Annotated in this window: 54 protein-coding genes and 1 pseudogene (2 of these 55 cut by a window edge); 28 read left to right on the forward strand and 27 right to left on the reverse strand. The window is 59.3% G+C overall.

What is annotated here, in order from left to right; all coding sequences use genetic code 11:
- Both gltB and ACG74X_RS02530 read right to left on the reverse strand, forming a co-directional pair.
- Positions 1–1,403 carry the 5' portion of a glutamate synthase large subunit gene (gene gltB, locus ACG74X_RS02525; protein ID WP_411232498.1) on the reverse strand. It extends 3,136 nt beyond the left edge of the window, so 1,403 of the gene's 4,539 nt are visible here — the first part of the coding sequence; the start codon lies at positions 1,401–1,403; its stop codon lies off the left edge, out of view.
- Between the two features lie 54 nt (positions 1,404–1,457).
- A complete protein-coding gene (locus ACG74X_RS02530; RefSeq protein WP_411232499.1) occupies positions 1,458–2,891 on the reverse strand; it encodes an NAD(P)-dependent oxidoreductase in 1,434 nt (477 codons plus the stop codon).
- A 220-nt stretch (positions 2,892–3,111) separates the two neighbouring features.
- Between ACG74X_RS02530 and ACG74X_RS02535 the strand changes: the two genes are divergently transcribed.
- A complete protein-coding gene (locus ACG74X_RS02535) occupies positions 3,112–3,915 on the forward strand; it encodes an undecaprenyl-diphosphate phosphatase (RefSeq protein WP_411232501.1) in 804 nt (267 codons plus the stop codon).
- 95 nt (positions 3,916–4,010) lie between these two features.
- Here the strand turns inward: ACG74X_RS02535 and rlmH are convergent, their stop codons facing one another.
- From rlmH to ACG74X_RS02560, 5 genes are all read right to left on the reverse strand, one after another.
- Positions 4,011–4,484, reverse strand: a complete 474-nt coding sequence (gene rlmH, locus ACG74X_RS02540; RefSeq protein WP_411232502.1) for a 23S rRNA (pseudouridine(1915)-N(3))-methyltransferase RlmH — start codon at positions 4,482–4,484, stop codon at positions 4,011–4,013.
- Positions 4,485–4,850 (reverse strand): ribosome silencing factor, encoded by a 366-nt coding sequence (gene rsfS / locus ACG74X_RS02545; RefSeq protein WP_411232503.1) that lies wholly within the window; start codon positions 4,848–4,850, stop codon positions 4,485–4,487.
- A gap of 152 nt (positions 4,851–5,002) precedes the next feature.
- A complete protein-coding gene (locus ACG74X_RS02550; RefSeq protein WP_411232504.1) occupies positions 5,003–7,351 on the reverse strand; it encodes an aldehyde dehydrogenase family protein in 2,349 nt (782 codons plus the stop codon).
- Positions 7,352–7,384: 33 nt separating this feature from the next.
- Positions 7,385–8,368: a deoxyribose-phosphate aldolase gene (gene deoC, locus ACG74X_RS02555; protein ID WP_411232506.1), complete on the reverse strand. Its 984-nt coding sequence runs from the start codon at positions 8,366–8,368 to the stop codon at positions 7,385–7,387.
- A 70-nt stretch (positions 8,369–8,438) separates the two neighbouring features.
- Positions 8,439–9,122, reverse strand: a complete 684-nt coding sequence (locus ACG74X_RS02560) for a hypothetical protein (RefSeq protein WP_411232507.1) — start codon at positions 9,120–9,122, stop codon at positions 8,439–8,441.
- Between the two features lie 108 nt (positions 9,123–9,230).
- On the opposite strand from ACG74X_RS02560, the gene ACG74X_RS02565 reads away from it, so the two are divergent.
- Together ACG74X_RS02565 and ACG74X_RS02570 are read left to right on the forward strand one after the other, a co-directional pair.
- Positions 9,231–9,962, forward strand: coding sequence for a 4'-phosphopantetheinyl transferase family protein (locus tag ACG74X_RS02565; protein WP_411232509.1), 732 nt, complete (start codon positions 9,231–9,233; stop codon positions 9,960–9,962).
- A gap of 80 nt (positions 9,963–10,042) precedes the next feature.
- On the forward strand, positions 10,043–13,036 hold the full coding sequence (locus ACG74X_RS02570) for an error-prone DNA polymerase (RefSeq protein WP_411232511.1): 2,994 nt from the start codon (positions 10,043–10,045) through the stop codon (positions 13,034–13,036).
- Here the strand turns inward: ACG74X_RS02570 and ACG74X_RS02575 are convergent.
- Complete coding sequence (locus ACG74X_RS02575; protein ID WP_411232512.1) at positions 13,014–13,712, reverse strand: ArsR/SmtB family transcription factor; 699 nt, start codon at positions 13,710–13,712, stop codon at positions 13,014–13,016. The genes ACG74X_RS02570 and ACG74X_RS02575 overlap by 23 nt on opposite strands.
- 105 nt (positions 13,713–13,817) lie before the next feature.
- Between ACG74X_RS02575 and ACG74X_RS02580 the strand changes: the two genes are divergently transcribed.
- Together ACG74X_RS02580 and ACG74X_RS02585 are read left to right on the forward strand one after the other, a co-directional pair.
- A complete protein-coding gene (locus ACG74X_RS02580; RefSeq protein WP_411232514.1) occupies positions 13,818–14,141 on the forward strand; it encodes an NIPSNAP family protein in 324 nt (107 codons plus the stop codon).
- Entirely contained in the window at positions 14,138–14,482 is a 345-nt protein-coding gene (locus ACG74X_RS02585) for an antibiotic biosynthesis monooxygenase family protein (protein ID WP_411232515.1), read from the forward strand. Before ACG74X_RS02580 ends, ACG74X_RS02585 begins: the two co-directional genes overlap by 4 nt.
- A 68-nt stretch (positions 14,483–14,550) precedes the next feature.
- Here ACG74X_RS02585 and ACG74X_RS02590 read toward each other — a convergent pair whose 3' ends face one another.
- The 3 genes from ACG74X_RS02590 to smpB form a co-directional block, all read right to left on the reverse strand.
- Positions 14,551–15,735: an aromatic amino acid transaminase gene (locus ACG74X_RS02590; RefSeq protein ID WP_411232517.1), complete on the reverse strand. Its 1,185-nt coding sequence runs from the start codon at positions 15,733–15,735 to the stop codon at positions 14,551–14,553.
- A complete protein-coding gene (gene sseA, locus ACG74X_RS02595) occupies positions 15,735–16,592 on the reverse strand; it encodes a 3-mercaptopyruvate sulfurtransferase (protein ID WP_411232519.1) in 858 nt (285 codons plus the stop codon). The genes ACG74X_RS02590 and sseA overlap by 1 nt, the downstream gene beginning before the upstream one ends.
- 129 nt (positions 16,593–16,721) lie before the next feature.
- The gene (smpB, locus tag ACG74X_RS02600; RefSeq protein WP_411232521.1) at positions 16,722–17,195 is read right to left on the reverse strand and encodes an SsrA-binding protein SmpB; all 474 of its coding nucleotides are present in this window, start codon (positions 17,193–17,195) and stop codon (positions 16,722–16,724) included.
- A 262-nt stretch (positions 17,196–17,457) separates the two neighbouring features.
- Between smpB and ACG74X_RS02605 the strand changes: the two genes are divergently transcribed.
- Positions 17,458–18,843, forward strand: coding sequence for a cytochrome ubiquinol oxidase subunit I (locus ACG74X_RS02605; RefSeq protein ID WP_411232522.1), 1,386 nt, complete (start codon positions 17,458–17,460; stop codon positions 18,841–18,843).
- Positions 18,844–18,848: 5 nt separating this feature from the next.
- Positions 18,849–19,859, forward strand: a complete 1,011-nt coding sequence (locus tag ACG74X_RS02610; RefSeq protein WP_411232523.1) for a cytochrome d ubiquinol oxidase subunit II — start codon at positions 18,849–18,851, stop codon at positions 19,857–19,859.
- Here ACG74X_RS02610 and ACG74X_RS02615 read toward each other — a convergent pair.
- The 3 genes from ACG74X_RS02615 to ACG74X_RS02625 form a co-directional block, all read right to left on the reverse strand.
- Entirely contained in the window at positions 19,846–20,583 is a 738-nt protein-coding gene (locus tag ACG74X_RS02615) for a metallophosphoesterase family protein (protein ID WP_411232524.1), read from the reverse strand. The two genes, ACG74X_RS02610 and ACG74X_RS02615, sit on opposite strands and share 14 nt — an antisense overlap.
- A 78-nt stretch (positions 20,584–20,661) precedes the next feature.
- A complete protein-coding gene (gene serA, locus ACG74X_RS02620; protein ID WP_411232525.1) occupies positions 20,662–22,257 on the reverse strand; it encodes a phosphoglycerate dehydrogenase in 1,596 nt (531 codons plus the stop codon).
- Between the two features lie 79 nt (positions 22,258–22,336).
- Positions 22,337–23,512, reverse strand: a complete 1,176-nt coding sequence (locus tag ACG74X_RS02625) for a phosphoserine transaminase (RefSeq protein ID WP_411232526.1) — start codon at positions 23,510–23,512, stop codon at positions 22,337–22,339.
- Between the two features lie 298 nt (positions 23,513–23,810).
- Between ACG74X_RS02625 and serB the strand changes: the two genes are divergently transcribed.
- Positions 23,811–24,683, forward strand: a complete 873-nt coding sequence (gene serB, locus ACG74X_RS02630) for a phosphoserine phosphatase SerB (RefSeq protein ID WP_411232528.1) — start codon at positions 23,811–23,813, stop codon at positions 24,681–24,683.
- Here the strand turns inward: serB and ACG74X_RS02635 are convergent.
- Complete coding sequence (locus tag ACG74X_RS02635) at positions 24,673–25,671, reverse strand: asparaginase (protein ID WP_411232530.1); 999 nt, start codon at positions 25,669–25,671, stop codon at positions 24,673–24,675. The two genes, serB and ACG74X_RS02635, sit on opposite strands and share 11 nt — an antisense overlap.
- Before the next feature lie 174 nt (positions 25,672–25,845).
- Here ACG74X_RS02635 and ACG74X_RS02640 point away from each other — a divergent pair, with 174 nt between their 5' ends.
- Complete coding sequence (locus ACG74X_RS02640) at positions 25,846–26,379, forward strand: invasion associated locus B family protein (RefSeq protein ID WP_411232532.1); 534 nt, start codon at positions 25,846–25,848, stop codon at positions 26,377–26,379.
- Between the two features lie 84 nt (positions 26,380–26,463).
- On the forward strand, positions 26,464–27,651 hold the full coding sequence (gene rlmN, locus ACG74X_RS02645; protein ID WP_411232534.1) for a 23S rRNA (adenine(2503)-C(2))-methyltransferase RlmN: 1,188 nt from the start codon (positions 26,464–26,466) through the stop codon (positions 27,649–27,651).
- Here rlmN and ACG74X_RS02650 read toward each other — a convergent pair.
- Entirely contained in the window at positions 27,648–27,911 is a 264-nt protein-coding gene (locus ACG74X_RS02650; RefSeq protein WP_411232886.1) for a hypothetical protein, read from the reverse strand. The two genes, rlmN and ACG74X_RS02650, sit on opposite strands and share 4 nt — an antisense overlap.
- A 21-nt stretch (positions 27,912–27,932) precedes the next feature.
- Positions 27,933–28,307 (reverse strand): annotated as a pseudogene (locus ACG74X_RS02655) (NYN domain-containing protein); the annotation flags it as partial.
- Between the two features lie 210 nt (positions 28,308–28,517).
- Here ACG74X_RS02655 and ACG74X_RS02660 point away from each other — a divergent pair.
- The 4 genes from ACG74X_RS02660 (at position 28,518) to ACG74X_RS02675 (ending at position 33,778) form a co-directional block, all read left to right on the forward strand.
- Positions 28,518–30,962, forward strand: coding sequence for a heavy metal translocating P-type ATPase (locus ACG74X_RS02660; RefSeq protein WP_411232536.1), 2,445 nt, complete (start codon positions 28,518–28,520; stop codon positions 30,960–30,962).
- On the forward strand, positions 30,959–31,351 hold the full coding sequence (gene cueR / locus ACG74X_RS02665; RefSeq protein WP_411232538.1) for a Cu(I)-responsive transcriptional regulator: 393 nt from the start codon (positions 30,959–30,961) through the stop codon (positions 31,349–31,351). Before ACG74X_RS02660 ends, cueR begins: the two co-directional genes overlap by 4 nt.
- 181 nt (positions 31,352–31,532) lie before the next feature.
- Positions 31,533–32,759, forward strand: a complete 1,227-nt coding sequence (locus tag ACG74X_RS02670) for an MFS transporter (RefSeq protein WP_411232540.1) — start codon at positions 31,533–31,535, stop codon at positions 32,757–32,759.
- 41 nt (positions 32,760–32,800) lie between these two features.
- Positions 32,801–33,778, forward strand: a complete 978-nt coding sequence (locus ACG74X_RS02675; RefSeq protein WP_411232542.1) for a sterol desaturase family protein — start codon at positions 32,801–32,803, stop codon at positions 33,776–33,778.
- On the opposite strand, the gene ACG74X_RS02680 is transcribed toward ACG74X_RS02675, so the two are convergent.
- From ACG74X_RS02680 to pncA, 4 genes are all read right to left on the reverse strand, one after another.
- On the reverse strand, positions 33,779–35,440 hold the full coding sequence (locus ACG74X_RS02680) for a hypothetical protein (RefSeq protein WP_411232543.1): 1,662 nt from the start codon (positions 35,438–35,440) through the stop codon (positions 33,779–33,781).
- A gap of 51 nt (positions 35,441–35,491) precedes the next feature.
- A complete protein-coding gene (pncB, locus tag ACG74X_RS02685; RefSeq protein ID WP_411232545.1) occupies positions 35,492–36,784 on the reverse strand; it encodes a nicotinate phosphoribosyltransferase in 1,293 nt (430 codons plus the stop codon).
- 60 nt (positions 36,785–36,844) lie between these two features.
- Positions 36,845–37,300, reverse strand: a complete 456-nt coding sequence (locus tag ACG74X_RS02690) for a TerB family tellurite resistance protein (RefSeq protein ID WP_411232546.1) — start codon at positions 37,298–37,300, stop codon at positions 36,845–36,847.
- 87 nt (positions 37,301–37,387) lie between these two features.
- Complete coding sequence (gene pncA, locus ACG74X_RS02695; protein WP_411232548.1) at positions 37,388–37,981, reverse strand: bifunctional nicotinamidase/pyrazinamidase; 594 nt, start codon at positions 37,979–37,981, stop codon at positions 37,388–37,390.
- A 110-nt stretch (positions 37,982–38,091) separates the two neighbouring features.
- On the opposite strand from pncA, the gene ACG74X_RS02700 reads away from it, so the two are divergent.
- The gene (locus ACG74X_RS02700; protein WP_411232549.1) at positions 38,092–39,012 is read left to right on the forward strand and encodes a rhodanese-related sulfurtransferase; all 921 of its coding nucleotides are present in this window, start codon (positions 38,092–38,094) and stop codon (positions 39,010–39,012) included.
- Between the two features lie 103 nt (positions 39,013–39,115).
- On the opposite strand, the gene ACG74X_RS02705 is transcribed toward ACG74X_RS02700, so the two are convergent.
- Genes ACG74X_RS02705 through ACG74X_RS02715 form a run of 3 tightly spaced genes read right to left on the reverse strand, consistent with a single transcriptional unit; the run spans position 39,116 to position 40,608 of the window.
- Positions 39,116–39,448 (reverse strand): hypothetical protein, encoded by a 333-nt coding sequence (locus ACG74X_RS02705; RefSeq protein WP_411232551.1) that lies wholly within the window; start codon positions 39,446–39,448, stop codon positions 39,116–39,118.
- A gap of 35 nt (positions 39,449–39,483) precedes the next feature.
- Complete coding sequence (locus tag ACG74X_RS02710) at positions 39,484–40,194, reverse strand: DUF599 domain-containing protein (protein WP_411232552.1); 711 nt, start codon at positions 40,192–40,194, stop codon at positions 39,484–39,486.
- A gap of 3 nt (positions 40,195–40,197) precedes the next feature.
- On the reverse strand, positions 40,198–40,608 hold the full coding sequence (locus tag ACG74X_RS02715) for a CopD family protein (RefSeq protein WP_411232553.1): 411 nt from the start codon (positions 40,606–40,608) through the stop codon (positions 40,198–40,200).
- A gap of 122 nt (positions 40,609–40,730) precedes the next feature.
- Here ACG74X_RS02715 and ACG74X_RS02720 point away from each other — a divergent pair, with 122 nt between their 5' ends.
- From ACG74X_RS02720 to ACG74X_RS02740, 5 genes are all read left to right on the forward strand, one after another.
- Positions 40,731–42,179: an FAD-linked oxidase C-terminal domain-containing protein gene (locus ACG74X_RS02720; protein ID WP_411232554.1), complete on the forward strand. Its 1,449-nt coding sequence runs from the start codon at positions 40,731–40,733 to the stop codon at positions 42,177–42,179.
- Between the two features lie 67 nt (positions 42,180–42,246).
- Entirely contained in the window at positions 42,247–43,350 is a 1,104-nt protein-coding gene (locus tag ACG74X_RS02725; RefSeq protein ID WP_411232555.1) for an FAD-binding protein, read from the forward strand.
- Between the two features lie 3 nt (positions 43,351–43,353).
- Entirely contained in the window at positions 43,354–44,667 is a 1,314-nt protein-coding gene (glcF, locus tag ACG74X_RS02730) for a glycolate oxidase subunit GlcF (protein ID WP_411232556.1), read from the forward strand.
- A gap of 63 nt (positions 44,668–44,730) precedes the next feature.
- On the forward strand, positions 44,731–45,567 hold the full coding sequence (locus tag ACG74X_RS02735; RefSeq protein WP_411232558.1) for a trypsin-like serine peptidase: 837 nt from the start codon (positions 44,731–44,733) through the stop codon (positions 45,565–45,567).
- A gap of 119 nt (positions 45,568–45,686) precedes the next feature.
- The gene (locus ACG74X_RS02740; protein ID WP_411232559.1) at positions 45,687–46,154 is read left to right on the forward strand and encodes an Hsp20 family protein; all 468 of its coding nucleotides are present in this window, start codon (positions 45,687–45,689) and stop codon (positions 46,152–46,154) included.
- Positions 46,155–46,289: 135 nt separating this feature from the next.
- On the opposite strand, the gene ACG74X_RS02745 is transcribed toward ACG74X_RS02740, so the two are convergent.
- The 3 genes from ACG74X_RS02745 to ACG74X_RS02755 form a co-directional block, all read right to left on the reverse strand.
- Positions 46,290–47,789 (reverse strand): tripartite tricarboxylate transporter permease, encoded by a 1,500-nt coding sequence (locus ACG74X_RS02745; RefSeq protein WP_411232560.1) that lies wholly within the window; start codon positions 47,787–47,789, stop codon positions 46,290–46,292.
- A gap of 13 nt (positions 47,790–47,802) precedes the next feature.
- A complete protein-coding gene (locus ACG74X_RS02750; RefSeq protein ID WP_411232561.1) occupies positions 47,803–48,261 on the reverse strand; it encodes a tripartite tricarboxylate transporter TctB family protein in 459 nt (152 codons plus the stop codon).
- Between the two features lie 73 nt (positions 48,262–48,334).
- The gene (locus ACG74X_RS02755) at positions 48,335–49,291 is read right to left on the reverse strand and encodes a tripartite tricarboxylate transporter substrate binding protein (RefSeq protein ID WP_411232563.1); all 957 of its coding nucleotides are present in this window, start codon (positions 49,289–49,291) and stop codon (positions 48,335–48,337) included.
- Positions 49,292–49,415: 124 nt separating this feature from the next.
- Here ACG74X_RS02755 and ACG74X_RS02760 point away from each other — a divergent pair, with 124 nt between their 5' ends.
- The 8 genes from ACG74X_RS02760 to otnK all read left to right on the forward strand — a co-directional run.
- Positions 49,416–50,450, forward strand: coding sequence for a LacI family DNA-binding transcriptional regulator (locus tag ACG74X_RS02760; protein WP_411232565.1), 1,035 nt, complete (start codon positions 49,416–49,418; stop codon positions 50,448–50,450).
- Between the two features lie 134 nt (positions 50,451–50,584).
- The gene (locus tag ACG74X_RS02765) at positions 50,585–51,322 is read left to right on the forward strand and encodes a FadR/GntR family transcriptional regulator (RefSeq protein WP_411232566.1); all 738 of its coding nucleotides are present in this window, start codon (positions 50,585–50,587) and stop codon (positions 51,320–51,322) included.
- Positions 51,319–52,299 (forward strand): D-erythronate dehydrogenase, encoded by a 981-nt coding sequence (gene denD / locus ACG74X_RS02770; protein WP_411232568.1) that lies wholly within the window; start codon positions 51,319–51,321, stop codon positions 52,297–52,299. Before ACG74X_RS02765 ends, denD begins: the two co-directional genes overlap by 4 nt.
- A gap of 85 nt (positions 52,300–52,384) precedes the next feature.
- Entirely contained in the window at positions 52,385–53,353 is a 969-nt protein-coding gene (locus tag ACG74X_RS02775) for a TRAP transporter substrate-binding protein (protein ID WP_411232569.1), read from the forward strand.
- 66 nt (positions 53,354–53,419) lie between these two features.
- Positions 53,420–53,926, forward strand: coding sequence for a TRAP transporter small permease (locus ACG74X_RS02780; RefSeq protein ID WP_411232570.1), 507 nt, complete (start codon positions 53,420–53,422; stop codon positions 53,924–53,926).
- A complete protein-coding gene (locus tag ACG74X_RS02785) occupies positions 53,923–55,203 on the forward strand; it encodes a TRAP transporter large permease (protein ID WP_411232571.1) in 1,281 nt (426 codons plus the stop codon). Before ACG74X_RS02780 ends, ACG74X_RS02785 begins: the two co-directional genes overlap by 4 nt.
- A 4-nt stretch (positions 55,204–55,207) precedes the next feature.
- Entirely contained in the window at positions 55,208–56,083 is an 876-nt protein-coding gene (ltnD, locus tag ACG74X_RS02790; protein ID WP_411232572.1) for an L-threonate dehydrogenase, read from the forward strand.
- Positions 56,083–56,796: the 5' portion of a 3-oxo-tetronate kinase gene (gene otnK / locus ACG74X_RS02795; protein WP_411232574.1), read on the forward strand. 516 nt of this gene lie beyond the right edge of the window; 714 of the gene's 1,230 nt are visible here — the first part of the coding sequence; the start codon lies at positions 56,083–56,085; the stop codon falls past the right edge of the window. The genes ltnD and otnK overlap by 1 nt, the downstream gene beginning before the upstream one ends.

A 56,796-nucleotide genomic window follows, 5' to 3' on the forward strand; every position in this document is an offset into this window, starting at 1 on the left:
ACGGCCGCAAGTGCGTTGTCCAATTCGTTGATCTTGCCCACCCAGTCGCCAAAGGGCTGGGCTGCGGCCAGTTTGTCCTTGATCTCTGTGTCGTGGTAAAGCTTGCCCTCTTGCATATCCACAGCCAGCAACTGCCCCGGCCCAAGCGCGCCCTTTTCGCGCACGGTGGCCTCGTCAATCGGCACCATCCCGGCCTCAGAGCCCGCAATCAGCAGCCCATCGCCGGTCACGACATAGCGCATCGGACGCAGCCCGTTCCGGTCAAGCCCGGCACAGACCCAGCGACCATCGGTCATGGCAAGCGCAGCAGGGCCGTCCCAAGGCTCCATCACCGAGTTGCAGTAAGAATACATATCCCGCCACGCCTGCGGCAGCTCAATCGCCTGCTTGGACCAGGATTCAGGGATCAGCATTGTCTTCGCCATCGGCGCATTGCGCCCCGCGCGCACCAGCACTTCGAACACCGCATCGAGCGCCGCCGAATCCGACGCGCCATTGGCGATGATCGGCTTGATGTCTTCCGCCATGTCGCCAAACGCGCCTGAGGCCATTCGGATCTCGTGGCTTTTCATCCAGTTGACGTTGCCCTTGAGCGTGTTGATCTCACCATTATGCGCCAACATACGGAAGGGCTGGGCCAGCCACCACTGCGGGAAGGTGTTGGTTGAATAGCGCTGGTGATAGATCGCAAAGGCGCTCTCGAACCGTTCGTCCTGCAAGTCTGGATAAAACTCCGCCACCTGTTCGGCCAGCATCATGCCCTTATAGATGATCGACCGGCAAGACAGCGACGCGATGTAAAGCTGCCCGATACCAGCCGCGCCCGCCGCCTTTTCGATGCGGCGGCGGATGACATAGAGCTCACGCTCGAACGTCTCTTCATCGACACCCTTGGAATTGGAAATCAGGATCTGCTCAATCTCGGGCCGCGTCGCGTTTGCCTTTTCGCCCAGACAGTCAATGCTGACAGGCACATGCCGCCAGCCATAGATGTAGTACCCCATGCGCAGCACTTCGGTCTCGACAATCGTGCGGCAGGTTTCCTGCGCACCAAAATCGGTCCGCGGCAGAAAGACCTGCCCCACCGCGACGAACTCGTTCTTGCGCGGCTCGTGTCCGGTGCGCTTGATTTGATCGTAAAAGAACGACACGGGGATCTGCACATGAATACCCGCGCCATCGCCCGTCATGCCATCGGCATCCACAGCGCCCCGGTGCCAGATCGCCTTGAGCGCATCAATGCCCGCCTCAACCACTTTGCGGCTCGGCTTGCCGTCGAGGGACACCACAAGCCCCACCCCGCAGGACGAATGCTCTTCTTCCTCGGAATAGAGACCGTTCTCGGCCAGCCATTTCCGCTTGGCTTCCTCGGCCGCCGCCCAGTTCGCATCATATTTGGTCATGTTCTCTCCCTCCTCAGGGGCCGGTGGCGCGCGCTTGGCGGCCCGGCTTATTGTTTATTCTGCGGCAACGGCGCTGGTGCTATTGAACCGCTCAAGGATCGCCTCGGCGCAGTCGCGTCCATCACGGATCGCCCAAACGACCAGCGATGCACCGCGCACGATATCGCCGACGGCGTAGACGCCCGGCAGGTCCGTCGCACCTGTGGTAAACTCGGCCTTTACCGTGCCCCAGCGTGTTACGGCCAGTTCCGGCGCGCCCCAAAGTGTCGGCAACGCCTCGGCCTCAAAACCCAGCGCCTTGATGACCAGATCGGCAGGCTCCACGTAGTCGGATCCCTCGATCACCTCGGGCATCTGCCGCCCGGTCGCATCCGGCAGGCCCAGGCGCATCCGCTGGACCATCACACCCTCGACCGGCTCACCGACAAAGCCCTTGGGCGCGGTCAGCCACTCAAACTGCACGCCCTCTTCCTCGGCGTTCTGCACTTCGCGCTGAGACCCCGGCATGTTTGCCCGGTCGCGGCGGTAAAGGCACTTCACCGACGTCGCGCCCTGACGGATCGCCGTGCGCACGCAGTCCATCGCCGTGTCGCCGCCACCGATGACAACAACGCGCTTGCCCTCGGCGTTCAACTCTCCGCTGTCGAACTCGGGCACATCGTCGCCAAAGCTCTTGCGGTTCGACGCCGTCAGATAATCCAGCGCCTTGACGATCCCGTCCGCGCCAGAGCCCGGCCCCGCCAGATCGCGCGATTTGTAAACGCCCGTGGCGATGATGACCGCGCCATGCTTGGCGCGAATGTCCTGAAACGAGATATCTTCGCCCACATTGCAATTCAGCTCAAACGTGACGCCCCCCAGCTCAAGCTGCTCGTTGCGCCGCATGACAACGGGCTTCTCAAGCTTGAAGCCGGGAATGCCGTAAGTCAGCAACCCACCCGCACGGTCATAGCGGTCGTAAACAGTCACCTGCACCCCCTGGCGGCGCAGCACATCGGCGGCGGCCAGACCGCCCGGTCCGGCACCGATAATGCCAACCGACTCCGCCCGCTCCTGCGCGGGTTTGATCGGCTTGACCCAGCCTTCTTCCCAGGCGGTGTCGGTGATGTATTTCTCGACCGACCCGATGGTCACAGTGCCATGACCCGACGTTTCGATCACGCAATTGCCTTCACACAGGCGGTCCTGAGGGCAGATGCGGCCACAAATCTCGGGGAAGGTGTTGGTGGCTTGCGACACTTCATAGGCCTCCTGCAACCGCCCCTCAGCGGTGAGGCGCAGCCAGTCGGGGATGTTGTTGTGCAGCGGGCAATGCGTCTGGCAATAGGGCACGCCGCATTGCGAACAGCGGCTTGCCTGTTCCTTGGCTTTCGCATCCGCGTATTCGGCGTAAATCTCATGGAAGTCCTCGCGCCGCTCTTCTGCATCGCGTTTTGCAGGCATATCGCGTTCAACCTGCACAAACTTCAACATCGGCTGTTTGGCCATGGCGGATGTCCTTCCTTATTTGACGTTTGGCTTCACTACAGAATTGTTCGCAGAAATAAAAGTAAATTATGCTGACCTATTTCGCACTTTTTTGCCGACACTGCATCGACTTCACGCCGCAATGCAGCTAAATTAGGTCCGATCCGGACTTAATTTAGCTCTTTCGCCTGATTTATATGGCTTTATACCCGTCGATGATGTTGATCATGGACGGCCCGACATGGCATTGACCCACCTGCTCATTCTGGCGCTTGTCCAGGGCATCACCGAATTCCTGCCAATCTCAAGCTCCGGTCACCTCATTCTGCTGCCGAATCTCATCGGCGCACAGGATCAGGGCCAGATCATTGATGTCGCCGTGCATGTCGGCACCCTGTTCGCTGTGGTTTTGTATTTCCGTTCAGATGTAAAAAACGTCAGCCACGGCATGACCCGCCTTCTGCGCGGAAAAATCGACACCCAGGGCGCGTTCTGGGCGCTCTGCCTGATCATTGCGACAATCCCGGTCATTCTCCTCGGCCTCGTCCTCAAACTCACCGGATGGACCGAGGCGCTCCGCTCGGTTGCCGTCATCGGCTGGGCCATGCTGATCTTCGGCCTTGTGCTGTACTGGGCCGATCAAACCGGCCCCACCATCAAAAAGGCCACAAGCTGGAGCCTGCGCGACGCGGTTATCATGGGACTCTGGCAGGCGCTGGCCCTCATCCCCGGCACCTCGCGCTCGGGCATCACGATCACCGCCGGACGCCAACTTGGCTATGACCGGACCAGCGCCGCACGGCTGGCGATGCTGATGTCGATCCCGACAATCATCGCCTCAGGCACCCTCATCGGGGTCGAGGTGATCCAGACCGCCAACATGGCCGCCGCCCGAGACGGCGCAATCGCCGCCGTTTTCGCGTTTTTCGCCGCTCTCGCAGCACTCGCTCTGATGTTCAGACTTCTGAAATCCGTCAGCTTCACGCCCTACGTGATCTATCGCGTGATTCTCGGCATCATCCTGTTGATCATCGCCTATACCTGACATCGCATAGCTTGTTTCTTTGGGCCTCAAATACCTCGGGGAGCCCGAGGGCCAGCGCCCCTCGGACCTGTCCAACGAAAACCCCAATGCCAATCTTAAACCCGATGATACGGTCCGCCAGCCGCAATAGATGCCGCGCGATACAATTGCTCGGCAAGCATCACCCGGACCAATTTGTGCGGCCAAACCATTTTGCCGAATGACAACAAAAAATCAGCCTCACCGCGCAGGGACGGATCTATCCCATCCGCCCCGCCGATAACAAACGTGATGTCAGATCGGCCTTGATCAGCCCATATTTGCAATTTCTTTGAAAAATCCGGCGATGACAAAAGGCTGCCGCGCTCGTCCAGACAGACCATAACAGTACCCGAGGGCAACGCGCCACGCAAAAGCGCAGCCTCAGCCGCCATCCCACCGTTCTTCTTGTCCTCAAGCTCGGTTTCGCCACCAAAGCGCCAGCCAAGCCCGCGTCCCGTCTGGTCGAACCGCGCAAGATAATCATCCACCAGCGCACGCTCTTCAGAGCGGCCCGCAAGCCGCCCCATCGCGCGCAAATGCACCCGCATTCAGCTGGTCCGCGCTTCCCCCGCAGGAAGCCACATCTTTTCCAACTGATAAAACTCGCGCACTTCGGGCCGGAAAATATGCACAATCACATCTCCGGTATCAATCAACACCCAATCGCCGGTGTCCTTGCCCTCAACCTTGGACAAGATACCCCGCTCCGTTTTGAGCATATCCATCAGCTTTTCCGCCAATGCAGACACCTGGCGCGTTGATCGCCCCGAACAGATGACCATATGGTCACCCATGGATGATTTACCGCGCAGATCAATCTGCACGATGTCTTCGGCTTTGTTGTCATCAAGTTCAGAAAGAATCGCCGCGAGCGTCGCATCGCTGGCTGATCCGTGTGCGTGTGTGCCGGTCATGGGCAAACCACCGTCAGTGGCCACAGCCACATCCGTTTGAAGAGACAGGACATCGTCCTCCTTAACATAAACGCCGCTAAGCCCCGGCGCTGGGTACACAGGAAATAACATCGCATATGTAAATTCTCAATAAGCACCACAAAAAATGGCAATCACGCGCCGTAAGGCACCCAGACCGTCTTGACCTCGGTCGCCTGATCCAGAAACGCCGCGCCCTCGCCTTCTGGTCCCATCCAGTCCCGCGCGCGGCCATTATTCACCCAGCTCCGCTTTAGATTTGTCGCCGCACCCCGCTCGATCTCGGCGGACAGGTCAGAAGACGAAAACGACCACACCGCCTCCACATCCATGTGACGCGCCAGCGTCGGGGCCAGCTCTGCATGCCGCCCGGTCAGGATATTGACCACACCGCCCGGCACATCAGACGTCTCCAACACCTGATAAAAATCCGCAGCCACCAGCGGAAACGGCTCAGACGCCACCAGCACAGCCCGGTTACCCATCGCAATCGCAGGGGCCATCACCGACACCACCCCAAGCAACGGCTGATCATCTGGACAAAATGCGCCAATCACACCACAGGGTTCGCGCAGCGCCAAGGCAATCCCCCGCAACGGCACTTGCGCCACACGACCATCATATTTGTCAGCATAGGCGGCATAGGTGAACAATCGGTCAACAGAAGCGTCCACTTCTTTCGCGCCACCGCGCCCGCCCGTCATCTGATTGATCCGCGCAGCAAACTCATCGCCACGCGCCGCCAGGTTTTCCCCAAGATAATACAGGATCTGCGCCCGCAAATGCGCCGTTGTCCTAACCCAGCCACTGGCTCCGCGTGCCGCCTCAACCGCGTTGCGGACATCCTTGCGATTGGCCAAGGGTGCCTGCCCGATCAGCTTGCCCGCGCGTGAAAACACCTCATACGCATAGCCACCATCCGGCCGCACCTGCTTGCCGCCTATATAAAGCTTCGCCGTCCGGTCCACCGCCTGAGGTTCCGTATTCGGCCCCGAACTGAACCCCTCAACCTTGGCCAACGCTTTCGGTTTCCCGGCGGGTTTTGTGTAAGCCATCATCCCTTCCGGCCCACCTTCACGCCCAAACCCGCTTTCGCGCACCCCGCCAAAGGGGGCCGCCGCATCGAACATATTGGTCCCGTTCACCCAAACAACACCCGCCGCCAGCTTGGGCGCGATATCCAAAGCGACATTGATATTCTCGGACCACAAACTCGCGGCCAGCCCATAGCGCGTGTTGTTGGCCAATACGACCGCCTCAGACGGCGTGCGGAACGTGGTGCCCACCAAAACAGGCCCAAAAATCTCGTCCTGCATCAACGGATCAGCCGCACTCAGCCCGGTGATCAAAGTCGGCGGGTAAAAACACCCACCCTCGGGCAGCGCACAATCCGCCTGATACATCTCACCGGCGGTATTCCCATCCACCAATCGCGTGATCGTCTCCAACTGCTTGGGGTCGACAATCGCGCCCACATCAATCGACTTATCCAAAGGCGGCCCAACCCGCAGCTTATCCATCCGCGCGCGCAGCTTGGCATAAAACCGCTCCGCCACACCTTCCTGCACCAAAAGCCGCGACCCCGCACAACAGACCTGCCCCTGATTGAACCAGATCGCATCAACCAGGCCTTCAACAGCTGAATCCAGATCCGCATCCTCGAACACGATGTACGGAGACTTGCCCCCAAGCTCCAACGTCAGCGCCTTTCCAGACCCCGCCCTCGCCTCCCGGATACGTCGCCCTACAGCGGTCGATCCGGTGAACGCCACCTTGTCCACATCCGGGTGTGTGACAACCATTTCTCCCACAGCACCATCGCCGGTGACGATGTTCACAACCCCTTTCGGCAGACCCGCCTGTCGACACATATCCGCAAACAAGAGTGCAGTCAGAGACGTATATTCCGCAGGCTTCAACACCACCGTATTCCCCGCCGCCAAGGCAGGCGCGACCTTCCAGGCCAGCATGAGCAGCGGAAAATTCCACGGGATCACCTGCCCGCACACACCCTGCGCAACCCACCCCGCGCATTCGGTCTCGAACACCTGCGCCTGACCAGCGTGATAATACAAATGCCGCTGTGCCAACGGAATATCAATGTCCCGGCTCTCCCGAATGGGCTTGCCATTGTCCAGCGTCTCCAGCACCGCAAACAGCCGCGCATGCTTTTGCAAAAGCCGTGCCAGCGCATACAAGTAACGCGCGCGCCCCGCACCACCCAGCTTCTCCCACTTGCCCTGCGCCTTGCGCGCCGCCACCACAGCCGCATTCACATCCGCACGCGACGCCTGCGTCAGATGCGCCAAAACCTCACCGGTCGCAGGGTTGCGGCTTTCGAACACCTCCCCCGGCGCAGTCATGTCGCCATCTACGAACTGGCCAAACCGCGATCCCTGATCGACCAACCACGCCAACGCATCCGCCGCCGACTCGGGTGCGTCTCCATATTCCATAGTCTCAAATATATCCTGAACAGTCATGGCGTCTTCTTTTCAAAAATATGCAAATCCAACCTATCCAGCCGCATGCCGCCAGGATGCCGAATAGGCCCCTGTCACATGATGCTCCAACTGCCGCTCAATATCGCCCAAAAGCGAGGATGCCCCGAACCGGAACAGATCATTCTGCAACCACCGATCCCCCAACTCTTCCTTGATCAAAGCCTGATACACCAACGCGTCCTTCGCCTTGGAAATCCCGCCGGCCGGCTTGTATCCCACACGATACCCGGTCTCTTCAAAATACTCCCGAATGGCGCGGATCATCACCAAAGACACGGGCAACGTCGCATTCACGCTTTCCTTGCCCGTCGAGGTCTTGATGAAATCGGCCCCCGCCATCATGCAGACCAAAGACGCCCGCGCGACATTCTGCAAGGTGCCCAATTCACCGGTGGCCAAAATCGCCTTCACATGCGCCTCGCCACAGGCCGCGCGAAAGGTCTTCATCTCATCATAAAGCGCGTCCCAATTCCCGGTCAGCACATGCCGCCGCGAAATCACGATGTCGATTTCGGCCGCCCCCGCTTTGACGCTCTCCTCGATCTCGGCCACGCGCAAATGAAACGGCGACAATCCTGCAGGGAACCCCGTGCTGACAGCCGCCACCGGAATGCCCGATCCGTCCAGCGCTTCCACAGCGGGGGCAATCATATCGTGGTACACGCAGATCGCCCCAACCGTCAGCCCCTCCATGCCCAGCGTCTGCAGCAGATCATGCCGCACCGGTTGCCGTCCCTTGGCACATAAACGCTGAACACGGCCGACCGTGTCATCTCCCGCCAAGGTCGTCAGATCAATGCAAGACACCGCCCGGCACAACCATGCCGCCTGATGCGCCTTTTTGACCGACCGTCGCGCCGGCAATGTCGCCGCGCGCCGTTCGATCGCCGACCGGTTCGCGGTCGCCCGCATGACCCAATCCAGATCAAGCTCCATCCCCGGATTGCGCGGCTCCAATGTCTGTGGAAGCTGCATTGTCTCAGTGGCAGTTTGCATCGGTGTCACTCCTTGATCCTGATGCTGACACGCGCGCCATACGCGCACAACCCGGAACGCGGCGACACGCCTACCTGATCAGGTTGGAAAACCAGCGTTTCACCGCGTTTTTCTGCGGCCTCAGGATCGGCAGATGCAAAATCCGCGGTTTCGGCTGGTCAGAATATATCAACTCCGATGCCTCAAAGATCCGTTTGTTGAATTGCGGCGGGAATACGTAAAACCGCAGGTCGGACTGCCACAGCGTCTCGCGAAAGGTGGGCTGGTCAATCTTGAACCCGGCCGCATCATAGGCCGCCTGCCAATCGCTGAAAAACGCCTCGGTCGCCGCATTTTTGCGGTAAAGCAGCACGCCACAATTGATTTCGGGAAAGGTCTCCGGCACCTCGGTTTTCCACATCCGCCGGTGCCGTGGCCGATGCCACAACATGACATGCGCCCCACACAGATCGAACCGCTGCAAAAGATCAAACAAGGACGACAAGTCGGCGCGGATCATCGTGTCATTGTCCAGATACAGCGTCTCGTCAAACGGGCTGAACTTTAGCGCCCCAACCTTCGGTCGCGTCATCTCCGAAGGAATGACAAATGACCGGTCAAACCCGCTCGTATCGTCATCCTCTGCGCACCAGATGGCACAAGGCATCCCTGGATTGAACCGCTTGACCGACGCCGCCGACCGCCGCGCCACATCGACATGAGCCCTGCCCCAAGCGACGTACATCACCCCCCTGGTTTTGGCCTGATCAGACATGCGCTGCCTCCTGCTGACCCGATCTGCCTAGCTTTGCGCGGGTCGCAAGTAAATGCACAGGCGCGGTTTTCACTTGACCGTTTGCGCGCGGCCAGCAAAGCCAACACCATGACCAGCACAGTCTTCACCGATCTGCAAAAGCGTTCCAAGGGCTTTGTGTCCGGACTGCGGGCGCAGGAATCCGGCATTGATGGTGCTCTTTTGGTAACCGGCTCATATCATGTGGATGCCTATAAAGATGCCCTGTTCAGCAGCCTTGGGATTGCATGTCCCGACCGCATCATGCGCGCTGTTGCCAAACGCAAAGCCGATTACCTTGCCGGGCGCAGCATCGCACAGGCTGCCATGATGGCGCTTGACGCCCCACCCGCACCGATCACCACCGCCCCGTCGCGCGCACCCGTCTGGCCGCAAGGGCTCACCGGATCGATCAGTCACGCACGCGGTCGGTGTGCCTGTATGCTGTCGCGCAACACCGATCAGTTCTATGGCGTCGATACCGAAGCGATCGCCAGCGGCGCATCCCTTACCGCGATTCGCTCGGAAACATTGACGGCCCAAGACCGCACGGCAATTACCAAAGGGGATCTGCCCCCTGCCATCAAGGCAACGCTCGTGTTTTCGGCAAAAGAGGCCTTGTTCAAAGCGCTGCACCCACGCGTTGATCGCTATTTCGGCTTTGACTGCGCAGAATTGGTCGCGGCCCCGACACAGAACATGATGCGCCTTCGCCTGACCACGGATTTGGCGATTGGTATTCGCACAGGTGATACCTTTCCCATTCGTTTCGAATACACGGATACACATGTGCTCACATGGTTGGCCGTGCCATCTGCCTAAAGATCAAACCTTTCCAATACCCTAAATCGACTCTATCGAATCATTGGAAATAGAACAAAATAAGAACATAAACTGTTCTCATGTTCGCAGAACTGTCGATCACCTCCAATTTCACCTTTCTCACCGGGGCCTCCCACCCCGAGGAATACATGACCCGTGCCGCCGAGCTGGGCCTGTCTGCCATCGCCATCACCGACACCAACACAGTTGCAGGCATCGTGCGCGCCTGGACCGAAGCGAAACAGATCAAGCGCATCCTCACCGAACGCGCAGAACAAGAGGCCAAACACGGGCCCATCGGCCCTTCAGTTCCAGACCATATCCCACACCAGCGGTCTCATCTCCTCACCCATGTGCCACGCCTGATCCCCGGCGCAAAAATCGTCACTGACACCGGGTTCACCGTCACCGCCCTTGCCAGCACCCGCCAGGGCTGGGCACATCTCTGTCGCCTGCTCAGCAAAGGCCGTATGCGCGCCCCCAAAGGCGACTGCCACCTGAGGCTCGACGATCTGCTGGGATGCGATGACGGCCTTCACTGGCTTTTGCACCCGTCCCAAACCGCGCCAACGTCCCAGAGCGGCGCGGGCGATTGGCTGCAACACGCGCATCGCATGACGCGCCGCTTCCCCGGTCACACATATGTGCTGCTGTGCCCGCATTACGACGGCCAGGACCCACAGCGCTTTGCAGCCCACACCGATCTCGCAACCCGGCTTGGCATCCCCACCATCGCCTCGGCCACGCCCATCATGCATCACGGCCGCCGCCGTCGCATGGCCGATGTGGTGACCGCCATCCGCGAGGGCTGTCGTGTGGATGATCTGGGCACACAGGCCCTTGCCAATGGGGAACAGCGCCTGCGCTCGGAAACCGATATGCGTCGCATCCTTGGCCCCCATGCCGATGCGGTGGACCGCGCCGCAGCGCTGGCCCACGACTGTCATTTTGATCTGGGCCAACTGCGCTACGAATATCCCAGCGAAATCACCGCCAATGAAACCGCCACGGAACGCCTCAAACGCCTGACCTATGAAGGCATGAAATGGCGCTACCCCTATGGCGCACCCGACAAGGTCAAACGCCTTCTCAAACACGAACTGGCTTTGATCGAAAAACTCAATTACGAACCCTATTTCCTTACCGTCCGCGACATTGTCCACTTTGCCAGAGGGCGCGGCATCCTCTGTCAGGGGCGCGGATCGGCGGCCAACTCGGTTGTCTGCTATTGCCTTGGCGTGACCTCTGTCTCCCCCGAACTTGGCACGATGGTGTTCGAACGCTTCGTATCCGAGGCGCGGGACGAGCCGCCCGACATTGACGTCGATTTCGAACATGAACGCCGCGAAGAGGTGATCCAGCACATCTACGACCGCTACGGCCGCCACCGTGCAGGGCTGTGCGCAACGGTCATCCACTACCGCGGCAAACGCGCCATCCGCGAAGTTGGCCGTGCCATGGGTCTGAGTGAGGACACCATCGGCGCGCTCTCCTCGCAGCTTTGGGGGTTCTTTTCCACCAATGGTCTCGAAGAACACCGCATGCGCGAAATCGGCCTTGATCCCAACGACCACCGCCTGCGGCTCACGATGGACCTGATCTTTGAAATCATCGGCTTCCCCCGCCACCTCTCACAGCATGTTGGCGGCTTTATCGTCACCGAAGGCCGGCTTGACGAACTGGTCCCCATCGAGAACGCCACGATGGAAGACCGCACCGTCATCTGCTGGGACAAAGACGATATCGACGCGTTGGGCATTCTCAAGATTGATGTGCTCGCCCTTGGTATGCTGTCCTGCATCCGCAAAAGCTTTGACCTGCTCAAACTGCACCACAACCAGACGCATACACTGGCGACCCTCCCACCCGAAGACCCGGGCGTCTACGATATGCTGTGCCGCGCCGACAGCATCGGTGTCTTTCAGGTGGAATCCCGCGCCCAGATGAACTTTCTGCCGCGTATGCGCCCGCGCACGTTTTACGATCTGGTGATCGAGGTCGCCATCATCCGCCCCGGCCCCATCCAGGGCGATATGGTCCACCCCTATATCCGCCGCCGCAATGGCGAAGAAGAGGTGTCGTTCCCATCAGATGAGTTGGGGCAAGTGCTGGGCAAAACCCTTGGCGTGCCGCTGTTTCAGGAACAGGCGATGCAGATTGCCATCGTCGGCGCGGGTTTCACCCCCGAACAGGCCGACCGCTTGCGCCGGTCTCTGGCCACCTTCAAGAAGCATGGCTCAGTGTCGGAATTCCGCACCCTCTTCATGCGCGGGATGCGCCGCAACGGCTACGAGGAAGACTTCGCCGAACGCTGCTTTTCCCAGATCGAAGGCTTCGGCTCCTACGGCTTCCCCGAAAGCCACGCCGCCAGCTTTGCCCTGCTGGTCTACGCAAGCGCCTGGGTCAAACACCACCACCCCGGCATTTTTGCCTGCGCGCTGCTCAACTCCCAACCGATGGGCTTTTACGCTCCTGCCCAGATCGTCCGCGACGCGCGCGAACATGGCGTGACGGTCCTGCCCATCTGCATCAACGCCAGCTATTGGGACAACGTCATGGAACCCACCAAAGACGGAAACCTGGCCCTGCGCCTTGGCTTTCGTCAGATCAAAGGCCTGTCCGAAGAAGACGCACAATGGATCGCCGCCGGGCGCGGCAATGGATATCAAAGCGTGACCGATGTCTGGCGCCGCGCCGGGCTTGACCCGGCCGTGATCGCAAAACTGGCCGAGGCCGATACATTCCGCGCGCTGGGCCAGAACCGCAGGCAAGCTCTCTGGGAGGCAAAGGCCCTGACCAGCCGCAAACCGCTTCCGCTTTTCGATGGCGACATCGACGGCGAAGGCATCGCCGAACCCGCCGCCCTTTTGCCCGAGATGACCGAGGGCGAACAGATCGTCGAAGATTACGTCGCCATGCACCTGACCTTGCGCCGTCATCCCGTGGCGTTGCTCAGGCCTTTGCTCACCCCGGATCGAACTTGTACGGGTCAACCGTACAAACCGACCCAATCGTACGGCAAACCCAAACCGGCGCCGATGCCGCTGCCCGTCACCCGCGGAAATCCGGAGTGATCGGAAACGCCTGATTGAACCGCCGCACCCCGTCCCCGGAAAACCGCACCGCCCGGCTGTCCTTCACCCGATAGGCCCAGCTCATCATTTCAAACCGCTTCAGAAGCGCACGCCCCAATGATCCCGCCAGATGCGACCGCCGCGCGCTCCAGTCCAGACAGGTCCGACAGACCGGCGCACGAGAGTTCATCAATGGGGCAAGGTCAATCCCAAGGGTTTGCACAAAGGCCTCCCCCGGCTCGGTCAGCTTTGGCTGATCATCGGTCAACACCATGAAATCACGCGCCAAAAGGCTATCGAACAGCTGAATTCCCTTGCTGCCGGCCAAATGGTTGTAACACACCCTTGCCTCCCGAAGCGCCGCATCCTTTGGTCCGGTCCGTGTCCGCAAATGCCCCTGCCCCGCAGCAAATCCCATGAGCGTTTCCAAAACCTGCGCCACCTCTTCCGACGCCAGCGTGAAATATTTATGCCGTCCCTGCCGCGCCTCTGTGACAAGACCACCATCGGTCAACCGTGCCAAATGCGAAGACGCCGTCTGCGCCGACACCCCCGCCTCTGCCGCCAACTCACTGGCAGTCAAGGCTTTTCCGCTCATCAACGCCGTCAGAATATTGGCACGGGCGGGATCACCAATCAGCGCTGCGATGCGGGCTATGTCGGGTCCGTGCTTCATAATTCGATCTTACCTGAAATATGCACGCGCACAATACGATCTGCATCGAAATAACGCCGCACCGCACCGTGCTACACCGTTGCCACCACAACCAAAGGACCAGACATGCTGACCTGCATCATCCGCTATCACATTGATCCCACGAAGAAATCCCAGTTCGAAACCTATGCGCGCAACTGGGGCACGGCTATCCCGCGCTGCGGTGCAGACCTGATCGGGTATTACGCCCCCCACGAAGGCTCAAGCACGCTGGCCTACGGCATCTACAGCATTGAAAATCTTGCAGAATACGAAGCCTACCGCGCCCGCCTGTCTGCCGATCCGCTTGGTCAGGAAAACTATGCCTTCGCCCAACGCGAAAAGTTCCTCTTGCGCGAAGACCGCACCTTCCTCAAGCTTTGCTCCACTCCACAAGGACAGCCAAAATGATCGCCATCATCTTCGAAGTCATCCCCGCCGAGGGCCAGAAAGACGCCTATCTCGACATCGCGGCCGAGATGCGCCCGATGGTCGAACAGGTCGAAGGATTTCTGGGGGTCGAGCGGTTTCAAAGCCTGACAAACCCTGAAAAACTGCTTTCGCTCAGTTTTTTCGAGGATGAAGACGCGGTCCTGCGCTGGCGCAAACTGGCCGCACACCGCAACGCGCAATCCAAAGGCCGCAGCGGCGTGTTTTCAGACTATCACCTCCGCGTCGCTCATGTGATCCGCGACTACGGTATGTTTGACCGCGATCAGGCCCCGGAGGACAGTGTGAAAGTACACGGCTGATCGCATCTTCTTTTCGCAAATATGCAAACCCAACGCGCACAAAGGCAACGGGTTTGCAAATTCAGGGCTTAAATCCCCACATCGATTATTGCCTTGGCAAGGATCGGCACGGTGTCCTTGTTCAAACCGGCAATGTTCAAACGCGAGTCGCCAACCAGATAAATCGCATGATCCTCGCGCAGCTTGTCCACTTGTTCAGGCGACGCGCCAAGCCGCGAGAACATGCCACGGTGCTGGGCGATAAAGCCGAACCGGTCTGACCCGGACGCTTTCTGCAATTCAGCCGCCAGCAATTCCCGCAGACCCAGCATAGAGTTGCGCACCTCTTCCAGTTCTTCCGCCCAATCGGCACGCAGGGCGTTGTCGTTCAGAACCATCGTCACCAACCGCGCGCCATGATCGGGCGGAAAGGAATAGTTCTGACGATTGAGATAGGCCAAGGTTCCCTGATTCAGCTTATGCGCCGCAGGGTTTTGAGACACAGCCATCAAGATACCTGTCCGCTCGCGGTAAATCCCGAAATTCTTGGAACAGCTTGCCGCGATGATGGTTTCAGGCACCGAGGACGCGATCAGACGCGTTGCCGCCGCGTCTTCGTCCAGCCCATCACCAAAGCCCTGATACGCAATATCGACCATCGGGGTCGCACCGGTTTTGACCAGCAAATCCACCAGCGCCTGCCATTCCGTCATGTTCAGGTTCGCACCCGTCGGGTTGTGACAGCAGCCATGCACCAGCACGATATCACCCGGCCCGGCTTTTGCCAGATCGGCCATCATCCCGTCGAAATCCACACCGCGCGTCTCGTCGTCGAAATAGCGATAGGGCACCATGTTCATCCCCATATGCTTGAGGATCGACAAGTGGTTCGGCCAAGTCGGATTGCTGACATAGACCCGCCCGGTCGGGTTCGCCATGCGGATCATGTCAAAACCCTGGCGCACCGCTCCGGTGCCCCCCGGTGTTGCCACAGCCGCCACATTTGCGCGCGGCACGGCATCGCCCAGAACCATCGCAATCATCGCATCCGCAAAGGCCGGATCACCCGCAAGCCCGGTATAGGCCTTGGTTGTCTCGGTTTCCCAAAGCTGCTTTTCTGCGGCTTTGATCGCGCGCATGATCGGCGTGTTGCCGGTGGCATCCTTGTAGACGCCGACACCAAGATCAATCTTGCCCTCGCGCGGGTCTTCGCGAAATGTCTGAACCAGCGCCAGGATTTTATCCGCAGGTTGTTCTTTCAGCGTTTCAAACATCAGTCATCTCCAGTGGCCACAGGTACGGTGGGAAACTGGCCCCATTCGCACCATGACCCGTCATATAAGGAATGGTTTTCTTTACCCATGCGCGCCATCGCAAGCGACAGGATCGCTGCCGTCACACCGGACCCGCAGGTGGTGATTGCAGGACGCGACAGGTCAACACCCGCCGCTTCGAAAATCGCCCGTGTTTCCTCGACCGATTTCATGGTCTGGTCTTCCCGCAAAAGCGAGGCGTAGTGAACGTTTTTCGAACCGGGGATATGTCCGGGCCGCAACCCCGGGCGTGGCTCCGGCTCTTCCCCCCGAAAGCGTCCGGCGGACCGCGCATCAATGATTTCGTGATCCCCCAGTTTTGACGCCGCAGACACCTGTGTCACGTCACGCACAAGATGCGCCTGACGTCGCACCGTCATGTGACGGTCACGGATCATCGGCGGCATGTCTTCCAGGTCGCGGCCTTCGGCCACCCATTTGGGCAGCCCGCCATCCAGAACAGCTATGTCATTCTGCCCCATAAGCTTGAACAGCCACCAAACCCGCGCTGCTGAAAACAGACCGGCCCCGTCATACACCACCACCTGATGCCCATCACCAATGCCCATTGCCCGCATCCGCGACATGAACTTTTCGATGGGCGGGACCATATGTGGCAGCTCAGACCGGCTGTCGGAGATATCATCAATGTCGAAAAACCGCGCGCCCGGGATGTGACCGGCGTCATATTCCGCTTTGGCATCCCGCCCGCTGTCGGGCATATACATTGACCCGTCCAGAATGCGAAGATCTGGGTCCCGCATATGTGCGGCCAGCCAAGCGGTGGAAACAAGTGTTTTGGGATCGTCTTGTGCCATTTGCGCCCTCGGAACTGGAGTTGCCCCTGCATAAGAGCGGCCCGCGCCACGCGCAAGACCAACCCGCCTGCCCGTTATCATGGGGTATCGCTGCGTTCCCGGCCACCCGGTCAGGTACGGCTGTGTGAATCAGCCGCCGGTTTTGAGCAATCGCTGTTTCTGGCGACCCCAATCGCGCTTGGCCTGCGTTTCGCGTTTGTCGTGGATCTTTTTACCCTTGGCGATGCCAATCTTCATCTTCACCATACCCTTGTGGTTGAAGTAGATCACCAAAGGGACAAGCGTCATACCCTTGCGCTGGGTCTCGTTCCACAGCTTTGCCAACTCTTTGCGCGACACCAATAGTTTACGGCGGCGGCGCTCCTCGTGCGGAAACATCGCGCGGTTATAGGGCGCGATATAAGAATTGACGAGCCACAGCTCTCCGTCCTCGACCGCGGCATAACTCTCGGCGATATTGGCGCTGTTTTCGCGCAGGGATTTCACCTCAGACCCCTGCAGGACAATCCCAACCTCAAGGTCATCTTCAATTGCATAATCAAACCGCGCACGGCGATTGTCGGCGATCACCTTGTAATTCGGGTTCTCTTTCGGCTTGGCCATGACAGCGGTCTCCTTATTCCGCAAGAGCTGTAGATATAGGAGAACGGGTCCAGTTTGAAACGGTTTCTCCGCCACAAGCGTGCAAACCCGGCAGCCCTTCGAAAATTGCTGGCCGATATCGAACGGGTGCTGGTAAACACATTCATTTTCAAAAGGTTGCACACGCTCGACAACCTGTCGCGCGCCCGTCCGTCGCAGGTTGCTTTAAAGCTGCATTCCAGACCTAACTTATAAACCAAACGGTCAACAAGGTTGCTGGTCCATGGACACACTGATCCTTTCGCGCATCCAATTCGGTGCCAATATTTCGTTTCATATCCTGTTCCCAACGATCACCATCGCGCTGGGATGGGTGCTTTTGTTTTTCAAATTGCGGTTCACCCGCACGCAAGAGCAAAAGTGGCTGGAAGCCTATCGCTTTTGGGTCAAAGTCTTTGCGCTCAGCTTTGCGATGGGTGTGGTCAGTGGCATCACGATGTCGTTCCAGTTTGGCACCAACTGGCCGGGCTTTATGGAATCCGTCGGCAATATCGCGGGGCCATTGTTGGCATATGAAGTGATGACCGCCTTCTTTTTGGAAGCTGTGTTTCTGGGCATCATGCTGTTTGGGATGTCCAAAGTGCCAAGCTGGTTACACACGTTGTCGACCTTTCTGGTCGCCTTTGGGACCACCATGTCAGCGTTCTGGATTCTGGTCCTGAACTCATGGATGCACACGCCGGCCGGGTTCGAAATGCGTGATGGCGTGGCCTATGCGACCGATTGGCTGGCAATCATATTTAACCCATCCATGCCCTATCGACTGGTGCATATGCTGCTGGCCTCCGGTCTGACCGTGGCGTTTTTGCTGGCAGGGCTCAGCGCGTTCCGCTGGCTGATCGGTGATCGCTCTGCCGGCGTTCGGGCAACGCTGAAAACGGGCCTCACCATCGGCGCGGTTCTGATCCCGTTGCAAATTCTCGCCGGCGATTTTCATGGCCTCAACACTCTGGAACATCAGCCCCAGAAAGTCGCTGCCATGGAGGGCAATTGGGAAACCGGCCCGAACGTGCCACTGGTGCTGTTCGCGATCCCGAATGAAGACACCCGCTCTAACGATCATGAAATTGGCATCCCAAACGGCGCGTCTCTTATTCTTAAACATTCGGCAGACGGCATCGTGCCGGGTTTGAATGACTTTATTCTGGAAGACGGCACGGTCAAACATCCCCCCGTCGCGCCGGTCTTCTTCAGCTTCCGCATCATGGTTGCAACCGGGATGGCGATGCTATTGCTCAGCTGGGCATCGGTGTTCTTTATGGCGCGGAAACGGCGTGGTGTAGAGGGCCTGCCCAAACCAATGCTCTATGCGATGGTGCCAATGGCGTTCTCGGGCTGGGTCGCAACGCTTGCCGGATGGTACACAACGGAAATCGGCCGCCAGCCCTGGCTTGTGCAAGGCGTCCTGACCACCGAAGCCGCGGTTGCTGACGTGCCCGCACCTATGGTTGCAAGCACGTTGATCGCATACCTCGTCGTGTATGCGGCACTGCTCTTTGCGTATATCGGCGTGCTGTTCTACCTCGCACGCAAAGCGAGCAAAGGCGAACCTATTGGCAAACGCGCGCCTGTCTCGCAAGAGGCACCCGTCACACTGGCAGCGGAGTGATCGACATGTATCTATTTGGTGATCCCGAAATCTGGCTGCCCTTGGCCTTTGCCGGCCTCATGGGCGCGTCGATCCTGATCTATGTGGTGCTGGACGGGTTTGATCTTGGCGTCGGTGTGCTGTTCCCTTTTGCCGAAGCCGACGAAAAGGACCGCATGATCGCGTCCATCGGCCCGTTCTGGGACGCAAATGAAACCTGGCTTGTTCTTGCCATTGGCATCCTGCTGGTGGCGTTTCCTACGGCCCACGGCACAATCCTCACTGCGCTGTACCTTCCGGTTGCAATCATGCTGATCGGGTTGATCCTGCGGGGGGTGTCGTTTGAATTTCGCGTCAAGGCACCGGCCCCGCACAAACGGGCTTGGGACAATGCTTTCTACATCGGCTCTATGATGACATCGCTCAGCCAGGGCTACATGCTGGGGCTTTACATCATGGGCTTGCAGATCACGCCCTTTACATTGTTTTTTGCCTGCGTGACGGCTGTGTTCCTGACCGTGGCGTATTCGTTCATCGGGGCAACGTGGTTGATCCTGAAAACCGATGGCGCACTGCAAAAGAAAGCTGTTGAATGGTCCAAAGGCGGGATCTGGGGTGTCGTGCTTGGACTTGGAGCCGTGTCTCTTGCGTCGCCATGGGTCAGTCCGCGCATCTTCGACAAGTGGTTTTCGATGCCAGAGGTCTTCTTTCTGTTGCCCCTGCCGCTCATGTCCGGCGCGTTGATCGTCTTGCTTTGGATCGCACTCCGCCGCCTGCCGACAAGCGACGACAGCTTTGCATGGTTCCCCTTTGCGGCCACGATTGTGCTGTTCGTGCTTGGCTTTTTTGGGATGGCCTATTCGTTCTACCCGTTCATCGTGCCGGAACAATTGACCATCTACGAAGCCGCAAGCGCGCCGGAGAGCCTATTCATTATCCTGATTGGAACGGTCTTCGTGCTGCCAATGATCCTGGGCTACACCGCGCTGGCTTACACGGTGTTCCGCGGCAAAGCGACGACGCTCAGCTACGACTAGGAACGCGCTGGCGGCCTTGTGCCGTCAGCTCAACCACCTCATCGCCTTCGATACAGATCACAGAAAGCGGGCGGCCGTATCCCGCACCTGTATCGAGGTTGATGCGGTTCGGATAGCGTTCCACCGCATCAACCGGTGTGTGCCCATGCACCACAACCGCGCCATGATCGCGTTTGTCTGCATGAAACTCCTGCCTGATCCAAAGAAGGTCTTGTTCATCCTGCTGGTCAAACGGCACACCGGGAAGAATTCCAGCATGGGCAAAGAAATACCCGTTTTCTTGATGTGAGGTGTTCAGGCCCCGTAAGAATGCCTTGTGCGTGTCGGGCACCGCATCGCGCAAGATCGCAGCAAGATCGGCTTTGCGAATACGGTCGGGAATGTAGACGTCATAGGATGCAATCGTCTCGACCCCGCCAATGGCTTGATGAAACCAGTGATATCCAACCAGCAAATGTGGATCGAACCGGGGGCCATCAGGTTCAACGTACCATTCAAAGAACCGATCATGATTGCCTTTGAGGCAGACCCAATCCCGCCCGGCGGCCTGTCCTTGGACAAGCGTGTCAATCACGCCTTTGCTGTCGGGCCCGCGATCCACATAGTCACCCAGAAAAACCACCCGTGCATCGCGCCCGCCATCCGCGTCAATCCGGGCCAAAGCGGTTTCCAGCATACCAAGCTGGCCATGAATATCACCAATCGCGTAAAGAGCCTGTGTCATGCGCAATGTTTCGCACGCAGCTAAGGGCGGCGCAATGCGCACCGCCCTTTGCTTTTCGTCTGACAAACCGTGGAATTGTCAGGCGACATCAAACTGCAGCGGCTTCACCTGCGTGAACAAGCCCGTGTCATTCAGAGCCTTCAGCGCATTGGCCGGAACGGGTTCATCGACATACAAAAGCGCGATGGCCTCGCCCTTCACATCTGCCCGACCCAATGTGAAGTTCGCGATGTTCACGCCATGCGACCCCATTGTTTGACCCAATGCACCGATTATTCCGGGAACATCTTCGTTGGTTGTATAGATCATGTGGGCTCCGATCTCGGCGTCGATATTGATGCCCTTGATTTGAATAAACCGCGGCTTGCCGTCGCTGAATACCGTCCCGGCAATCGACCGTTCGCGTTTGTCCGTAACGACGGTCAATTTGATATAGCCCTCAAACGCGCCTGACTTGGCCTGGTTCGTGGTGCTGATCTTGATCCCACGCTCTGCCGCAATCAAGGGCGCACTGACCATGTTCACATCCGGGTTCACCCGCTTCATGATCCCCGCAATCGCAGAACAGTTCAGCGCCTCAAGATTCATATCCGAGACCGCCCCATCATAAAGGATGTTGATCGCATTGATCGGCTCATCGGTCATCTGGCCGATAAAGCTTCCCAGATGGTCGGCAAGCTTGATCCAGGGGCCCATGACCTTCGCCTCTTCTGCCGTGACAGATGGCATATTGAGCGCGTTTTCAACCGCCCCGGTCAGCAGATAATTCGCCATTTGCTCGGCCACTTGCAGCGCCACGTTTTCCTGCGCCTCGGTCGTCGCAGCCCCCAGATGCGGGGTGCAGACGACATTGGGCAAGTTGAACAGAGGGTTGTCTTTGGCAGGCTCTTCTTTGAACACATCAAACGCCGCCCCGGCCACATGGCCGGATTTCAGAAGCGCGGCAAGCGCGTCTTCATCAACCAATCCGCCCCGCGCGCAATTGATGATGCGCACGCCTTGCTTGGTTTTGGCAAGATTTTCGGCAGACAGGATGTTTGCCGTCTGATCGGTGTAAGGCACATGCAAGCTGATGAAATCGGCACGTTCGAGCAACGCGTCGAGGTCCACCTTTTCGACCTGCATCTTTTCGGCCTTTTCTTCGCCAAGAAACGGGTCATAGGCAATAACCTTCATCTTGAGACCACGCGCGCGGTCACAGACGATGCCGCCAATATTGCCCGCGCCGATGACGCCCAATGTCTTGCCCGTCAGTTCAACCCCCATAAATTTGGACTTTTCCCATTTACCGGCATGGGTGGAGGCGCTGGCTTCGGGGATCTGACGCGCGACGGCAAACATCATCGCGATGGCATGTTCGGCGGTGGTGATCATATTGCCAAAGGGTGTGTTCATGACGATCACGCCCTTTTTGGAGGCGGCATCCTTGTCGACATTGTCAGTCCCGATGCCAGCCCGGCCAATGACCTTGAGCTTATCGGCGGCCGCAAGGATTGTCGGCGTCACCTTGGTGGCCGAGCGGATCGCCAGACCATCGTATTGGCCGATCACTTCGGCCAGCTTGTCTTTATCCTTGCCAAGGTCCGGCTGGAAATCCACATCAATGCCGCGATCCTTGAAGATTTGCACGGCGGCGTCAGAGAGTTTGTCAGAGATAAGTACACGGGGAGCCATATCTTGGTCCTTTAGAAAGAGTGGGAAAAGGTGCGTGGCAGGACGCACCTTGGGTCGGTGTCTGATGGCACGCGCTTTGTCAGGCGTGTGACAGTGCCTCGATTTCAGCGTGGAACGCCCAGTCAAGCCAGGGCAACAACGCTTCGATATCCGATGTTTCCACGGTGCCACCGCACCAGATGCGCAGCCCGGCCGGGGCATCCCGATACGCGCCAATATCGAACGCCACGGCCTCTGCCTCCAGCCGCTTTGCAACAGCTTTGGCAAACGCCGCGCCATCGGTGATCCGGTCATCCGTGAACTTCAGGCACACAGAGGTGTTGGACCGCGTTGCCGGGTCCACCGCCAGATTGGCGATCCAGTCATGCGCGTCGCAGAAATCCCAGATTGCCTGCGCATTGGCATTGGCCCGTGCGATCAAACCCGTCAGGCCACCGACAGACCGCGCCCAATCCAGCGCTTGCAGATAGTCTTCGACACATAACATCGACGGCGTGTTGATCGTTGCGCCGCTAAAGATACCGTCTATCAGTTTACCACCTTTGGTGAGGCGGAAAATCTTGGGCAGCGGCCATGGCGGTGTGTAGCTTTCAAGCCGCGCAACCGCCCGCGGCGACAGGATCAGCATCCCATGCGCTGCCTCTCCGCCCAGCACTTTCTGCCAGGAAAAGGTGGTCACATCGAGCTTGTCCCACGGCAGGTCCATCGCAAACGCGGCAGAGGTTGCATCACACAGCGTCAGCCCCGATCGATCCGCCGGGATCGCATCCCCGTTGGGCATGCGCACACCCGAGGTTGTCCCGTTCCATGTAAAACAGACGTCATTGTTATAGTTCAACGCCGCCATATCGACGATTTCGCCATAGTCGGCGGTGTGGACGGTGTGCTCGATCTTCAGCTGTTTGACCGCATCCGTCACCCAGCCTGCGCCAAAGCTCTCCCACGCGACCATTTCCGCCGGACGCTCACCCAGCATGGTCCACATTGCCATTTCATAGGCACCGGTGTCAGAGGCCGGCACGATGCCGATTTTGTAATCCGCAGGCACACCCAGAACGGCACGCGTCTGATCAATCGCGGCTTTGAGTTTATCTTTGCCAACAGCCGCGCGGTGCGACCGCCCCAAGGGCGCGTCCGCAAGGTTATCGAGTTTGAAAACGGGGGGTTTGGCACAGGGGCCAGAAGAAAAACGCGGATTTGCTGGTACAGCAACAGGTTTAGAGGCCGGCCGCGTTGCCGGTTGTGACATAGCCATTTATGCTACCCTTCCAGATAAGCGCCCCTCGTTGGGGAGGGGTGTCCCACCCACGGGTCTATGCGGCAGCGCCGCAGCACACAAGCCGGAATTTGGATCAAATGGGCCGAAGTCGCCGATCTGATCCGGCGCATCCGTTGCGGATCGGAAACTTTCCAAACGTCGCTTGCGTGTAGAGCGTTGGTGCCTCCGGCGGGCATATTTTGAAAAAGAAGACGGGAATGCCATGAAAATGTATTCCGTCTGACGTTTTTTCGCGCCATCTGTAGAGCGCCAGAAAACTGCCAAGGATACAACCATGTGGACCGCGACTTTGATAGCAAAACCGGGCACGCTTGATCCCGCTTTGGGGGACGCGTTGCGCAACGCCTGGGGCGGTGGGGATCTGGTTTGGCTGTCGCCGGATGAGGCCGCCGAATTTGACATGCCGTCTGTGCCTGACACGCTCTCGCACAGTGCAAGCGCCCTACAGGAGCAAGGGGTGGATCTGGTTGTGCAGCGCACAAAGGGGCGGCGCAAGAAGATGCTGCTTGCCGATATGGACAGCACTATGATCCAGCAGGAATGTATTGATGAACTGGCCGAGGTTGCCGGTGTCGGAGACCAGGTCAGGGACATCACCGCACGCGCCATGAACGGCGAGCTTGATTTTGAAGGTGCCTTGATCGAACGGGTCAGGTTGCTTAGGGATTTGCCCGTTGCCGCGGTGGATCAGGTGCTTGCGGACAGGATCACGCTGATGCCCGGCGGATTGACCCTGCTGGCGACGATGAAGGCCAATGGCGCCTATACCGCCCTGGTGTCTGGTGGCTTCACCGCCTTTACCCAACGGGTGGCAGCCTTGCTGGGATTTGACGAAAACCGGGCCAACACATTGTCAGAAATGGATGGCATGTTGACCGGCGATGTCGGCCGCCCCATCCTGGGGCGTGATGCAAAGGTCGCGGCCTTGGCAGAGATATCCGCATCGCGTGGCATTGCCGAAGACGATGTTCTGGCCGTCGGAGACGGGGCCAACGATCTTGGCATGTTGCACCGCGCCGGCACAGGAGTTGCGCTGCACGCAAAACCCAGTGTGCAGGCGCAAGCAAAGATACGCATCAATCACGGAGATCTGACCGCCCTGCTTTTCCTGCAGGGGTATGACCGAGAGGCGTTTGTCACGCCATAAGGCCGGGCGCGGGTTTGATTTCGCCAGTCACCAACCCGTCCCAGTTGACAATAGCCGGGTTGAGGAACGCCGCCACATCCGGATGCGCCGGGTGCAGCACCTTTAGCCGAACCAAAAGCGCTGCGATGGCACATTCGGCAGCGCGCGTTGCACCATCGGCAGCCTTGACTGCAATTCCCAGACCGTGACGGGGCAGAATCGCGATAAAATACCCCTCTGCCCCGGTTTTCAAAGCGATCGGGTTTTGTGACGCACGCATCAGGCGCGTGCAGGCGCGGCCGTCTCCGGCAACAAGATCGGGATGCGTGTACATCGCCTCTGTCAGACGGGTCGCCGCTTTGCTTAGGCGATCAGAGCGTTGGCCTGCGGTGGCAAACCAGCCCATCGCCCGCGCCATGCCGTGCATCGTGGTGGCAAAATTCGGCGCGGAACACCCGTCTATGCCAAATCCTGGGGAGTCCATCCCTGTGACGGTTTCAAACGCGTCCCGACATGCCGTTTGAACCGGGTGGTCGGGTGCTACGTAATCTGGACCTGCCTCAAGATGATGCGCCAGGGTCAGAAAGCCCGCGTGTTTGCCCGAGCAATTGTTGTGTACGCGGCAGGGGGATTTTTTCGCGCGAATCATATCGATCCGCAGATCGGCATCGCGGCTTTCCTGCGGGCCGCATTGCAAGGCATTGTCGGTCAGGCCAAGATCGGACAGCCACTGATTGACCCGGTCAACATGACGCGGGGCTCCCTGATGGGATGCGCAGGCCAGTGCCAGATGTTCAGCGCCCAAACCAGCCGTGTCCGCCGCGCCTGATGTGACCAATGGCAGGGCCTGAAGCATCTTAGACGAGCTGCGCGGAAGGACCACCGCGTCCGGATTTCCCCATGCGCTGACAATCTGGCCAGTGCCGTCACAAATCACCGCATGTCCTGCATGAACACTTTCAAGAAACGGACCGCGCCAGATCTCGGCAAGTGGTGCCGCCTGTGTCATCGGAAATCCCCCCTGGGAATGGGCAAAAATCTGCCAATTGGGCTTTAAGTGGTGTGATTAATCAGGCTATTCTAACCGGGTCGAGAGAAAAGTTGCAGTGACATAATCAAACACCAAATCCATATTGCAACGTATACACGAGTTGAGGCTAAGGACGGTCTGGAGGCTGGACGCATGAAATCATGGATCGGCGGGATGGCAATCGGCGCAATGGCGCTGATGTCTGCTGGAGCCAGCATGGCGCAGGAAGAAACAAGCACGAACCGGGTGAACGCAATCACCGATTGGAGCGTGTTTGAAGGTCAGGACCCGCGCGAATGCTGGGCCGTGACCACGTATAAAGAAAGCGTGAACACACGCGGCGGGCGCGTCGTTGCCGTAACACGGGGCGAAATCCTGTTGATGGTCTTTTACCGCCCCGGGGCCGAAGTGCAGGGTCAGGTGGCCTTTACCGGCGGCTATCCATTTGCGCCGGGATCAACCGTGAACGTGAATATCAGTGGAACCGAGTTCGAGCTGTTCACCGAAGGTGAATGGGCCTGGCCCGCAACGCCACAGGATGATTCCAAAATTGTCACCGCGATGAAGCGGGGGGCCAATGCAATTGTGACCGCCCGTTCAGCGCGGGGAACAACCACGAAAGACACGTTTTCGCTTCTTGGGTTCACCGCGGCAGTCGAGGATGCAGAGCAGCGCTGCCAATCTTAAAGGCGCGGTAATTTCGCATTCCCCTTTGGCAAAACCGATTCCCTCCTATATGTGGCGTGTCTTATCCTGAAAAAGGCACATCCCATGACCGGCGCTGCACCGATCACCCAAGACGTAATGACGATCCCCCGCAAGATGCCGGAGGGTGGCAAGACGAATATCGTTGGCCTGACGCGCCCCGCCTTGCGCGAGGCGCTCATTGCTATGGGCACGCCCGAAAAGCAGGCCAAGATGCGGGTCAACCAGATCTGGCAATGGGTCTACCAATGGGGCGTGCGCGATTTTCATGCGATGACAAACCTTGCCAAAGCGTATCGCGCGCAGCTGGATGAGCATTTCGACATCGCCGTGCCCGAGATGGTGTCGAAAAACGTCTCGGCCGACGGCACACGGAAATACCTTGTATGCATCGCAGGCGGGCACGAGGTTGAGGTGGTGTACATCCCCGAAACCGACCGCGGCACGCTGTGCATTTCCTCTCAGGTCGGCTGCACGCTCACCTGTTCGTTCTGCCACACTGGCACTCAAAAACTGGTCCGCAACCTGACGGCGGGTGAGATCATCGGACAGGTCATGCTGGCCCGCGACGATCTTGAGGAATGGCCGCAGCCGGGTGTTGGCACCGGCGAAGCGGGTCCGCGTTTGCTGTCGAACATCGTGCTGATGGGCATGGGCGAACCGCTCTACAATTTCGACAACGTCCGCGACGCGATGAAGATCGCGATGGATGGCGAAGGCATCGCCCTGTCGCGCCGTCGGATCACGCTGTCCACCTCTGGCGTTGTACCCGAGATCGCCAAGACCGCCGAGGAAATAGGCTGCCTTCTGGCTGTCAGCTTCCACGCCACCACCGACGAGGTGCGCGACAAGCTGGTCCCGATCAACAAGCGCTGGAATATCGAAACACTGCTGGACGCGCTGCGCGAATATCCGAAGAAATCGAACTCCGAGCGGATCACATTTGAATACGTGATGCTCAAGGATGTGAACGATTCCGACGAAGACGCGCGCCGTTTGGTCAAACTGATCAAAGGCATCCCGGCCAAGATCAACTTGATCCCCTTCAACGAATGGCCTGGCGCGCCCTATGAACGCTCTGACTGGTCCCGGATCGAAGCCTTTGCCGACATCATCTACAAGGCAGGCTACGCGTCGCCCATCCGCACCCCGCGCGGCGAAGACATCATGGCCGCCTGCGGCCAGTTGAAATCCGCCACCGAACGCGCCCGCAAAAGCAAGGCCCAGATCGCGGCCGAAACAGGTATCGGTTAAACGAAGGCGTCTCGCTTGAACCGCACATGCGCGTCAGGTCCCCTTGGGTCTAATTCGAAAAGCGTGTCACGTTTTGCAAAATAGGCCCGCCAATTCTTGTCCGGCGTTGCGCTGATCGACGTACCATGCAATCGCCGCATCACGGGATTGAGGTCCGCCACCCGCATTCCCCGGCCTTCGGTGCTATGCGCGGCAATCACGGACTTGATCTTGTGATCAAGGTCCGACACCGGCAAAGGCGCAATTTTCGGCCCGGGCATGTCCCCCAACACCTGAAATTCTGAACAGGCCCGCCGCAAACAAGGCGTTGTCTTCTCTTCTCCCATCCCGATAACCTGCACATTGCGTGCACGGATGAACCGCGCAAGGTGCTTAAAATCCGCATCAGAGCTGCACAAACAGACAGTGTCCACAGTTTGTGAAAGCACATGATCGACCGCCTCAATCGCCAGCAGAACGTCGGTCGCGTTTTTTCCGCTTCCAGAATAGACAAACTGAAAAGATGGCGCGTCCCGCCAACACGCGAGTGCAGTCTCATTGCCATACACGCGTGCAACAGTCGCATGGCCGAAGGACGAGGCGCGTCGCAAAATCCGTCCTGCAAACTTTGCTGAAAGGTTGTCCCCGTCCACAAAAACAGCCACTGAATTCGACATAACAGGACGTTCCTCGTTGCCTGACGACAATGTCCAACATCAATTCGACGATAATTTGACCATCAAACAACAGTGTGCCGTTTGTTTGGCTCTTTCTGTTTCAACGGGATGGGGCGCGCAACGCACCCGGACAGGAATTCCTCGACCCGCCCCTTGACCCTCCAGTCGCTGGAACCCTTATGTGAGGCTGGAACCACAAGGACCAGCCCCATGACCACGCTTCGTTTCACCGTCGATAATCTCAGCTGCGCAGGCTGCGCGGGCCGTGCCGAGCGTGCGTTGCAAGGCGTCGATGGCGTCTCCGAAGCCTCGGTCAACATCGCCAATCACACGGCGCAGGTCACGGGCGACGCCCCGGTGACATCCCTGACCGCTGCCCTTGCCGACGCGGGCTACCCTGCCCACGAAATCACGCACCGGCTCAAGATCACCGGCATGAGCTGCGCGTCCTGCGTGGGCCGCGTCGAACGCGCGCTGCAAGAGACGGAGGGCGTCGTGGCCGCTTCCGTCAACCTCGCCACAGAAACGGCAGAGGTTCGCATCCTCGACGGCGCAATCACCCCCGCAAAACTTGCAGATATCGTTAGCCAGACGGGCTATAACGCCACCCCGGTCACGTCCGACACACCGCAAGAGACTGACGAGATCTCCCCGCTCAGGCGCGACACGCTCATCGCGGGTGCGCTGACGCTTCCGGTCTTCCTGACCGAAATGGGCGGACATCTGTTCCCGCCGATCCACCACGCGATCATGGGCACCATCGGGATGCAGACCTTCTGGGTGCTGCAATTCGTGCTGGTCACTCTGGTGCTCGTCTGGCCCGGTCGCCGCTTCTTCCGCATCGGCCTGCCGCTTCTCTTCAAAGGCACGCCCGACATGAACAGCCTTGTGGCGCTTGGCACAGGCGCGGCCTGGGTGTTCTCGACCATCGCCACCTTCGCCCCCGCGCTTTTGCCCGAAGGCACCCGCGCCGTGTATTTCGAAGCCGCCGCCGTGATCGTCACCCTGATCCTCGCTGGCCGCTGGATGGAGGCACGCGCCAAGGGCCGCACCGGGGCCGCGATCCGCCATCTGGTCGGCCTGCGCCCCGACACCGTGCGCGTGCTGCGCGACGGGGCGTTTACAGAACGCCCGTTGGCCGAAATCCAGACCGACGACCTGATCGAAGCCCGCCCCGGCGCGCGCATCGCCGTGGATGGGATCGTGACCGACGGCACATCTTTCGTTGACGAAAGCATGATCACCGGCGAACCCGTGCCCGTGTCAAAATCCGAAGGCGATGCGGTGACAGGCGGCACGATCAACGGCAACGCCCCGCTGACCTATCGCGCCACCGCCGTGGGGCAAGACACCGTGCTCGCCCGCATCATCGACATGGTGCAAACCGCGCAGGGTGCGAAACTGCCCATTCAGGCGCTCGCCGATCAGGTCGTGCGCATCTTCGTGCCTGTCGTGCTTGCCATTGCCGCGCTGACCATCGTGGTCTGGCTGATCTTTGGCCCGGACCTCAGCTATGCGCTGACCGCGGGCGTTGCGGTGCTCATCATCGCCTGCCCCTGCGCCATGGGGCTTGCCACGCCCACCTCGATCATGGTCGGCACAGGCCGCGCCGCCGAACTGGGTGTGCTCTTCCGCAAGGGCGATGCGTTGCAACGGCTGGATGCGGCCAAGGTCATCGCCTTCGACAAGACCGGCACCCTGACCGAGGGCCGCCCCACCCTGGTGGACCAGACCACCCTGCCGGGCATCGACCCTGCACAGGCGTTAACCCTCACCGCCGCGGTCGAGCAAAGCTCGGACCACCCCATCGCCCTCGCGATCCTGACCGCCGCGCCGGACACGCTGCCCAAGGCCGAAACCGAAACCATCCCCGGCTACGGCCTTAGCGCACAGATCGACAGGCAGACAATCCTTGTCGGGTCCGAGCGTTTGCTGACCTCGCGCGGCATCGACACGAGCGGTCTGCAAGGGGCAATCCAGGCCTACGCCACCAAAGGCCATTCCCTTGTCTGCCTCGCCATCGACGGCACCGCCGCCGCTGTCTTCGCCGTCGCCGACCAAATCAAACCAAGCGCCAAACCCGCCATCGACGCGCTGCACGCCCAGGGTCTGACGGTCGCCATGATCTCGGGCGATAACGAGGCCGCCGCCACGGCCATCGCGCAGCAACTCGGCATCGACCATGTGACCGCAGGCGTCCTGCCCGATGGCAAGGTCGACGCCATCAAAGACCTGCGCACCCGGTTCGGACCCGTGGCGTTCGTCGGCGACGGCATCAACGACGCGCCCGCTCTGGCCGAAGCCGAAACCGGCCTTGCCATCGGCACCGGCACGGACGTGGCGATAGAGGCCGCCGATATCGTGCTGTCCTCCGGCCGCGTCTCGGGTGTTGTCAACGCCGTTGAGGCCTCGCGCAAGACCATGCGCAACATCCGGCAAAACCTGTTCTGGGCCTTCGCCTACAACACCGCGCTGATCCCGGTTGCGGCGGGTGTGCTCTATCCGGCCTTCGGCATCCTGCTGTCCCCCATGCTCGGGGCCGCCGCAATGGCGCTCAGTTCGGTGTTCGTCGTCACCAACGCCCTGCGCCTGCGCACCATCGCCGCCGCGCAAAGCGACGCGCAAACCCAAACCTACCAAGAGGCCCCGGCATGAACATCGGAGAGGTCGCCCAACGCGCGGGCCTGCCCGCGAAAACCATCCGCTATTACGAGGACATCGGCCTCGTGAAACCCCCGCGCGATGCCAATGGCTACCGCGCTTTCCGCGACAGCGATGTGCACAAACTCGCCTTCCTCAGCCGCGCCCGCGCGCTTGGCTTCACCATCGAGGACTGCCGCACGTTGCTCACACTCTACGAGGACCAGACCCGCGCCAGCGCCGATGTGAAACAACTCGCCGAAGCGCATCTGCACAAGATCGAAGACAAGATCACCCAGCTGCAATCCATGCGCGACACGCTGTCCGACCTTGTCCATTCCTGCGCCGGGGACAACCGCCCCGACTGCCCGATCCTAAAAGACCTTGCTGCCGAACAGCCCTGATCCATCTTCTTGCCAGAAATATCCCGGGGGAGGCCGCAAGGCCGGGGGCAGCGCCCCCAAATCATCTGGTCTCAATTAACCTCACCCGTTGATAAGACTGCTCTGCGCAACAAAAGATCGTCCCGAACAGAGGCGTCATAATCGCACTGGCGCTGTCGGATGCAGCCACTAAGGTGGCATCATGTCTGATCCCTCCGTTCTTGATAGCCGGTATTCCTGGTTCCGCCTGATGGTCACAGTGTTGATCGCGATTGTGATCAATGTGGGCATCTGGATTCCCATCGTGGTCATGCCTGCGGTCCAGGCGGAATTCGCCGCCAACCGTGCGGATGTGTCGATCCCTTATACGCTGACCATGATCGGGTTTGCCCTTGGCAATTTTGTCGTGGGCCGTGCCGTGGACCGTTTTGGTGTGGCGCTGACCCTGTCGGTGTGCAGTGTGGCTGTCGCCATCACCTATATCCTGGCGGCGCTAAGCCCCACGCTATGGGTGCTGATCTTTCTGCAGTTCTTTATCGGCTTTGCGTCGGCCATCGGGTTCGGCCCGCTGATCGCAGACCTGTCGAAGTGGTTTCTGAAACGCCGGGGCATCGCCGTGGCGCTGGTGGCGTCGGGCAACTACCTTTCCGGATCGGTCTGGCCCCTCGCACTAGAAGCGGTGGGGGGCGGCGACTCCTGGCGCTGGAGCTATTCTGCCATCGGGATCGTCACCATCTTGACAGTGCCGCCGCTGGCTCTGCTGCTGCGACGCAGCTTGCCAGAGGATGCGATGCGCATCGCAGACACCCAATCCGCCCTTCGGACCAAAGCCAGCGGCTTTACCCCGCGCCAGTTGCAGATGATGCTAGGCGTCGCGGGTGTGGGCTGCTGCGTGGCGATGTCCATGCCGCAAGTACATATCGTGGCGCTTTGCGTGGACTATGGTTTCGGCGCGGTGGTCGGTGCCGAAATGCTGTCGCTGATGCTGCTTGGCGGTGTGGTGTCGCGCCTGATCTCGGGCACACTTGCCGACCGGTTCGGAGGCATCCCGACACTTCTTATCGGATCGACCCTGCAATGCATCGCGCTTTTCCTGTATTTGCCCGCAGGGGGCCTTGTCTCGCTTTACGTGGTCAGCTTGATTTTCGGCCTCAGCCAAGGGGGTATCGTGCCCAGCTACGCCATCATCGTCCGCGAATACATGCCCACAAAAGAGGCGGGTGCGCGCGTGGGGTTTGTCATGATGATGACGATCTTCGGCATGGCATTGGGCGGATGGGTCTCGGGCGTGATTTACGACCTCACCGGAAGCTATCAATGGGCGTTTCTGAACGGCATTATCTGGAACGGCCTAAATATCGGCATCATGATCCTGATCCTCTACCGCAGCCAACGCGGCGGCGATATGCAGGCGGTGCCGGCGCAATAAAACAACTATCCACGGGCCCGATCTTCTGACAGGCTTGTGCCATGTCTGACGCACCGCTCAAAGGCTGGAACCACACGCCAAACGTCCCGCTTCAGGTGTCGCCGCTGTTCCAGTGGCCGCTTAAGCCGATGGCCATCCTGCGCTGGTTTTGGGATTCGTGGTTCCTGATCTCGGAACGCCTGATCATCGTGGGTATCGCGTTCATCTCGCTGACGTTTTTCCAACCACCACTTGAGGAAACCCAAACCCTCGCCTTCGGCTGGGTGGCCGAGATGTATGCGCGCAACCTGATCCTGATGACGCTGGTGGCAGGCGGGTTGCACCTCTATTTCTACACCTTCACCAAGCAAGGCAAGAAACTGCGCTACGACCCGCGCCCGTTGATGAAGAACGGCAAGCAGTTCACGCTGGGCGGGCAAATCCGGGACAATATGTTCTGGACACTGGCCAGCGGTGTCACGATCTGGACGATCTACGAAGCGCTGCTGTTCTGGGCCATGGCCAACGGCTATGCGCCGATGATCACGTTTGCCTCAAACCCGATCTGGTTCATCGCGCTCTTCTTCCTGATCCCGGTCTGGGAGAGCTTTTATTTCTACTGGATCCACCGCTTCCTGCACATTCCATTCTTCTACAAACACGTCCATTCGCTGCATCACCGGAACATCAATGTCGGGCCGTGGTCGGGCATGTCCATGCACCCGGTCGAGCATGTGATCTTCCTTGGCTCTGTCCTGATCCACTTCATCGTGCCCTCGGGCCCGGTGCACATCCTCTACCACCTGCAATACTACGCCCTGACCGCCGCTACGACGCACACAGGGTTCGAAGGGCTGGTCGTCAAAGACAAGAACCGCCTCGCGCTGGGAACCTTCCACCACCAGATGCACCACCGCTATTTCGAATGTAATTACGGCTCGCTCGAAATCCCGTGGGACAAGCTGTTCGGATCGTTCCATGACGGGACCGAAGCGGCGAATGAGAAGATCAGGGAACGCCGCAAGCGGATGATGGGATAATCAGTCGATCACTATATCCTGCAACGCATCCCAACGCGGGTTGCTGTCATCAAGATGACGCAGCGCGCCCCAGCTGCCCCATTGGCTGGGCGGGGCGACATCGACAAAAGCGTTGAACGGACTGTCGGCAATGTCTGACCACGCCGCCAGCACGGTTTCGTAAAGCGCGCCCATCTCGTTGGAGTAATTGAATGCCGCAAGGAACGCGACCAGCCGTTCATTGTCAACGGCGTCCCAATTGGCCGCTGCATGCGTTCCGCCTTCATACATCACAAGAGCAAGCCCATGGTCACGCGCAGCCTGTGCGTGATGCGGCCAGGATTCGCTGATCAAAGACGCCAATGTTCCCTCCCGGACCAGTTGCGCCACATCGGCAAACACGCCATCAAACCGGTTGGCCCGGACATATTCCCGCAGCGCCACACGTGACAAGCCGTCAGCCGCGCCAGCATCCCGCGCACGGGCCTCGGCAGCATCCAAAAGCGCATCGGTCGTGGCAGGATCGCTCAGCTCATAGCCAAAATACCCGGTCACGGCATAGGCATCGAAGGACGTGACCGGATCGCGTCCCAACGCCGCACGGGCCAATGCACCGCGCAACATCGGCTCTTCCAATCCCGGCCAGCCGGTATGTGCCCCGATCACCCGCACCAGCCGGGTGTCGGCGGACGCGCCGAACACGCGGGCCCAGATGTCCATCACCTGCGCCGCGCGCAGGCCGTAGAATTGCATCCAGCCATCATCCACATCGCCCCAGCGCTCTTCGGCCTGCGCCTGCGCCCAGCGCGCTTGCGCAAAGATAAAGTTCCAGACCTCGTTGGAATATTCCACATATACTGCGCGGTTCGGCTCCAGTTGCGCTTTGACATCGCGCGCCATCTGTTCAACCACGGCATCATCAGCCAGATGCGGGATATTCAGCCACGGATCGACCTTTAATTCGTTCGCCAGAGCGATGATCATCGAAAGTGGCACGCCCCGCCACACATAGGTGAAATCCGCAGTGGTTGGCAGATCCTCGATGGTTCGGATCGGGGAATCGTTGGTGCCCATCCAATCCATAAAGCGCAGGCCTTCAACACCTGCCAATCGCTTGGTCCATCTGGGGTTGAACACCGAACCTGCGTTGAACAGGTCAAGATGGTCGTCTTTCACAACGCGGATGTTGCGGATTGGATCAGACGGGTCCGTCTCTGAGATCCGCAGCCCGACCAACCCATCGCCCGGCGTGTAATCAAAGATATGATGCCCGGTTTCGCGGCTGATGACACGCCCCCGCCCGGTGATTTCGAACCGGCCAGTGCCGTCGTAAAACACATGGTAGCGCCCGCGCAGATGCTGCGCCTCTCGTGGCTGGTCTGTCAGGATCAGGCTTTCCACCGCGACCACATCATCGGGAATAGCGGTCGGCCATCCGGTCTTGTCCAGCAAACCGCGGTCCTGCAGCTCTTCAAAGGACACGCCACCCCATTGGCCCGGTCGATGCCCGATCCAGGGACGTGCCGTTTTCATCACATCAAGAAACGCATGCTGCGTTGACCAGTCTGCAATCTGCGCCAGGCCCAGAAACAAACCCTCCGCCTTGCTGTCCGACGCGGCAAAAAGCGGTGCAAGCCACAGGCACATGACGGCGATAGCTTTGACAAAAAGGGCTCTCGTCATGGGCCTTATTCCAATCATGGTGGGAATCGCAGAAAGAGTCCGGATGACACGTTACACCAAAACCTGTTGCGCGGCCTGTTCGCCGACCCCGAACACCCGTTTATAGCGGTCGATCTGATCTGCCGGCCCCATCGCCTTGTTGGGATTGTCAGATAGTTTAACCGTCGGACGCCCATCCGCTTCGATCGCTTTGCACACCAGCGAAAATGGCGCGAGACGGTCATCCGGGGTCAGACCTCGGAAGTCATTGGTCAGCAGCGTTCCCCAGCCGAACGACACCCGCACGCGACCGGCAAACTGCGCGTGCAGTTCGAGGATCTTGGTCTCGTCCAGCCCGTCGGAAAAGATCACAAGCTTCTGCGTCGGGTCTTCACCCCGGTCCTTCCACCACCGAATGGCGGTTTCGGCCCCTGTTGCGGGATCACCGGAATCGATCCTGATTCCCGTCCAGCCCGCCAACCAATCCGGGGCATCCTTCAGAAAGCCGTCGGTGCCGTAGGTATCGGGCAGGATCATGCGCAGGTTGCCGTCATGCTCTTCGTGCCAATCCGCCAGCACGTCATACGGCGCTTGTTTCAACGCGGCATCATCTTTGGCCAAGGCGGCATAGACCATCGGCAATTCATGCGCATTGGTGCCAATCGCCTCAAGGTCGCGGTTCTTGGCAATCAAACAATTCGATGTTCCCACAAAGCTGTCGCCAAGCCCTTCGAACATCGCTTGCACGCACCAATCCTGCCACAGAAAGGAATGTCGGCGGCGCGTCCCGAAATCGGCAATGCGCAGATCCGGCACCTCGCGAAGCCGCTCGATTTTTTCCCATAGCTTCGTCATAGCGCGTGCATAAAGCACCTGAAGCTCGAACCGGCCCATGTCATTCAAAACCGCCCGGCCGCGCAGCTCCATCAGCACAGCCAACGCCGGAATTTCCCACAGCATCACCTCGGGCCACGCGCCCTCAAAGGTGAGCTCATACTGATCCCCGACGCGTTCAAGATGATACGGCGGCAAGCGCAGACCCTCGAACCACTCCATGAAATCAGAGCGGAACATCTGACGTTTGCCATAAAACGTATTGCCCCGCAGCCAGGTGCTTTCGTTGCGGCGCAAGGCCAGTGACCGGATATGATCCAACTGCTCGCGCAGCTCTCCTTCGTCGATCAGCTTGGCTAGGGGGACATGTTGTGACCGGTTGATCAGGCTGAATGTCACCTGAGTGTCGCGCTTGTTACGAAACACGGACTGACACATCAGCAATTTGTAGAAATCCGTATCAATGAGCGACCGCACAATCGGGTCGATCTTCCATTTGTGGTTCCAGACTCGGGTAGCAATATCAACCATGACGGTCTCCGAAGGCGCAGGCGCATCGCTTAGACCAACCGCAGGCAGACTTGTCCAGCCTCAGTGGGTTTTGTCCCAATTCGCCAGCTCGTGCTGCCGGATGGCTTCGCAGCGTTCTTCGCTGACACCCAATCGTTCGGCGATCTCGCTCACGATCGACAGCTCGCTTACGTGACGGTTGCCATCGACATAAACAACATCCCACATCGCAGCGACGGCCTGTTCCCGGTCGCGCTGCGTGGTCGCATCTTTGAGAATGGCGGCCAGGTCGGCGGTTCGTGGCAACTCTTGCTCTAGCTTTTCACATTGAGCCCGCATTTTCGCAGCATCAAGCGGGCCAAGATCGTACATCTTGGCCAGAACCCGGTCGATTTCCCGAACCTCTTTGAATAGGTATGTGTTGTCAGCCAACGCCGTGCGCACCATCAGCGCCCCAAAGGCAAATTGGGCATCCGCCGGTGGAAGTTCTGTTTGCGGGACAGCCCGGTCAAACAGGGCAAGGATTCGGTCGAACATGGCTGGGTGCCTTTTGTGACTGATCTGCTCATTTTTACCCGGCAATGCCGATGCGGCAAGCCTTGCTACGGGCGTGGGCGCATAACGTTACACAAGACGCACACCGGCATCTGCCATCTGCGTTTTCGCAGCCTCCAGTGATCCTTCAAGATCAATCGCGCGACACAGATCAAGCTGAACCGTGACACTGAACCCCAGCTTTGCGGCATCAATCGCGGAATAGGCAACGCAGAAATCCGTCGCCAGACCGACAAGCGTCAGATCTGTGATGCCACGCGTGCGCAGATATCCCTCCAAACCGGTCGGTGTGCGGTGATCATTTTCGAAAAACGCCGAATAGCTGTCAATGTCGCGGCGAAAGCCTTTGCGAATGACCATTTCGGCGCGGGTGGTGTTCAGATCGGTGTGAAACGCCGCCCCTTTCGTTCCGCTCACACAATGATCCGGCCAAAGAACCTGTGTCCCATAGGGCATCTCAACCGTTTCATAGGGCGATTTTCCGTTATGTTGCGACGCAAAGGAACTATGATGCGCCGGGTGCCAATCCTGCGTGAAAATAACAGCCTCGCTTGCATCCATTGCCGCATTGATGCCGGGGATGATCAGATCGCCCTCGGGAACGGCCAGCGCCCCGCCGGGGCAGAAATCGTTTTGGACATCAATAACAATCAGCGCAGACATAAGCATCTCTCCTGTTGGGCCCCTTGGGTAGAAAGCCAGTGCGGGCGGGTCAAGGGTTGCGGCATTGCGGAACCTTGCGCGACAGCCGCTTCAGGCGTAATTGCGCGCCCATGTTTACCGTTTGCGCCCTCTATCACTTCACCCGGTTCGACGATCCGCAAAGCCTGCGCGACCCGCTTCTTGCGGTATGTCGTGAGAACGAGATCACCGGAACCCTGCTTTTGGCGAATGAAGGCATCAACGGCACGGTTGCCGGGTCCGAGACAGCCATCAACCACCTGTTAACCTATCTGCGCGCCTTGCCGGGCTGCGTCAATCTGGAATGGAAACTTTCAACCGCGTCGGTGCGTCCCTTCCACCGCATGAAAGTGCGGCTGAAGAAAGAAATCGTGACCATGGGCGTCCCGGATGTCGATCCGCGGGCCAGTGTCGGGCATTACGTGGCCCCCGACGATTGGAACGAACTGATCCAAAGCCCGGATGTGGCCGTCATCGACACCCGCAATGATTACGAAGTGGCGATCGGAACCTTCGATGGGGCCATCGACCCCAAGACGGCCAGTTTTCGCGAATTCCCCGAATGGTGGGAAAAGAACAAGGACCGGTTTCATAACAAACGCATCGCGATGTTCTGCACCGGCGGTATTCGCTGCGAAAAATCGACCAACTACCTTCTCAGTCAAGGCGTTGAAGACGTGTATCACCTCAAGGGTGGTATCCTGAAATATCTTGAGGAGGTGCCGCAAGACGCCAGCACTTGGCACGGCGATTGTTTCGTATTCGATGCCCGCGTGTCTGTTGGTCATGGGCTCACCGAAGGACCGCATGTACTGTGCTACGCCTGCCGCCGCCCGATCCTGCCCGAAGACCAACAAAAACCGGAATATGAACACGGTGTGTCGTGTCATCAGTGCGTCAACGAAACCTCTGAAGACGACAAAACGCGGTTCCGCGAGCGGCAAAAGCAAATCCGTCTTTCAGAAGAACGCGGCGAACGCCATCTGCATGCGGATGTGATTGACGATCTCTGAATAGGTCCGGTGCGGTCTCAATGTTTCGCACGCGAAACAATAGGTCAAAGACCTTCACCTTTTTTCAACATGTCCGGGCCTAAGATTTTTCGTACGAAAAATCTCAGCGCGAGAGGGGAACCGTTGTTTCAGACCACCCGTCGACCGAACATTTGGCTCGGATAAACAGTGGCCCGCCCGGCAAATTGCTGACGGTCAGACTGCGCCTGAAAGGCTGTTCGTCAACATGCGGATGCAGCAATTCCCGCGTGCCAAGGATTGTTCCATCTGCCGTCTCGACCCGCCAGCCATCGGCGTAGTGATCCCAACCCGTGTCTGGATGTAAGATCGTGACAGAGACACGCATTCCGTCGACCTCGACTTGGTCGATGGTTGGCGCGTCGGCACAGACCGTGCTCGCGACACAAATACCGAAAACACCTGCCCTATACATCATGATTAGACCCTAACAAACCCGGCACTGTTTCAAAGTCACGATTTCGCGTCCGGAACACCGTAGATCAACACATGCCGTGATTGTGACCAAAACTCGCGACGCATCACGACAGCAATCGTGATCAATGATGCAAGGATCAAAGGCCCGGCACCCAAAAGCCAGGCAGAAGACGCGATGCCGAAATAGACCGACCGCAAACCCCGGTTGTACCCGCGCGCAGCTGTAATGTTGATCTCGCCCGCCTGCTTGGCCAAAGGCATGGATCGGGGATCGTCCGGATCGTTGGGCACTGCGGACATCAGCACAGAGCAATAGCCAAACAATCGGTGTGCCCAGACAAATTTCAGAAATGCATTCGCTGCGAACAGCAGCAGCACCATAAGCTTGATCTCAAGAATAATCACCGAACCGCTTTGTAACGACAGGTCTTCTGTCACGCCGCGCAGACGGTCCGCATTGCCCAGCAAGGCAAAGCCGCCACCGATGGCAATCATGCTGGCTGACGCAAAAAACGCGGTGCCTTGACGGAGGCTGGCAATGATCTGGCCATCGTAGATTCGAGGTTGGCGGGTCACGAATTGGACCATCCAGTCACGGCGGAACCCGGCCATGAGCTGTGACATTGACGGAAATGACTTTGGCGCGTGTTCGATTATCACCGTGCTGGCGATCCAACCGAACAGAAGAAGTCCAATGCCAATCGCGTCCCGCGCGGTGAACAGGTATATCTTGTCAAGCCAATCCATCGCTTAAAACGGTTTGACCACAACAACCCATAAAATGGCAATCGCGCCAAAGACACTGACCTCGTTGAAGATCCGCAGATACCGATCCGATTCGGTGAAAACCCCGCGTTTGGCGCGCAACACAAGGCGACCGGTCCATGTGTAGTGAAGCGCCAGCAGCGCCACGAGGCCGAGTTTAAGCCAGACCCATGCCGGAAAGCTCCACAATACACCGAGCCAGATTCCGGTGATCAATGCGATCACCCCAAGCCCGGCGGAAAACCGATAAAGGCGGATGGTCAGGTCACCCAGCGGGCCGAATTCGCCCAGCCGGTCGTATTCTCGTTTCCAGTATATCAAGGCGCGGGGAACCGCGAAGATCGAGGTCATCCAGCCCATAACACACAGGATATGTATGATTTTAATCCAGTCCATATGTGCTTGGTGGCTGGGCTTTTGCCGCTTGGCAAGAGGCCGTTCTGCCGCTGTGTGCCAAAAAATGACTGGTCACACTGCGTATATTGGTTATATAATCTTACCAATTCGGAGGATTACCCATGGAAATGCCCACACCCGACGCGACGATCCTGTCTCGTAAAGATGAAATCGTGGCCCGTTTGCAAAAGGTTCTGCCAGACGCAGCCGTCATCTGGGACGAAATGGAGACGCGCGCCTATGAATGTGATGCGCTGACCGCTTACAAATGCCCGCCCCTTGCGGTTGTGTTGCCTGCCTCGACCGAAGAGGTTTCCGCCGCATTGACAGTTTGCCACGAGATGGGCGTGCCGGTGGTGCCCCGCGGGTCGGGCACATCGCTGGCCGGAGGCGCGTTGCCCACCGCGGATTGTGTGATGATCGGCGTGGCGCGGATGAACGATGTTCTGGAAACGGATTACGACAACCGCTTTATCCGCGTTCAGACCGGGCGCACCAACCTGAGCGTGACCGGCGCGGTTGAGGAAGACGGGTTTTTCTACGCCCCCGATCCATCATCACAATTGGCCTGTGCCATTGCCGGCAATATCGCGATGAACTCCGGTGGTGCACATTGCCTGAAATATGGTGTGACGACCAACAACCTTATGGGTGTGAAGATGGTGCAGATGGACGGCACCGTGTTGGACATTGGCGGCGCATACCTTGAGTCGGCGGGCTACGACCTGCTTGGTTTGATTTGTGGCTCGGAGGGACAGCTTGGTATTGTCACCGAAGCCACATTGCGCATTCTGCCCAAACCCGAGGGCGCGCGGCCGGTCCTGATGGGCTTTGAGTCCAACGAAGTGGCCGGGGCCTGCGTCGCGGACATTATCAAGGCCGGCATCTTGCCGGTGGCAATTGAATTCATGGATCGCCCCTGTATAGAGGCGACCGAAGCGTTTGCCAAGGCCGGTTATCCGATGTGCGAAGCCCTGCTGATTGTCGAAGTCGAGGGATCAGACGCGGAAATAGATGAACAGCTTGGCCTGATCCTTGACATCGCGCGCAAGCATAATCCGGTGGAACTGCGCGAAGCCAAAGACGCCGATGAGGCCGGGCGTATCTGGCTGGGCCGGAAATCCGCCTTTGGGGCTATGGGACAGATCAATGACTACATGTGCCTTGATGGCACGATCCCGGTCGCAGAGCTGCCCTATGTTTTGCGCCGGATCGGTGAGATGTCGAAAGACTACGGGCTCGATGTGGCGAATGTGTTTCATGCCGGGGATGGAAATATGCATCCCTTGATCCTGTTTGATGCGAACAAGGAAGGCGATCTTGAGACCTGCGAAGCGCTGGGTGCGGATATCTTGCGGCTATGCGTCGAAGTGGGCGGCTGCCTGACTGGGGAACATGGTGTCGGGATCGAGAAGCGGGATCTGATGATGGATCAGTTTGCGCCAGAAGATTTGGAGGCGCAGATGGCGGTGAAAGATGTGTTTGATCCGGCATGGTTGTTGAACCCTGCCAAGGTATTTCCTTTGGCCGCGTCTGCAAACCGTCGTACCGAGGTGCTGGCTGCGGAATGAAAACAGGGGGCGCTGCCCCCGTCGCCATAGGCGACCCCCCCGAGATATTTGGAAAACAGAGACATATATGAGACCTGAGACAGAGGCCGATCTGGCCCAAGCGTTGGCTACAGCCACACGCCCGGTGCGGATACACGGCGGCGGAACCCGTGGCGTTGATGGCACCGGCGACCGGCTTGAGACCGGCGCGCTGTCGGGAATAACGCTTTATGAACCGGGATCTCTGACCCTTGTCGCGAAAGCCGGGACACCATTGGCAGAGATCGAAGCGGCATTGGACAAAGAGGGACAGCGCCTGCCGTTTGAACCGATGGATCATCGCGGATTGATGGGCACGTCGGGAGAGCCGACAATCGGAGGCGTTGTGGCCGCAAATGTTAGCGGCCCCCGCCGCGTGTCGGTCGGGGCATGTCGCGATTTCATGCTGGGTGTGCGGTTTGTCGACGGTGCGGGTACGATCATCAAAAACGGTGGCCGCGTGATGAAGAATGTTACCGGCTATGATCTTGTGAAGCTGCTCAGCGGGTCTTGGGGCACCCTGGGCGTTCTGACCGAAGTCAGTCTGAAAGTGCTGCCGAAACCGGATTGCGCGGCCTCTGTTGTGATTGACGGACTGGACCATGCCGACGCCGTCGCAGCGATGGCAAAGGCGCTTGGCTCTCCGTTTGAGGTGTCGGGTGCCGCGCATCTTCCGGTTGGTCCGGATGGTACACCGGTGACACTGTTGCGGCTGGAAGGATTTTCCGGATCGGTCGCCTATCGCACCAAATCCGTGGCGGCTTTGTTCGATGGCTTGCCGGTGCGCACCGAAAGTGATGCCGGGGCGGTTGCGGAAAAATGGGCCTGGGTACGTGATGTTGTGCCGTTTCATGATGCGGATGGTGATGTCTGGAAAATCTCGTGCACGCCATCCGAGGCGGCAGAGTTGGCAGCGCGCGTCACCGCCGAAGATCTGATCTTTGATTGGGGGGGCGGCCTGATCTGGGCGCGGGTTATCGCGGGTACGGATATCCGCGCGCAGTTGGGGGCGTTTGAAGGGCACGCGACATTGGTGCGGGGCACGGGCCAGCCGAAGTTTCAGCCAGAGCCTCCGGCACTGGCGGCTTTGTCTGCGGGGCTGCGTAAGAAGTTCGATCCCAAGGGGATTCTGAATCTGGGGTTGATGGGGTAAGACATGCAGACAACATTCACCGACGCGCAGCTGCGCGACCCTGACATCGCACGGTCCAACGAGGTTTTGCGCACTTGTGTGCATTGCGGATTCTGTACGGCGACCTGCCCCACCTATCAGGTCCTGGGCGACGAATTGGACAGCCCGCGGGGGCGAATTTATCTGATCAAGGACATGCTCGAAAACGAGCGCACACCTGACGAGAAAACGGTCAAGCATATTGATCGTTGTCTGTCCTGTCTGGCCTGTATGACGACCTGCCCATCAGGTGTGCATTATATGCATCTTGTGGACCACGCGCGCAGTTATATCGAGGAAAACTATGATCGGCCCTGGCACGACAAGGCACTGCGCTGGACGCTGGCCAAGATTTTGCCCTATCCAACCCGGTTTCGGGTGGCGCTTTTGTTGGCGAAGATCGGCAGACCGTTTGCCCCGCTGATCCCGGATGCGCGGTTGAAAGCGATGTTGGAGATGGCCCCGAAGACCATTCCTCCGGTCAGTCGGAACGATGATCCACAAAGCTTTGCCGCCCTTGCGCCGCGCAAGAAGCGCGTGGCATTGATGACCGGCTGTGCGCAAAAGGCGCTGAACACCGACATCAATGACGCCACGATCCGGCTTCTCAGACGTTTGGGGTGCGAAGTTGTTGTTGCAGAGGGGGCTGGCTGCTGCGGGGCGCTGACGCATCACATGGGCAAGCTGAAGGAAAGCCATGAGGCCGCCGGGGCCAATATCAAAGCCTGGGCGCGCGAGATGGATGGGGACGAGCTTGACGCGATTGTGATCAACACCAGCGGCTGTGGCACCACCGTTAAGGATTACAGCCATATGTTCCGCAATGACGCTTTGGCCGATGACGCCGCCCGGGTGTCTGCCATTGCAAAAGATGTCAGCGAGGTGCTGATCGACCTGATTGATGAGGCCAGCGTGGCCGATGCGCGAACTCTGCATGGGGGCATGAAGGTGGCCTACCATGCCGCGTGCAGCCTGCAGCATGGTCAACAGATCAAAACACATCCGAAAACCCTGCTGAAAGCAGCCGGGTTCGATGTGGTGGAACCTGCAGACAGTCATCTGTGCTGTGGGTCCGCCGGGACTTATAATCTGATGCAGCCAGAGATCTCGAAAAAGCTGAAAGCGCGCAAGGTTGAAACTCTGGAAGCCAAACAGCCCGACATCATCGCCGCGGGCAATATTGGTTGTATGATGCAGATCGGATCGGGTACGGAGGTCCCTATTGTTCATACTGTGGAGCTTCTTGATTGGGCCACCGGCGGACCGACGCCCAGCGCCTTGAAGACGCCTCACTCGTGACGTCCGCGTCATAAATCTGCCGAAAAAAGCCGGTAGCCAAGGCGCTTAGTGTGGAGTTAACCTGTGCGCCTTTTGATCCTTGGAGCTTTGATGTTCGCGCTTCCGTCTTTGACAGCGGCGCAAACTACTGGGCTTTTTTCTATGGAAAGCCGTCAGGACGGGCGCGCCTGGGAGGCCGTGGGGCGGCTTGAACTTGCCGGCAAAGCGTTTTGTACCGGGTCGCTGATTGCCCCCGATCTGGTACTGACCGCGGCCCATTGTTTATTTGATGATTCCGGGACCGCGCTGAAACCCGAGGATATTCAATTTCTGGCCGGGTGGCGCAACGGGCGTGCTGCGGCCTATCGGCGTGTCCGGCGCGCGGTGGCACATCCCAATTACAGGATCGGGTCCGGACCCAGCCCGGATCGGGTATATTACGATATTGCCTTGATCGAACTGCAACATCCGGTCCGCAATACGACGATCATTCCTTTCGTGACCGAAGACCGCCCGCCCGCTGGCGAAAGCGTCGGAGTTGTCTCTTACGCGCATAACAGGTCCGAAGCGCCTTCTATGCAGGACACCTGCGAAGTGTTGTCGGATCAAAGCGATCTTCTGGTGCTGTCCTGCTCGGTGGATTTTGGCAGCTCTGGATCACCGGTTTTTGCCTTTGCTGCGGACGGGCCCCGGATCGTATCGGTTGTTTCTTCCAAAGCGAAGAGTGGCGATGTGCCGGTATCACTGGGCGCTCCGCTGGAAGGCCAGATCGACGATATCAAGGTGTTGCTGACGGAAGGGGCCGGGTTTGAAGAGGGATCGGCCTTTCGACCGTTTCAGGCAAAAGATGGCGTGCGCAAGGACACGGGGGCGAAATTCGTGCGGCCAACCGATGCAGATGCCGACCCCTTGAAACCGTAAACCGGACTTCCCAATTTAACACTGTCGGAACGCCCATATGGGGTCCGATATTTCACCACAAGCCTGTCCGAAGACGGAAGGCTTTTCAAAACTGGTATCGCTCACTGGAGGATGACCTTATGCGTAGCTATGATTTTGCACCCCTTTACCGTGCAACCGTCGGCTTTGATCAAATTGCCGACATGATGGACCGGGTTCTGACGAAAGATGTCACTCAACCCACCTACCCCCCTTATAATATCGAAAAAACGGCAGATGATGCGTATCGCATCTCGATTGCCGTGGCCGGATTTTCCGAAAGCGACCTGACCGTTGAGGTCAAAGACGGGTCGCTGATCGTTGCCGCCACCAAGGCCGACGAGGATGAAGACCGCACCTACCTGCATCGCGGGATCGCCACGCGCGCGTTTCAGCGGCGGTTCCACCTTGCCGACCACATCCGCGTCGTTGGCGCAAGCCATGTGGACGGCATGTTGCATATCGACCTGCAGCGGGAAATTCCCGAAGCGCTTAAACCGCGCCGGATCGAAATTGCAAAAGCCGATGCAATCGAAAAAGACGTGGTTGACGCCAAAGCAGTGAACTAAGCTGTTCTGAAACGATGTCTGAGAAGGCCCGGCGGTTTGCCGGGCCTTTTGCGTGTTTGCAAAGATGCTGTTGTGACAGCGAACACCCGAACCCTGTTCGGGCTGGTCGATCTGGCGGTCAAGAGATGACCCCGATCAGGCGGGATCGACAGAACGCCGTCGCGCCAGAACGCCGCGCAAAATCGGAAAGGCAAGCGCCAGAAACGTGATGCCAAAGAGCGTGCCTGCGATGGGGTGATCCGTGGCAAAGGCGGTAAAATCCCCGCGTGTCAGGATCAGCCCTTGCCGCAGTGTCAACTCAAGCGTGGGGCCAAGCACCATACCAATCACCAGGGGGGCCATCGGCACGCCCTGCCTGCGCAGGATAAAGCCCAGCACACCGGCAAACCCCATCACCATCAGATCGAACGGATTGCCGCGCACGAAATAGATGCCAACCCCACAAAGCAAAACAACGCCCGTCATCATAAAGCCTTCGCGCATCCGAAGGATGGGTGCGGCAACCCGGCCCAACACCATGCCAAGCGGCAGCAGCAACAGGTTGATGATAAAAAACCCAGCAAAGATCGACGCAATAAGCGTGGGATTGTCCTCCATCAGGCGAAACCCCGGCGTGATCCCGTGCAGGGTGAGTGTGGCCAGCATGACAGCGGTGATCGCATCGCCTGGAATTCCAAGCGCCATGGTTGGCACCAGCGCACCGCCTGTGACGGCGTTGTTGGCGGCCTCTGACGAGATAATGCCATCCGGCTCTCCGGTGCCGTAGGCGTGCTTGTTCGGTGAAGACCGCTTGCCCTCGGCATAGGAAATGAACGCGGCGGTTGCGGCCCCGGTACCGGGAAGAACGCCGATCACGTTGCCGATCAACACCGATTTGGCGAGGTTTTTCTTGCGCCCCACCCATTCACGCCACCGCGGCAGGACAATGCCTTTGAACGCGGCCAGTTCGCTGACCTTTTCGGTGGTCTTGCTGGCGCGGATGAACACTTCGGACAAGGCGAAGATGCCAATGACCACGGCAAGCAAGTTGAACCCCGAAATGAGCTGCCAATTGCCGAAGGTAAAGCGCGGCTGTCCGGTGACGGGATCGCCGCCGACAGAGGCCAGAAAGATACCGATGCAACCCGCCAAAAGCCCTTTGACCAGAGATCCGGAAGACACCGAGACGATGCAGGTCATGCCCAAAAGCACCAGCGCAAATGTCTCGATCGGGCCGAAATTCAGCGCGAAAGCCGCCAGTTGTGGCGCGGCAAGAAGCAGCACAACGGCCGAGACCAATCCGCCCGCAACCGATGCGGTGGTGGCCCAACCCAACGCTTTGCCCGCCTCTCCACGCTGCGCCATCGGGTAGCCGTCAAAGCAGGTGGCGGCGGATTGCGGCGTGCCGGGCGTGTTGATCAAAATGGCTGAAATTGAGCCGCCATAAACCGATCCGGCATACACGGCGAGCAGCAACAGGATTGCCGGGGCCTGCCCCATCGACAGTGTGAAAGGCAGCACCATCGCCACCGCAACCGTTGATCCAATCCCCGGCATCGCACCCAGGATAATGCCCAGCACCGTACCCAGCACGAGGGTCAGCAAAGCCTCGGTTGTCATCAACAGCGACAGCGCGTCGGGAAGAGCAGAGATCATGGCGCGCGATCCTTCAGAACAGGTAGGTGAACGGAGACGTGGGCAGAGGCAGCTTGAGGATATGGTTGAACAGGATCACCATGCTGCCCGGTACGGCAATCGCATAGGCGGCAATCACCAGCGGGTTGCGGATGCCGAAAATCCACAAGCCCATGACCGAGAACGGCACGGATGACAGCATGAATCCAACCCGCGTGATTGCGTTGGCATAAAGGACCGCAGCAATCACCAATGCGATCAACGCGCCCCATTTCTCGACCGGTTCGACCGATTTTTGCGCGATCACATCCTGCAGCAGAGCTATCAGAATCAGACCGATCATCAGCCCAAGGATGATACGCGGGAAGTAGACAGGGGACTGGACCGCACCCAAAAGCCGGTATTCGGTGCCAAAGGTCGTCGCAAACAAAGCGCCCGCCGCAATCAGCAGCGTCAGCAGGACAAGCACGCGTTCGGAAAGCAAGGACGGCATGGAGGGCGCTCCGCCATAAATGGGCAAGGGCGGTCCGGCCAGGTGCCGCACCACCCCATTTTTTCCGGAAGAATCAGTTCAGCCCAGCGGCTTCGATAAGAACCGAATTGGCCTCGTATTGTTCGCGGAAGAATGTGTTGAATTCCTCAGCCCCACGATAGTTGATGACGGTGCCAGAGGTTGCGGCAAACTCTTGGAATCCATCAGAATTGACCGCTTGTTCGCAGGCGGCTTCCAGCGTGGCCACGACCTCGGCGTCAACACCTGCCGGTGCAAACAAACCGCCCCAGAGATAAAGTTCGTTCAGCGGTGCTGCGATGCCGGCTTCTGCAGCGGTTGGAACATCGGGATAGTTTTCCAGACGTTCATCGTTGAACACCATCAAAGGCCGGAAATCACCCCGTTGCATCAGGATCTCGGTATCGCCGAAAAACTGGATTGTGCCAGCGGTCAACGCCTGTACGGCAGGGCCTGACCCCTGAAACGGCAGATGTACCATATCGTCGATAATACCAAGGCCCGCGAAACCCGCGACAGTGGTCAGATGCGTCATCGCCCCCGCGCCAGACGACCCGTAGACAAGCGCACCGGGATCGGCCCTGACCGCGTCAACAACGTCTTGTGCCGTCATGTAAGGCGTATCGGCAGAGGTGAAAAGCAGCGTTGGCGAGGCCGCGACCGAGCAGATCGGCGTCCAGCTGTCGACATCATAGGGCACATCCCGAATCTGCGGCTGGATCGTGGCAACAGTGATCGAGAAATAACCCAACTGGTAACCATCGGCGCGCTGCCCTTGCAAGGCAGAGGCCGCGACGGTGCCGGACCCGCCCGCCATGTTCGACACAAAAACATCGCCCTCGATGGCTTCGGCGAAATAAGGTGCAAAGCCACGCAGCAACAGATCAGTGCCACCACCCGCATTAAACGGAGCAATCAGGTTGATGGGCCGCTCAGGGAAGTCCTGGGCCGAGGCGACAGTGGCAGTCAAAGCAACGGCGGCCAGACCGGTGGTCAGATAAGTGAGTTTCATGTTTCCTCCCTGAGTCCCGTTCAGGACTTCGTTGTGGTTCCTGGTAAATTGGTAGCGTTGTCATTTTGAATGTCAACGTTGTCATTTGCAAAGATTATCGTCACTAAGGGCAAAAGGTAACATTATGACCAAGCCTCGCATCCCTTCGGACCGGCCAGACCGGGCACGCCGCGCTACCTTGCGCGATGTGGCACAGCTGTCGGGGGTCAGCGAGATCTCGGTGTCACGGGTCATGCGCGATGCCCCTTCAGTTTCAGAGCGTCTGCGGGCCCGCGTGCTGGCCGCTGCGAACGAGGTTGGCTATACCCCCAATCGGCTTGCCGGGGCGCTCAAGACGCGGTCCAGCAACCTTGTTGCGGTGATCGTGCCTTCTATCGGCAACGGGGTCTTTCCCGAGGTTCTCAATGGTATCGAATCTGTGCTGACCCATGCAGGCCTGCAACCGGTGCTTGGCATCACACAATACGACCGCACCCGCGAGGTGCAGGTGCTGCGCGACATGCTGGCATGGTCGCCGATGGGGGTCATCATGGCAGGCACGGACCACGAACCTGCCGTGGCGCGGATGATCGAAACCCACCACGTTCCGGTGGTCGAATTCATGGATATTGATCGCACGCCCATCCATATGTCTGTCGGCATTTCCAATGTTGCCGCTGCGGTTGCTGTGGCGGATCTTTTGTTCCAACGTGGGTATCGACGGCCCGGCTATATCGGAGCATGGGCCGAACGCCCCGACCGTTCCAAGGCGCGGCGTCTTGCCTTTGAGGCGCGGCTGGTCGAACTGGGTATCCCACTTGTCGACAAGGAAATCGCACAAACACCGGCAAGTGCCGAAGTCGGGGCACAGACGACGGAAATTCTGTTGTCCCGCTCTCCGGACATCGACGTTATTTTCTTTGCCAATGACGATCAGGCGCTTGGCGCGCTGTTTCATTGCCAACGCACCGGACGCAAGGTGCCTCAGGATGTCGGGCTGATTGGGTTCAACGGAATTGATATCGGGCTGGCGACCCCGACAATCCTGGCAAGCGTTGTGACACCCAGATACCAGATGGGTGTTGAAACAGCCCGGCTTTTGCTGGCGGCTGCGGATGATCCAGAGTCGAAACAGGTGGTGGATCTGGGCTTTGAGATCCGGTTGGGTGAAAGCCTCTGACCGGGGCGCACAGCGTGTGCGGCAAAGCCGGCCGCGCCAATAATCCTGTTGAACCATCGCATACCGGCATTGACGCTATAAAACCACTGGTCTACTGATCGGACCAGCAGTCAAGGCGCAGAGGGGGCGGCCGCATGACAATGGATGTGTTTCTATCTGCCGATGGAACAGCGCTTGAAAAAGTGGCACATCACTCTGTCAAAGACACGGTCGCGGAACGGTTCGCCACATTGATTGCCTCTGGCGTGCTGTCGGTCGGGGACACCTTGCCAAGCGAACGAGAACTTGCGTCCGCCATGGGGGTCAGCCGCGAAACCATTCGCGGCGCTCTTCTTATCCTGTCAACCAAAGGGATCGTATCGGTCGTACAGGGCGCGCGCACACGGGTGATTTCGACCGATGTCGGCACGCTCGGCTTGTCGGCTTTGTCAGACGGGCGCGTCACCGATTACACGCTTGAAGACGTCCACGACGCCCGCATGACCATCGAGGCCCGGCTTGCCCCTCTTGTCGCCGCGCGCATTGATGACGCCACAATCGACCGCTTGTCGGATCTGATCAAAACGCAGGAAGAAACAGTGGGCGACCCGGTGCGGTATCTTATCGCGGACCGCGAATTCCACACTTTGATTTACCGCGCCTGCGGCAATGCCGTGTTTTCAGACCTTGCGGCGATGCTCTATTCCTACCTGCTTGACCACCGCCGCCGTGTTGTTGCGCAGCCCGGTGCCATCGAAACCAGTATCACTGATCATCGCCAGATCATGACAGCTTTGATCGCCCGCGACGGAGCGGCGTTGGCGGACGCGTTCGGCGTACACGAACGCCGCATCTATGACACCACACGCGCTTTGCTTGGCGCATCCTCATGAAAGGCCACGATATGCATGTTTTGATCCTTGGTGCTGCAGGCATGATTGGCCGAAAACTGGCCGAACGGATCGCGGCAACCGGCAAGATGGGCGGGCAGACTGTCGATGCCCTGACGCTGGTCGACATCGTGGAGCCTCAGGTCGCGGCCGATTTTACCGGCACGCGCAAGGCGCTGGCCGCCGATCTGACCGACGCTGGCATGGCCGAACACCTGATCGCGGACCGTCCCGATGTGATCGTGCATCTGGCCGCCATCGTCTCGGGCGAGGCCGAAGCCGATTTCGACAAGGGGTACGCAATAAACCTTGATGGAACGCGCGCCCTGTTCGATGCAATCCGCGCGGTCGAAGGCTATGCGCCCCGCGTAATCTATGCCTCGTCTCTGGCCGTATTCGGCGCACCCTTCCCGCCGAAAATCCCCGATGATTATCACCTCACGCCGCTCACCAGCTATGGCACGCAAAAGGCGATGGGCGAACTGCTGCTTAACGACTATTCACGCCGCGGGTTTCTGGACGGTATTGGCATCCGCTTTCCCACCATATGCATCCGCCCCGGCAAGCCGAACAAGGCCGCTTCGGGCTTTTATTCCGGTATTCTGCGCGAGCCGCTCAACGGTCAAGAGGCGGTGCTGCCCGTGGGCACCGATGTGCGTCACTGGTTTGCCAGCCCACGTTCGGCTGTTGGCTATATCGATCATGCCGCAACGCTCGACACCGCGCCGCTGGGAGGCCAGCGCAACTTGACCATGCCCGGCGTTTCCGCCACCGTCGGCGACCAGATCGAGGCGTTGCGCAAGGTCGCGGGTGACACCGCCGTCGCCCTGATCCGCCACGAACCCGATCCGACCGTGGCCGCCATTATCTCGGGCTGGCCCCGCGATTTCGACACCGCGCGCGCCCATGATCTGGGGTTCCGCGCCGAAACGAACTTCAGAGAAATCATCGAGGTTTATCTGGAGGACGAGATGGGCTGACACGCCCGAAAGCCGTGCCGGACAACGCGGCACACTGAACATCCTGCAGGTCATGCAGGCCAACCACTTTGGGAGGAGACCCCTAATGAAACACACCCTCACGGCCCTCACCGGTGCCCTTATCCTTGCCGCAGGCGCTGCCACAGCCCAGCAAAACATCGTTGTGGGACATTCACTGTCGCCCACATCGCATTACGGCATTGGCGCTCAGGCGTTTATCGACACATTGAACGAGCTTTCGGATGGTGCCTTCACGGGCGATCAGGCCCCCGCAGGCCAGCTTGGCGGCGAGCGTGACATGATCGAAGGACTGCAGATCGGGTCCATGGACGTGGTCATCACCTCGACTGGCCCCTTGGGTAACTTCGTGCCCGAGGTCTATGCGCTTGACCTGCCATTCCTGTTCCGCGACTACGATCATGCCCGCACAACACTCGATGGTGAAATCGGGCAAGAGCTGCTGGCCAAGATTGACGAAAATCAACTTGTTGGCCTTGCCTGGACGGAAAACGGCTTCCGCCACGTGACCAACTCGCAACGCCCGGTGCGCACGCCGGAAGACCTTGATGGTCTCAAGCTGCGCACAATGGAAAACCGCGTCCATATGGAAGCGTTCTCGGAAATGGGCGCATCGCCCACCCCAATGGCCTTCCCCGAGCTGTTCACCGCGCTTCAGCAGGGCGTCGTGGACGGTCAGGAAAACCCGGTCACCGTGATCACCGCATCCAAGTTCTGGGAAGTGCAGGGTCATGTGTCGCTGACCGGCCACGTCTATTCCCCGGCGGTTGTCCTTGCCTCGCCGATCCTTCTGGACGGTCTGACCGAGGAACAGCGCGGCTGGTTCTATGAAGCCGCCAAAGCCTCTGCCGCCGCAACGCGCGCCGAGGTGAACCGGCTTGAGGATGCAGGCGTTGCCCTGCTGCGGGAGAACGGCATGGAGGTCATCACCGACATCGACAAGGCCCCCTTTGCTGAACTCGCAGAGCCGGCCTACGCGGTCTATACCGACCAGTACGGCTCTGACATGGTCGATCGCATCAAAGCGGTCGAATAAGGCGTCAATCGGCAGGTGGCCCACCCGCCTGCCGATTTTCCGCAGCCCTGACCAAAAGGCAGTTTTATGCGTTTCTTCCTGCGCTTTGAGGACTTTACCACCGGCCTTGCGCTGCGGCTGTCCATCGCTTTTCTGATAATCGCCGCCTCTCTGGCATTGTTTCAGGTGGTCACGCGCTTTGTCTTTGGCGCGCCATCGACCTGGTCCGAGGTGATCACCCGATCGGCGATGATCTGGTCCGTGTTCCTGGGTGTGGCAGTCGCCTTTCGGCACGGCGCAATGATTTCGGTCGACGTGATCCAGAACGCTTTGCCGCCCCGGCTTGGGCTTGGGATCTATCTGGTGGCAAACATCGGTTCATTGATTTTTTTCTCGGTCCTGTTCTGGCAGGGCTATCTCATGACGCTGCGCGTGATCCCGCAAAGCCTCGCCGCGCTAGAGATTTCCATCGCCTGGGTCTATGCCGCGCTGCCCATCGGGTCGGTGTTCATCCTGATCGCGGTGCTGGCCTCGATGATCCGCGCGGTTCAGGGCGACTGGCTCGCTGCGCGCAACGCGGAGGTTGAGCCATGAACGCCGCACTTGGTCTGTCGCTCGCCATCCTCTTTGTCATCGGCGTGCCCATCGCCGTCGCCATCGGCCTGGCATCGGTCATCGGGATCGAGGCGCAGGGCCGCTTGCCGCTGCTGCTCGTGGCACAACGCATGTTCACCGGTATCGACAGCTTCCCGCTTATGGCGATCCCGCTTTTCATCCTTGCCGGGAACCTCATGTCGGCGGGCGGCATCTCGCACCGGCTGGTGGAGCTTGCGAAATCGCTGGTCGGCGGCATCCAGGGCGGGCTGGCCTGCACCTGCGTTCTGACCTGTATGCTCTTTGCCTCGGTCTCGGGCTCTTCGGTTGCCACCACATTCGCCATCGGTGCGATCCTCATTCCGGCGATGGTCCGGCACAACTATCCCCGCCCGCTGGCCGCGTCGATCCAGGCGTCCTCGGCAGAGCTGGGCGTTCTGATCCCGCCGTCGATCCCGCTGATCCTCTATGGTGTCTCTACCGACACCTCCATCGGCAAGCTGTTCATTGCAGGGCTTGGCCCGGGTGTCGTGGTCGCAGGCTCGCTCATGGCGCTGGTGCTGGTGATCTGCCGTCTGCGTGGCATCGGCAAGGAAGACGGTCTGGACCGCGCCAGCCCCGGTGCCGCTTTTGTCTCGGCCATGCCCGCGCTGCTGATCCCTGTGGTCATCCTGGGTGGCATCTACTCCGGCATCTTCACCCCGACCGAGGCCAGCGCCGCCGCCGTGGCGGCAGCCCTTATCGTCGGCATGGCAATGTATCGCGAGATCAAATTCGCGGACCTGCCCGAGATCCTCAAGAAGACCGTGATCTCGACCTCGGCCATCATGATCATCATCTCGGCCGCCGCGTTGTTTTCCTTTCTCATCGCGCGGTCCGGCCTGCCGAACGAAATCGCGGCCTGGTTCAAGGACATGTTCGACAGCCGCATCGCGTTCCTGCTGGCCATCAACATCCTGCTGCTGATCGTGGGCATGTTCATCGAAACCTCTGCCGCAATCCTCGTGCTGGCCCCGATCCTGACCCCCATCGCCATCGCCTACGGCGTCGATCCAGTGCATTTCGGGCTGATCATCGTGGTCAACCTCGCGCTTGGCATGATCACACCGCCGCTTGGCGTGAACCTCTTTGCCGCTTGTGCGGTTGCGGATCTGCGGGTCGAGAAGATCATACCCCAGCTGATCTGGTTCGTCCTGACGGTGTTCGCCGCGCTGATGGTCATCACCTATGTTCCGGCGATCACGCTCTGGCCGGTCGATCTTGTTTTCGGAGAATAACCCTATGAACGTTCTTTTTGCCGGTTTGGGCTCCATGGGCCTTGGCATGGCGCAAAGCCTCTTGCGCGCGGGTCATGCTGTCCAAGGCGTCGATCCTGATGCGTCGCGCGTCGCCCTGCTGCGCACGGATAGCGGTGTCGTCGACGTGGACCAGCCCGATGCGCTGGTCAGCGCCGTTCTCAACGCCGATCAGACCCGCGCGGTGCTGTTCGGTGCTGACGGTCTGGCCAACCGCCTGCGCCCCGGCGGCGTGATCGTCTCTTGCGCCACCGTCGCGCCCGCTTTTGCGCGCGAGATGGAGGCCGAGGCGCAGGCACGCGGCTTGCTTTATCTCGACGCGCCCATTTCCGGCGGCGCGGCCAAGGCCGCGACCGGGCAGCTTTCGATCATGGCGTCGGGCAGCGCGGATACGTTCGATGCCGCAGCCCCCCTGCTCGATGCGATGGCTGAAACCGTCCACCGACTGGGCGACAGCGCGGGTGCGGGATCGGCGATGAAGGCGGTCAATCAATTGCTCGCGGGCGTGCATATCGCCGCGATGGGCGAGGCGATGGGCTTTGCCGCGTCTCAGGGGCTCGATCTGCGCCAAGTGGTGCAGGTCATCGGCGCATCGGCGGGCCAGTCCTTCATGTTCGACAACCGCGCGCCGCATGTGGTCGATGCCGATTACACGCCGCGCTCCAAGGTGGATATCTGGCTTAAGGACCTTGGCATCGTCACCGACATTGCCGAAAGCGCTGGTCTGCCCCTGCCCGTGATGCAAGAGGCCCTGACCCAGTTCCGCGCCACGTCCGCTGCCGGGATGGGCACCGAAGATGACGCGGCCATCGCGAAACACGTCGCACGACAGGCGGGTGTGACGCTTCCGGGGGACGACTGATGCTTTTGGGCTGTATCGGAGACGATTTCACCGGATCGAGCGATCTGGCCAACACCCTGGCCAAGCAGGGGATGCGCACGGTGCAATATACCGGCGTGCCGGATGGCCCTGCGGCGGATGACGTACAGGCCGGTGTGGTTGCGCTCAAGTCCCGCTCAATCGATCCGGACGAGGCGGTCAGGCTGACGCTGCAGGCGCTTGACTGGTTGCGCGAACAGGGGTGTCGGCAGATTTTCTTCAAGTATTGCTCGACCTTCGACAGCACGGCCAAGGGCAATATCGGCCCGGTCGCCGATGCGCTGGCCGAGACGTTGGACGCACAAAAGGTCATCGTCTGCCCGGCCTTTCCCGGCGCGGGGCGGTCGGTCTATCAGGGTTATCTGTTCGTCAAGGACAGGCTGCTGAACGAAAGCGGGATGGAAAACCACCCGCTTACCCCCATGACCGACGCCGATCTGCGGCGTCTGATGGCAGCACAGAGCCGGCATCCGGTGGGTCACATCCCGGCGGAAACCGTGTTCGCGGGCCGCGCGGCCATTGCCGACGCGATGGATACCGCATCCGAACGGATGCTCATCGTCGATGCCCTGCGCGACGCCGACCTGGTAGAGATCGGCGCGGCAGCCAAAGGCCAGCCGCTCGTCACCGGCGGGTCGGGCGTGGCGCTTGGGCTGCCTGCGAATTTCGGCTGCACGCCAACGCCGGTGCCGTGG

The organism is Marivita sp. S0852, from assembly GCF_046591575.1.
Taxonomy (GTDB): domain Bacteria; phylum Pseudomonadota; class Alphaproteobacteria; order Rhodobacterales; family Rhodobacteraceae; genus Marivita.

Bases quoted from the DNA above. Each gene is read 5' to 3' on its own strand.
- serA (WP_411232525.1), bottom strand. From the start codon at position 22,257: ATGGCTCCCCGTGTACTTATCTCTGACAAACTCTCTGACGCCGCCGTG.
- ACG74X_RS02765 (WP_411232566.1), top strand. From the start codon at position 50,585: ATGACAATGGATGTGTTTCTATCTGCCGATGGAACAGCGCTTGAAAAA.
- ACG74X_RS02605 (WP_411232522.1), top strand. From the start codon at position 17,458: ATGGACACACTGATCCTTTCGCGCATCCAATTCGGTGCCAATATTTCG.
- ACG74X_RS02560 (WP_411232507.1), bottom strand. From the start codon at position 9,122: ATGTCTGATCAGGCCAAAACCAGGGGGGTGATGTACGTCGCTTGGGGC.
- ACG74X_RS02585 (WP_411232515.1), top strand. From the start codon at position 14,138: ATGATCGCCATCATCTTCGAAGTCATCCCCGCCGAGGGCCAGAAAGAC.
- ACG74X_RS02610 (WP_411232523.1), top strand. From the start codon at position 18,849: ATGTATCTATTTGGTGATCCCGAAATCTGGCTGCCCTTGGCCTTTGCC.
- ACG74X_RS02750 (WP_411232561.1), bottom strand. From the start codon at position 48,261: ATGCCGTCCTTGCTTTCCGAACGCGTGCTTGTCCTGCTGACGCTGCTG.
- ACG74X_RS02670 (WP_411232540.1), top strand. From the start codon at position 31,533: ATGTCTGATCCCTCCGTTCTTGATAGCCGGTATTCCTGGTTCCGCCTG.
- cueR (WP_411232538.1), top strand. From the start codon at position 30,959: ATGAACATCGGAGAGGTCGCCCAACGCGCGGGCCTGCCCGCGAAAACC.
- ACG74X_RS02760 (WP_411232565.1), top strand. From the start codon at position 49,416: ATGACCAAGCCTCGCATCCCTTCGGACCGGCCAGACCGGGCACGCCGC.
- ltnD (WP_411232572.1), top strand. From the start codon at position 55,208: ATGAACGTTCTTTTTGCCGGTTTGGGCTCCATGGGCCTTGGCATGGCG.
- ACG74X_RS02575 (WP_411232512.1), bottom strand. From the start codon at position 13,712: ATGAAGCACGGACCCGACATAGCCCGCATCGCAGCGCTGATTGGTGAT.
- rsfS (WP_411232503.1), bottom strand. From the start codon at position 4,850: ATGACCGGCACACACGCACACGGATCAGCCAGCGATGCGACGCTCGCG.
- ACG74X_RS02570 (WP_411232511.1), top strand. From the start codon at position 10,043: ATGTTCGCAGAACTGTCGATCACCTCCAATTTCACCTTTCTCACCGGG.
- ACG74X_RS02680 (WP_411232543.1), bottom strand. From the start codon at position 35,440: ATGACGAGAGCCCTTTTTGTCAAAGCTATCGCCGTCATGTGCCTGTGG.
- ACG74X_RS02635 (WP_411232530.1), bottom strand. From the start codon at position 25,671: ATGACACAGGCGGCACCACTTGCCGAGATCTGGCGCGGTCCGTTTCTT.
- ACG74X_RS02715 (WP_411232553.1), bottom strand. From the start codon at position 40,608: ATGGACTGGATTAAAATCATACATATCCTGTGTGTTATGGGCTGGATG.
- sseA (WP_411232519.1), bottom strand. From the start codon at position 16,592: ATGGCACAAGACGATCCCAAAACACTTGTTTCCACCGCTTGGCTGGCC.
- ACG74X_RS02775 (WP_411232569.1), top strand. From the start codon at position 52,385: ATGAAACACACCCTCACGGCCCTCACCGGTGCCCTTATCCTTGCCGCA.
- pncA (WP_411232548.1), bottom strand. From the start codon at position 37,981: ATGTCTGCGCTGATTGTTATTGATGTCCAAAACGATTTCTGCCCCGGC.
- ACG74X_RS02700 (WP_411232549.1), top strand. From the start codon at position 38,092: ATGTTTACCGTTTGCGCCCTCTATCACTTCACCCGGTTCGACGATCCG.
- ACG74X_RS02565 (WP_411232509.1), top strand. From the start codon at position 9,231: ATGACCAGCACAGTCTTCACCGATCTGCAAAAGCGTTCCAAGGGCTTT.
- ACG74X_RS02590 (WP_411232517.1), bottom strand. From the start codon at position 15,735: ATGTTTGAAACGCTGAAAGAACAACCTGCGGATAAAATCCTGGCGCTG.
- ACG74X_RS02720 (WP_411232554.1), top strand. From the start codon at position 40,731: ATGGAAATGCCCACACCCGACGCGACGATCCTGTCTCGTAAAGATGAA.
- denD (WP_411232568.1), top strand. From the start codon at position 51,319: ATGAAAGGCCACGATATGCATGTTTTGATCCTTGGTGCTGCAGGCATG.
- ACG74X_RS02690 (WP_411232546.1), bottom strand. From the start codon at position 37,300: ATGTTCGACCGAATCCTTGCCCTGTTTGACCGGGCTGTCCCGCAAACA.
- ACG74X_RS02625 (WP_411232526.1), bottom strand. From the start codon at position 23,512: ATGGCTATGTCACAACCGGCAACGCGGCCGGCCTCTAAACCTGTTGCT.
- deoC (WP_411232506.1), bottom strand. From the start codon at position 8,368: ATGCAAACTGCCACTGAGACAATGCAGCTTCCACAGACATTGGAGCCG.
- ACG74X_RS02615 (WP_411232524.1), bottom strand. From the start codon at position 20,583: ATGACACAGGCTCTTTACGCGATTGGTGATATTCATGGCCAGCTTGGT.
- smpB (WP_411232521.1), bottom strand. From the start codon at position 17,195: ATGGCCAAGCCGAAAGAGAACCCGAATTACAAGGTGATCGCCGACAAT.
- ACG74X_RS02535 (WP_411232501.1), top strand. From the start codon at position 3,112: ATGGCATTGACCCACCTGCTCATTCTGGCGCTTGTCCAGGGCATCACC.
- ACG74X_RS02725 (WP_411232555.1), top strand. From the start codon at position 42,247: ATGAGACCTGAGACAGAGGCCGATCTGGCCCAAGCGTTGGCTACAGCC.
- pncB (WP_411232545.1), bottom strand. From the start codon at position 36,784: ATGGTTGATATTGCTACCCGAGTCTGGAACCACAAATGGAAGATCGAC.
- glcF (WP_411232556.1), top strand. From the start codon at position 43,354: ATGCAGACAACATTCACCGACGCGCAGCTGCGCGACCCTGACATCGCA.
- ACG74X_RS02745 (WP_411232560.1), bottom strand. From the start codon at position 47,789: ATGATCTCTGCTCTTCCCGACGCGCTGTCGCTGTTGATGACAACCGAG.
- ACG74X_RS02785 (WP_411232571.1), top strand. From the start codon at position 53,923: ATGAACGCCGCACTTGGTCTGTCGCTCGCCATCCTCTTTGTCATCGGC.
- ACG74X_RS02530 (WP_411232499.1), bottom strand. From the start codon at position 2,891: ATGGCCAAACAGCCGATGTTGAAGTTTGTGCAGGTTGAACGCGATATG.
- ACG74X_RS02675 (WP_411232542.1), top strand. From the start codon at position 32,801: ATGTCTGACGCACCGCTCAAAGGCTGGAACCACACGCCAAACGTCCCG.
- rlmN (WP_411232534.1), top strand. From the start codon at position 26,464: ATGACCGGCGCTGCACCGATCACCCAAGACGTAATGACGATCCCCCGC.
- ACG74X_RS02740 (WP_411232559.1), top strand. From the start codon at position 45,687: ATGCGTAGCTATGATTTTGCACCCCTTTACCGTGCAACCGTCGGCTTT.
- ACG74X_RS02705 (WP_411232551.1), bottom strand. From the start codon at position 39,448: ATGATGTATAGGGCAGGTGTTTTCGGTATTTGTGTCGCGAGCACGGTC.
- ACG74X_RS02780 (WP_411232570.1), top strand. From the start codon at position 53,420: ATGCGTTTCTTCCTGCGCTTTGAGGACTTTACCACCGGCCTTGCGCTG.
- ACG74X_RS02640 (WP_411232532.1), top strand. From the start codon at position 25,846: ATGAAATCATGGATCGGCGGGATGGCAATCGGCGCAATGGCGCTGATG.
- serB (WP_411232528.1), top strand. From the start codon at position 23,811: ATGTGGACCGCGACTTTGATAGCAAAACCGGGCACGCTTGATCCCGCT.
- rlmH (WP_411232502.1), bottom strand. From the start codon at position 4,484: ATGCGGGTGCATTTGCGCGCGATGGGGCGGCTTGCGGGCCGCTCTGAA.
- ACG74X_RS02755 (WP_411232563.1), bottom strand. From the start codon at position 49,291: ATGAAACTCACTTATCTGACCACCGGTCTGGCCGCCGTTGCTTTGACT.
- ACG74X_RS02660 (WP_411232536.1), top strand. From the start codon at position 28,518: ATGACCACGCTTCGTTTCACCGTCGATAATCTCAGCTGCGCAGGCTGC.
- ACG74X_RS02710 (WP_411232552.1), bottom strand. From the start codon at position 40,194: ATGGATTGGCTTGACAAGATATACCTGTTCACCGCGCGGGACGCGATT.
- ACG74X_RS02550 (WP_411232504.1), bottom strand. From the start codon at position 7,351: ATGACTGTTCAGGATATATTTGAGACTATGGAATATGGAGACGCACCC.
- ACG74X_RS02650 (WP_411232886.1), bottom strand. From the start codon at position 27,911: ATGCCCGGGCCGAAAATTGCGCCTTTGCCGGTGTCGGACCTTGATCAC.
- ACG74X_RS02580 (WP_411232514.1), top strand. From the start codon at position 13,818: ATGCTGACCTGCATCATCCGCTATCACATTGATCCCACGAAGAAATCC.